At 67.2% G+C, this 57,671-nt stretch carries 46 protein-coding genes and 1 pseudogene (1 of these 47 running past the window's edge); 21 read left to right on the top strand and 26 right to left on the bottom strand.

What is annotated here, in order from left to right:
* Positions 1-221 precede the first annotated feature (221 nt).
* Entirely contained in the window at positions 222-4,640 is a 4,419-nt protein-coding gene (locus ACTOWK_RS18360; RefSeq protein ID WP_441331538.1) for a DEAD/DEAH box helicase, read from the bottom strand.
* Between the two features lie 364 nt (positions 4,641-5,004).
* Between ACTOWK_RS18360 and ACTOWK_RS18365 the strand changes: the two are divergent.
* A pseudogene (locus tag ACTOWK_RS18365) lies at positions 5,005-7,401 on the top strand (heavy metal translocating P-type ATPase).
* Between the two features lie 11 nt (positions 7,402-7,412).
* Positions 7,413-7,871: a Cu(I)-responsive transcriptional regulator gene (gene cueR, locus ACTOWK_RS18370; RefSeq protein WP_441331539.1), complete on the top strand. Its 459-nt coding sequence runs from the start codon at positions 7,413-7,415 to the stop codon at positions 7,869-7,871.
* Between the two features lie 148 nt (positions 7,872-8,019).
* On the opposite strand, the gene ACTOWK_RS18375 is transcribed toward cueR, so the two are convergent.
* From ACTOWK_RS18375 to ACTOWK_RS18405, 7 genes are all read right to left on the bottom strand, one after another.
* Entirely contained in the window at positions 8,020-8,310 is a 291-nt protein-coding gene (locus ACTOWK_RS18375) for a hypothetical protein (protein WP_441331540.1), read from the bottom strand.
* A gap of 11 nt (positions 8,311-8,321) precedes the next feature.
* The gene (locus ACTOWK_RS18380; RefSeq protein ID WP_031373914.1) at positions 8,322-8,561 is read right to left on the bottom strand and encodes a hypothetical protein; all 240 of its coding nucleotides are present in this window, start codon (positions 8,559-8,561) and stop codon (positions 8,322-8,324) included.
* A 230-nt stretch (positions 8,562-8,791) separates the two neighbouring features.
* Complete coding sequence (locus tag ACTOWK_RS18385) at positions 8,792-9,547, bottom strand: SDR family oxidoreductase (RefSeq protein ID WP_441331541.1); 756 nt, start codon at positions 9,545-9,547, stop codon at positions 8,792-8,794.
* 25 nt (positions 9,548-9,572) lie between these two features.
* Positions 9,573-10,280 carry a histidine phosphatase family protein gene (locus ACTOWK_RS18390; protein WP_441331542.1) on the bottom strand — a complete coding sequence of 236 codons (708 nt, stop codon included), beginning with the start codon at positions 10,278-10,280 and terminating at the stop codon, positions 9,573-9,575.
* Between the two features lies 1 nt (position 10,281).
* Entirely contained in the window at positions 10,282-11,361 is a 1,080-nt protein-coding gene (locus tag ACTOWK_RS18395) for a phosphotransferase family protein (RefSeq protein ID WP_441331543.1), read from the bottom strand.
* Positions 11,358-12,197 carry an SDR family oxidoreductase gene (locus ACTOWK_RS18400; RefSeq protein WP_441331544.1) on the bottom strand — a complete coding sequence of 280 codons (840 nt, stop codon included), beginning with the start codon at positions 12,195-12,197 and terminating at the stop codon, positions 11,358-11,360. The genes ACTOWK_RS18395 and ACTOWK_RS18400 overlap by 4 nt, the downstream gene beginning before the upstream one ends.
* A complete protein-coding gene (locus ACTOWK_RS18405) occupies positions 12,194-13,441 on the bottom strand; it encodes an acyl-CoA dehydrogenase family protein (protein ID WP_441331545.1) in 1,248 nt (415 codons plus the stop codon). The genes ACTOWK_RS18400 and ACTOWK_RS18405 overlap by 4 nt, the downstream gene beginning before the upstream one ends.
* A gap of 90 nt (positions 13,442-13,531) precedes the next feature.
* Between ACTOWK_RS18405 and ACTOWK_RS18410 the strand changes: the two genes are divergently transcribed.
* Positions 13,532-14,458, top strand: a complete 927-nt coding sequence (locus tag ACTOWK_RS18410; protein WP_441331546.1) for a LysR family transcriptional regulator — start codon at positions 13,532-13,534, stop codon at positions 14,456-14,458.
* An 833-nt stretch (positions 14,459-15,291) separates the two neighbouring features.
* Here the strand turns inward: ACTOWK_RS18410 and ACTOWK_RS18415 are convergent.
* Positions 15,292-16,080, bottom strand: coding sequence for a TorF family putative porin (locus ACTOWK_RS18415; RefSeq protein ID WP_441331547.1), 789 nt, complete (start codon positions 16,078-16,080; stop codon positions 15,292-15,294).
* Positions 16,081-16,230: 150 nt separating this feature from the next.
* Between ACTOWK_RS18415 and ACTOWK_RS18420 the strand changes: the two genes are divergently transcribed.
* The 4 genes from ACTOWK_RS18420 to ACTOWK_RS18435 all read left to right on the top strand — a co-directional run bounded on the left by ACTOWK_RS18420 (position 16,231) and on the right by ACTOWK_RS18435 (position 20,434).
* Complete coding sequence (locus ACTOWK_RS18420; protein WP_441331548.1) at positions 16,231-17,376, top strand: extracellular solute-binding protein; 1,146 nt, start codon at positions 16,231-16,233, stop codon at positions 17,374-17,376.
* A gap of 4 nt (positions 17,377-17,380) precedes the next feature.
* Positions 17,381-18,538: an ABC transporter ATP-binding protein gene (locus tag ACTOWK_RS18425; protein WP_441331549.1), complete on the top strand. Its 1,158-nt coding sequence runs from the start codon at positions 17,381-17,383 to the stop codon at positions 18,536-18,538.
* Positions 18,539-18,764: 226 nt separating this feature from the next.
* Entirely contained in the window at positions 18,765-19,622 is an 858-nt protein-coding gene (locus ACTOWK_RS18430; RefSeq protein WP_441331581.1) for an ABC transporter permease subunit, read from the top strand.
* A gap of 26 nt (positions 19,623-19,648) precedes the next feature.
* On the top strand, positions 19,649-20,434 hold the full coding sequence (locus ACTOWK_RS18435; protein WP_441331582.1) for an ABC transporter permease subunit: 786 nt from the start codon (positions 19,649-19,651) through the stop codon (positions 20,432-20,434).
* 878 nt (positions 20,435-21,312) lie between these two features.
* Here ACTOWK_RS18435 and ACTOWK_RS18440 read toward each other — a convergent pair.
* Positions 21,313-22,050 (bottom strand): SapC family protein, encoded by a 738-nt coding sequence (locus tag ACTOWK_RS18440; protein WP_441331550.1) that lies wholly within the window; start codon positions 22,048-22,050, stop codon positions 21,313-21,315.
* Between the two features lie 364 nt (positions 22,051-22,414).
* On the opposite strand from ACTOWK_RS18440, the gene ACTOWK_RS18445 reads away from it, so the two are divergent.
* Entirely contained in the window at positions 22,415-22,627 is a 213-nt protein-coding gene (locus tag ACTOWK_RS18445; protein ID WP_441331551.1) for a hypothetical protein, read from the top strand.
* Between the two features lie 55 nt (positions 22,628-22,682).
* Here ACTOWK_RS18445 and crcB read toward each other — a convergent pair whose 3' ends face one another.
* Together crcB and ACTOWK_RS18455 are read right to left on the bottom strand one after the other, a co-directional pair.
* Positions 22,683-23,069, bottom strand: coding sequence for a fluoride efflux transporter CrcB (gene crcB / locus ACTOWK_RS18450; RefSeq protein WP_441331552.1), 387 nt, complete (start codon positions 23,067-23,069; stop codon positions 22,683-22,685).
* A 97-nt stretch (positions 23,070-23,166) separates the two neighbouring features.
* Positions 23,167-24,471, bottom strand: coding sequence for a replication-associated recombination protein A (locus ACTOWK_RS18455; protein ID WP_441331583.1), 1,305 nt, complete (start codon positions 24,469-24,471; stop codon positions 23,167-23,169).
* Between the two features lie 371 nt (positions 24,472-24,842).
* Here ACTOWK_RS18455 and ACTOWK_RS18460 point away from each other — a divergent pair, with 371 nt between their 5' ends.
* Positions 24,843-25,385, top strand: coding sequence for a glycoside hydrolase family 108 protein (locus ACTOWK_RS18460; RefSeq protein WP_441331553.1), 543 nt, complete (start codon positions 24,843-24,845; stop codon positions 25,383-25,385).
* A 267-nt stretch (positions 25,386-25,652) separates the two neighbouring features.
* Here the strand turns inward: ACTOWK_RS18460 and ACTOWK_RS18465 are convergent, their stop codons facing one another.
* From ACTOWK_RS18465 to ACTOWK_RS18485, 5 genes are all read right to left on the bottom strand, one after another.
* Entirely contained in the window at positions 25,653-26,648 is a 996-nt protein-coding gene (locus ACTOWK_RS18465) for a hypothetical protein (protein ID WP_441331554.1), read from the bottom strand.
* 387 nt (positions 26,649-27,035) lie between these two features.
* Positions 27,036-27,668, bottom strand: coding sequence for an outer membrane lipoprotein chaperone LolA (gene lolA, locus ACTOWK_RS18470; RefSeq protein ID WP_441331555.1), 633 nt, complete (start codon positions 27,666-27,668; stop codon positions 27,036-27,038).
* A 228-nt stretch (positions 27,669-27,896) separates the two neighbouring features.
* The gene (locus ACTOWK_RS18475; protein WP_441331556.1) at positions 27,897-28,745 is read right to left on the bottom strand and encodes a class I SAM-dependent methyltransferase; all 849 of its coding nucleotides are present in this window, start codon (positions 28,743-28,745) and stop codon (positions 27,897-27,899) included.
* A 196-nt stretch (positions 28,746-28,941) separates the two neighbouring features.
* A complete protein-coding gene (locus tag ACTOWK_RS18480; protein WP_441331557.1) occupies positions 28,942-31,305 on the bottom strand; it encodes a DNA translocase FtsK in 2,364 nt (787 codons plus the stop codon).
* Between the two features lie 335 nt (positions 31,306-31,640).
* A complete protein-coding gene (locus ACTOWK_RS18485; protein WP_441331558.1) occupies positions 31,641-32,711 on the bottom strand; it encodes an alanine dehydrogenase in 1,071 nt (356 codons plus the stop codon).
* Positions 32,712-33,141: 430 nt separating this feature from the next.
* On the opposite strand from ACTOWK_RS18485, the gene trxB reads away from it, so the two are divergent.
* The 4 genes from trxB to infA all read left to right on the top strand — a co-directional run bounded on the left by trxB (position 33,142) and on the right by infA (position 36,548).
* Complete coding sequence (trxB, locus tag ACTOWK_RS18490) at positions 33,142-34,095, top strand: thioredoxin-disulfide reductase (RefSeq protein WP_441331559.1); 954 nt, start codon at positions 33,142-33,144, stop codon at positions 34,093-34,095.
* A 163-nt stretch (positions 34,096-34,258) separates the two neighbouring features.
* Positions 34,259-35,446: a GNAT family N-acetyltransferase gene (locus tag ACTOWK_RS18495; protein ID WP_441331584.1), complete on the top strand. Its 1,188-nt coding sequence runs from the start codon at positions 34,259-34,261 to the stop codon at positions 35,444-35,446.
* Positions 35,443-36,180, top strand: coding sequence for a leucyl/phenylalanyl-tRNA--protein transferase (aat, locus tag ACTOWK_RS18500; RefSeq protein ID WP_441331560.1), 738 nt, complete (start codon positions 35,443-35,445; stop codon positions 36,178-36,180). Before ACTOWK_RS18495 ends, aat begins: the two co-directional genes overlap by 4 nt.
* Positions 36,181-36,329: 149 nt before the next feature.
* The gene (gene infA / locus ACTOWK_RS18505; RefSeq protein WP_031372296.1) at positions 36,330-36,548 is read left to right on the top strand and encodes a translation initiation factor IF-1; all 219 of its coding nucleotides are present in this window, start codon (positions 36,330-36,332) and stop codon (positions 36,546-36,548) included.
* 215 nt (positions 36,549-36,763) lie between these two features.
* Here infA and ACTOWK_RS18510 read toward each other — a convergent pair whose 3' ends face one another.
* Together ACTOWK_RS18510 and ACTOWK_RS18515 are read right to left on the bottom strand one after the other, a co-directional pair.
* Entirely contained in the window at positions 36,764-36,970 is a 207-nt protein-coding gene (locus tag ACTOWK_RS18510; protein WP_441331561.1) for a hypothetical protein, read from the bottom strand.
* Between the two features lie 119 nt (positions 36,971-37,089).
* A complete protein-coding gene (locus ACTOWK_RS18515; RefSeq protein WP_441331562.1) occupies positions 37,090-37,287 on the bottom strand; it encodes a hypothetical protein in 198 nt (65 codons plus the stop codon).
* A gap of 497 nt (positions 37,288-37,784) precedes the next feature.
* On the opposite strand from ACTOWK_RS18515, the gene ACTOWK_RS18520 reads away from it, so the two are divergent.
* Positions 37,785-38,135, top strand: a complete 351-nt coding sequence (locus ACTOWK_RS18520; RefSeq protein WP_441331563.1) for a DUF6491 family protein — start codon at positions 37,785-37,787, stop codon at positions 38,133-38,135.
* Positions 38,136-38,225: 90 nt separating this feature from the next.
* On the opposite strand, the gene clpA is transcribed toward ACTOWK_RS18520, so the two are convergent.
* On the bottom strand, positions 38,226-40,508 hold the full coding sequence (gene clpA / locus ACTOWK_RS18525; protein WP_441331564.1) for an ATP-dependent Clp protease ATP-binding subunit ClpA: 2,283 nt from the start codon (positions 40,506-40,508) through the stop codon (positions 38,226-38,228).
* Between the two features lie 89 nt (positions 40,509-40,597).
* Complete coding sequence (gene clpS / locus ACTOWK_RS18530; protein ID WP_441331565.1) at positions 40,598-40,918, bottom strand: ATP-dependent Clp protease adapter ClpS; 321 nt, start codon at positions 40,916-40,918, stop codon at positions 40,598-40,600.
* A 156-nt stretch (positions 40,919-41,074) separates the two neighbouring features.
* Between clpS and ACTOWK_RS18535 the strand changes: the two genes are divergently transcribed.
* Genes ACTOWK_RS18535 through hflD form a run of 4 tightly spaced genes read left to right on the top strand, consistent with a single transcriptional unit; the run spans position 41,075 to position 43,875 of the window.
* Positions 41,075-41,635, top strand: a complete 561-nt coding sequence (locus tag ACTOWK_RS18535) for a hypothetical protein (RefSeq protein WP_441331566.1) — start codon at positions 41,075-41,077, stop codon at positions 41,633-41,635.
* Positions 41,562-42,131 (top strand): NUDIX hydrolase, encoded by a 570-nt coding sequence (locus ACTOWK_RS18540; RefSeq protein ID WP_441331567.1) that lies wholly within the window; start codon positions 41,562-41,564, stop codon positions 42,129-42,131. The genes ACTOWK_RS18535 and ACTOWK_RS18540 overlap by 74 nt, the downstream gene beginning before the upstream one ends.
* 5 nt (positions 42,132-42,136) lie before the next feature.
* Positions 42,137-43,267 carry a tRNA 2-thiouridine(34) synthase MnmA gene (gene mnmA / locus ACTOWK_RS18545; protein ID WP_441331568.1) on the top strand — a complete coding sequence of 377 codons (1,131 nt, stop codon included), beginning with the start codon at positions 42,137-42,139 and terminating at the stop codon, positions 43,265-43,267.
* The gene (gene hflD, locus ACTOWK_RS18550; RefSeq protein ID WP_441331569.1) at positions 43,267-43,875 is read left to right on the top strand and encodes a high frequency lysogenization protein HflD; all 609 of its coding nucleotides are present in this window, start codon (positions 43,267-43,269) and stop codon (positions 43,873-43,875) included. The genes mnmA and hflD overlap by 1 nt, the downstream gene beginning before the upstream one ends.
* A gap of 423 nt (positions 43,876-44,298) precedes the next feature.
* Here hflD and acnB read toward each other — a convergent pair whose 3' ends face one another.
* Positions 44,299-46,914: a bifunctional aconitate hydratase 2/2-methylisocitrate dehydratase gene (gene acnB / locus ACTOWK_RS18555; RefSeq protein WP_441331570.1), complete on the bottom strand. Its 2,616-nt coding sequence runs from the start codon at positions 46,912-46,914 to the stop codon at positions 44,299-44,301.
* Positions 46,915-47,326: 412 nt separating this feature from the next.
* Between acnB and acnA the strand changes: the two genes are divergently transcribed.
* Complete coding sequence (gene acnA / locus ACTOWK_RS18560) at positions 47,327-50,092, top strand: aconitate hydratase AcnA (RefSeq protein ID WP_441331571.1); 2,766 nt, start codon at positions 47,327-47,329, stop codon at positions 50,090-50,092.
* A gap of 148 nt (positions 50,093-50,240) precedes the next feature.
* On the opposite strand, the gene ACTOWK_RS18565 is transcribed toward acnA, so the two are convergent.
* Positions 50,241-50,744, bottom strand: coding sequence for a nuclear transport factor 2 family protein (locus ACTOWK_RS18565; protein WP_441331572.1), 504 nt, complete (start codon positions 50,742-50,744; stop codon positions 50,241-50,243).
* A 249-nt stretch (positions 50,745-50,993) separates the two neighbouring features.
* Here ACTOWK_RS18565 and ACTOWK_RS18570 point away from each other — a divergent pair, with 249 nt between their 5' ends.
* Together ACTOWK_RS18570 and ACTOWK_RS18575 are read left to right on the top strand one after the other, a co-directional pair.
* Positions 50,994-52,667 (top strand): long-chain fatty acid--CoA ligase, encoded by a 1,674-nt coding sequence (locus ACTOWK_RS18570; protein WP_441331573.1) that lies wholly within the window; start codon positions 50,994-50,996, stop codon positions 52,665-52,667.
* Between the two features lie 261 nt (positions 52,668-52,928).
* The gene (locus ACTOWK_RS18575; protein WP_441331585.1) at positions 52,929-53,822 is read left to right on the top strand and encodes a crotonase/enoyl-CoA hydratase family protein; all 894 of its coding nucleotides are present in this window, start codon (positions 52,929-52,931) and stop codon (positions 53,820-53,822) included.
* A 48-nt stretch (positions 53,823-53,870) separates the two neighbouring features.
* On the opposite strand, the gene ACTOWK_RS18580 is transcribed toward ACTOWK_RS18575, so the two are convergent.
* The 3 genes from ACTOWK_RS18580 to lysS form a co-directional block, all read right to left on the bottom strand.
* A complete protein-coding gene (locus tag ACTOWK_RS18580) occupies positions 53,871-56,039 on the bottom strand; it encodes a response regulator (protein WP_441331574.1) in 2,169 nt (722 codons plus the stop codon).
* Positions 56,040-56,042: 3 nt separating this feature from the next.
* Positions 56,043-57,164: an HD domain-containing phosphohydrolase gene (locus ACTOWK_RS18585; RefSeq protein WP_425599977.1), complete on the bottom strand. Its 1,122-nt coding sequence runs from the start codon at positions 57,162-57,164 to the stop codon at positions 56,043-56,045.
* A 245-nt stretch (positions 57,165-57,409) separates the two neighbouring features.
* Positions 57,410-57,671 carry the end of a lysine--tRNA ligase gene (gene lysS / locus ACTOWK_RS18590; protein ID WP_441331575.1) on the bottom strand. 1,256 nt of this gene lie beyond the right edge of the window, so only the last 262 of its 1,518 coding nucleotides appear in the window; the start codon falls outside the window, past its right edge — the gene reads right to left on this strand; its stop codon occupies positions 57,410-57,412.

Here is a 57,671-nt window from a genome sequence, read left to right on the forward strand (position 1 = left end):
TTTGTTTTGAATCACAGGCCCGCACGTTCGATGCCGACGCAGGGATCTACATACGGGACATCCCTGTCCCGATGAAAAACGGCCCGCATCCATGCGGGCCGCCCTACGGGTCTTCTATGGCCTTCGCTAGTGCGAGGCGACGCATAGCCAAAGCTAAGACCACAGCCACAGCTACAGCGACGGCTACAGCACAGTCAAGACCAAACTAATAGCCACCCCGATCAATGCCGCGCCAGATTGCGCATCACCTCATCGATGCTCGCCTCGGCCGCGGCGGCGGCGCTGCCCGGCCGGCGCAGCAGCAGGCGATGGACGTCGCGCTGGGCGTCGACCGGCAATGCGACCAGTTCCTCGACCTGGCCGGCGAGCAGGCTGGCGACCGCTACGCCGTCGCGGAAGGCGATGCGGGCACCGGGGATGCGCGGAACCTTGGTGCCGGCGAGCACGCTGCCGGTGAGGTTCAAGGGGTCGGCGGCGGATACGCAGATCGTCGCGCCGTCGTGGCCGCGCTGGCGGATCTGGCGCAGGCTGTTGACCGCATCGGGCAAGGCGAATTGCTCGCCGGACATGCCGCTGACGAAACGGCCGCCACGGATTTCGCCGCGGGCTTCCAGGCGCCGGTACACGCGCAGCAGGTCGCGCCACGGCGGCAGCCAGGCGGCTTCGCGCTGGATCAGGCGCCAGAACACCACGCCGTAACGTTCGAGCAAACGCCAGGCGATGTGTTCGTTGACCTCGGCCATGCGAGCCGCGTCGGCAGGCACGCCCTCGCCTTCGGCCGGGCCCGTCAGCGACCAGCGGCCGGCGTCCTGCAGGTCGGTCAACAAGGCGCGGCGACGGCGGGCGCCGTGGGTCGACGCGCGCTTGGACGGCGGCACCAGCAAGGCACGCAGCCCGGCAAAGCTGTCGCAGGTGATGCGGCCACGGGTGACCAGTTCGCCCAGTGCTTCTTCCAGTTCGGTGCGCAGCAGGTGCGCATCGCGTTCGAGTTCGTCGAAGAACGAGGCGCCGCGCGCTTCGAGCGCGGCGAGGACGCGTTGCGCGCGCGAAGACACCGGCGCCGGATCGGCCTTGCGGCCGGCGGCCAGGCGCCAATCGGCCAAGGCGCGCCGCGGCAGCAGTACGATCGGCGTCTGCCGCACGCTCGGCACGCCCTGTGGCACCGGTGCCGCGGATGTGCCGTTGGCTGCGCCGGCGTTCGCATCGGGGCGCAGACGCGCCCAGGTCACCCGGCCGGCACTGCACAGTTCGTCGAGCCAGCTCGAATCGTAGTCGGCGATGCGCGCCGGCAGCAGCTCGCTCTCCCATACCGAAGCCGGCGCTTCATAGCCTTCGAGTTGTTCCAGCACCGCGCGCAGGGCCTGCGGCCCGCTCATCCGCGTCGATGCGGTCAAATGTTGCCAATCGAACAGGAAGCGGGCGAAGTCGCGCGGTTCGACCGGCTCGATCTCGCGCCGCAGGCGGCCGACGGTGTAGCGGTGAATGCGCGCGAGCAGATGGCGTTCGCACCATTCCTCGTCGCCGCCGAGCAGGCTGTCGCGGCCGAAGCGGCCGCGCATGACATAGCCTTCCTGCTCCAACCGCAACAGCGCCAGCTCGATCTCGCCGGCATCGCGGTGGCCATCGCGAGCGAGGGCCGCGACCGTGGTCGGGCCGAGCGCGGTCAGGCGCGAACGCAGCAGTTCAATCAAGGCTTCCTCGCGGCTCCAGGCCGTGGCCAGGTACTCATCCGGCACCGTCACCGCCGATTCGGCCAGCGCATCAACGAACACAGCCCGCGCCTGCGGCAGGTTCTCGGTCGCGACCCACCACGCCGCTGGCTCGCTCGCCGACAGATGCAGGACGGTAGCGCGGCCGCTGTCGGCCAGCACAGCCAACCAGCGGTTCCAGTCGTTCGCGGCGGCCTCGGCAACGGTAATGAAGCCGAGCCCCATCAAGGCCTCGTGCATCTCGTCGGCATCGCGGACTTCCGGCCAGGCCTCGCCGCGGACCGCCTCGATCGCCTCGGGGTCGAGCCGGCCGAGATCGCCGGCGCTGTCGGCCTCGGCATAACGCCGCGCCATCACCGCCTGGGTGCGGCGCTCTTCCAGCGGCGCATCGTCGAGGAAGGCGTAGGGCCGCGCATTGATCGCTTCGGCCGCGATCGGCGACGGCGCGGTGACGTCGCGCCCGACCACCTGTACCTCGCCCTGCTCCAGCCGCCGCAGCAGGCGCAGCCAACCGGCGCTGTCCATCGCTTCGTACAGGCAGTCGTGCAGGGTCTGCGCGACCAGCGGATGGTCCGGCACCTCGCGTTCGCCGACCAGGTTCTCGGCGCAGGCGACCTGGTCCGGAAATACCGTCGCCAGCAGGTCTTCGCTCTTCATCCGCTGCAACTGCGGCGCGACCTTGCGCCCGCCGACGAAGCGCGGCAAGGCCAGCGCGGTGGTCGCGTTCCAGCGCCAGCGCACCGCGAACAGCGGCGCATCGAGCAAGGCCTGGGTCAACACCTCGAGGGCCGAGGCCGAGTGCAGGTAGCGGGCGACGTCTTCGAGCGGAAAGCTGTGGCTGGTCGACAGCGACAGCACGATCGCGTCCTCGGTCGCCGCGGCCTGCAGCTCGAAATTGAACTTGCGGCAGAAACGCTTACGCAACGCCAGGCCCCAGGCGCGGTTGATGCGGCTGCCGTAGGGCGAGTGGATCACCAGTTGGGTGCCGCCGGATTCGTCGAAGAAGCGCTCGAACACCAGGCACTGCTGGCTCGGCACCACGCCGAGCGCCTGACGGGTGCGGCCGAGGTAGTCGACCAGCTGGATCGCGGTCTCGGCGTCGAGGCCGAAGTCTTCGCTGAGCGCACGCGCAGCCTCGCCCGCTTGCGGCGAGGCTGCGAGCAAAGTCTCGACCGCCTCGCGCAAGCGCGACACGCTGGCCGACAATTCGTCGCTGCGGCCCGGCGCTTCGCCGAGCCAGAACGGGATATTCGGCGGCTGGCCCTGCGCGTCTTCGACCCGCACCCGCCCCGGCTCGACCCGCAGGATGCGGTAGCTGGCGTTGCCGAGCTGGAACACGTCGCCGGCGAGGCTTTCGATGGCGAAGTCCTCGTTGACGTTGCCGATGGTGACGGCCTCGGGTTCGAGCAGGACGCTGTAGTCGCCGGTGTCGGGGATGGTGCCGCCGGACATCACCGCGGTCATGCGGCTGCCGCGGCGCGCACGCAGGCGGCCGTGCACGGCGTCGCGATGGAGATACGCCGAACGCGGCCCGCGCCGGGTGGTGAAGCCGTCGGCCAGCATGCGCACGATCGCGTCGAAGTCCTTGCGAGGCAGGCCGGCATAGGGCCAGGCGCGACGCAGGCAGGCGTATAGCGCGTCCTCGCCCCATTCCTGCGAGGCGACTTCGGCGACGATCTGCTGGGCCAGCACGTCCAGCGGCGCCAGCGGAATCTGCAGGGCGTCCAGCTCGCCGCGGCGCACGCTGTCGAGCAGAGCCGCGCATTCGACCAGGTCGTCGCGCGACTGCGGAAACAGACGTCCCTTCGGCACGCCGCCGACGTGATGGCCGGCGCGTCCGACGCGTTGCAGGAAGGCGGCGATCGCGCGCGGCGAACCGAGCTGGCAGACCAGGTCGATGTCGCCGATGTCGATGCCGAGTTCCAGCGAGGCGGTGGCCACCAGCACCCGCAATTCGCCGCGCTTGAGCCGCTGCTCGGCGTCCAGGCGCAGCTCGCGCGCCAGACTGCCGTGGTGCGCGGCGACCGCGTCCTTGCCGAGGCGGTCGGCGAGATGGCGCGCGGCGCGTTCGGCCATGCGCCGGGTATTGACGAACACCAGGGTGGTGCGGTGTTCGCCGACCAGCGCCGCCAGGCGTTCGTAGACTTCGTCCCATTGCTCGTGCGACATCACCGCCGACAGCGGCGAGCCCGGCAGTTCCAGGGCCAGGTCGCGCTGTTTGGCGTAGCCGATGTCGACGATCGCGCAGTCGGGGCGACCGGCCGCGTCGACGGCATCGGCGCCGACCAGGAACCGCGCCACTTCGTCGATCGGCTTCTGCGTCGCCGACAAGCCGATCCGTACCGGCGGCTGCGCGCACAACTCGCGCAAGCGCTCGAGGGTCAGGCTGAGATGGCTGCCGCGCTTGTCGTCGGCGACAGCGTGGATCTCGTCGACGATCACCGTGCGCACGGTCGAGAGCATCGCGCGGCCCGACTCCGAGCCCATCAGCACGTACAGCGACTCCGGCGTGGTCACCAGGATGTGCGGCGGCTTGCGCCGCATCGACTGGCGTTCGCTGGCCGGGGTGTCGCCGGTGCGCACCGCGGTGCGGATGCCGGGGTCGTCCAGGCCCATGCTGCGCAAGACTTCGCCGATGCCGGCCAAGGGCGCTACAAGATTCAGGTGGATGTCGTTCGACAAGGCCTTCAAGGGCGAGACATAGACCACCGCGGTTTCGTCGCACAGGCCTTGTTCCAGGCCCTCGCGGACCAGCGCGTCGATCGCCGCCAGGAACGCGGTGAGGGTTTTGCCGGAGCCGGTCGGCGCCGCGACCAGGGTGTTGCGCCCGGCGCGGATCGCCGGCCAGGCGAGTTCCTGGGCCTGGGTCGGCGCCGGAAACGCCGAGCGGAACCAACTGGCGATGGCGGGATGAAAGTCGTCGAGGACCATGCGTTCGCCGCGTCGCCGCGGCCTCGGGTTGTCCAGCCTAGATGGGGTCGATTCTGGCATCCCTAAACCGCTGCGAGGCCGGAATCGAGGGGTTTGCGCCGCGCCGGTGAACGGTTCAGCCCGGCGATGGTGCGCCCGGTAGCGCCGCCGCGTCGTCACGCCGGGCGAAGCTTGACCTTCCCATGATGGGAAGCCCCAACCTGCGCGGCATCCGAATCCGGACTTCCGAGAGGACTCCCGCATGAATGCCGCCGCCCGCCAGCCCCAGCAGCACCCGACCCCGCAGCACCCCTCTCCGCAACACCTGTCCGCCGATCAGGCGCCGGCGCCGGCCACCCATTCCCTGCGCGTCGGCATCGTCGGCATGACCTGCGGCTCCTGCGTGGCGCGGGTCGAGAAGGCCTTGCGCGCGGTGCCCGGCGTGGACCGCGCCAGCGTCAACCTGGCCACCGAGACCGCCGAGCTAGGCTCGGCCACGCCCGTCTCAGCGGCTGAGATCGAACGCGCGGTCGTCGCGGCCGGGTATTCGGTCGCCACGCGAGAGTTCGTGCTGGAACTGCGCGGCATGAACTGCGGCTCCTGCGTCGGGCGGATCGAGAAGGCCCTGAGCGCGGTCGCCGGCGTGGTCACGGCCTCGGTCAACCTGGCGACCGAGCGGGCGACGGTGAAGGTGTTCGACGGGGTCGAGCCGGCCGCCTTGATCGAAGCAGTCGCGCGCGCCGGCTACGCCGCCGCCCTGCCCGTCGCCGCACCCTCCGACGATGACGACGGCGGCACGCCCGCGCACGCCGGCCACGCTGAAGCCCCGACATCGCCGGCGCCGGCGATGTCGCGCGAAACCCGTCACCTGCTGATCGCCGCTGCGCTGTCGCTGCCCTTGGTCGCACCGATGCTCGGCCTGTTGTTCGGCGAGCACTGGATGCTGCCGGGCTGGCTGTAGTTCGCGCTCGCCACGCCGGTGCAGTTCTGGCTCGGCTCCCGCTTCTATCGCGCCGGCTGGCATGCGCTGCGCGCCCGCAGCGGCAACATGGACCTGCTGGTCGCGCTGGGCACCAGCGCCGGTTACGGCCTGAGCCTGTATCACCTGCTACGCGGCGATACGAGCGCGCTGTACTTCGAGACCTCGGCGGTCATCGTCACCCTGATCCTGCTCGGCAAGTGGCTGGAGGCGCGGGCCAAGCGCCAGACCACCGCGGCGATCCGCGCCTTGCAGGCGCTGCGTCCTCTCAGTGCGCGGGTGTTGCGCGGCGGCGTCGAGAGCGAACTGCCCATCGCGCAACTGCGCATCGGCGACCGGGTCGTGGTGCGCCCGGGCGAACGCATCGCCGCCGACGGCCGCATCGACGAAGGCCGCACCCATGTCGACGAATCGCTGATCACCGGCGAATCGCTGCCGGTCGCGCGCGGCGAAGGCGACCGCGTCACCGGCGGCGCGGTCAACGGCGAAGGCCGCATCGTGGTCGAAACCCTGGCGGTCGGCGCCGAGAGCGCCTTGGCGCGGATCATCCGCCTGGTCGAGGACGCGCAGGCGAAGAAGGCGCCGATCCAGCATTTGGTCGATAAGGTCAGCGCGGTGTTCGTGCCGGTGGTGATCGTGCTGGCGCTGGCCACCCTGCTCGCCTGGGGTCTGTCCACCGGCGATTGGAACCAGGCCATCCTCAACGCAGTCGCGGTGCTGGTGATCGCTTGCCCTTGCGCGCTGGGCCTGGCCACGCCGACCGCGATCATGGCCGGCACCGGCGCCGCGGCGCGAGCCGGGCTGCTGATCAAGGATGCCGAGGCGTTGGAACTTGCGCATCGCATCGACACCGTCGCCTTCGACAAGACCGGCACCTTGACCGTCGGCGAGCCGGTGTTGGCCGAATGGATCGCCATCGACGCCAATCGCGACGCAGTGCTGGCGCAAGCCGCGGCCCTGCAATCGGGCAGCGAACATCCGCTGGCGAAAGCCGTCGGCCAGGCCGCCGACGGGCTGACCTTGCCTTCGGCATCGGCGGTCGTCGCCGTGCCCGGGCGCGGCTTGCGTGGCCGGGTCGAGGGCCGTTCGCTGCTGCTCGGCAGCACCCGCATGCTCGAAGAACTGGGCGCCGAGCTGGCGCCGTGGCGCGCCCAAGCCGAGCGCCTGAGCGCGAGCGGCCATAGCGTGTCGTGGCTGGCGGCCGAGGATGAGCCATCCGCTGCGTCGGCAGTTCGTGTGCTCGCCCTGCTCGGCTTCCGCGACACCCCGCGCGCCGACGCCAAGGCGGCGATCGAACGCCTGCATGCACTGGGCCTGCGCACCGTGATGATCTCCGGCGATCACGCCGGCGCCGCGCGCGGCATCGCCGATGCGCTCGGCATCGACGAGGTGCGCGCCGACGTGCTGCCGGAGCAAAAAGCCGCGGTCGTCGCCGAACTGGCGCGCCACGGCACGGTGGCGATGGTCGGCGACGGCGTCAACGATGCCCCTGCGCTGGCCGCGGCCGATGTCGGCATCGCCATGGGCAGCGGCACCGACGTGGCGATGCAGGCCGCCGGCATCACCCTGATGCGTCCGCAACCGGGCCTGGTCGCCGACGCCATCGACATCTCGCGTCGCACCACCCGCAAGATCCGTCAGAATCTGTTCTGGGCGTTCGGCTACAACGTGGTCGGCATTGCCCTGGCGGCGATGGGCTGGCTGGACCCGATCATCGCCGCCGCGGCGATGGCCTTCTCCAGCGTCAGCGTGCTCGGCAACACCTTGCTACTGCGCCGCTGGCGCCCGGCCGCCGGCCGATGAGGACCGCATCCATGCCCCGTAAACCATTGTTGCCCGAACTCGCCCAGGCCAAGGCCGACGGCCTGCACAACATCGGCGAAGCCGCCGCGCTCAGCGACGTCAGTGCGAAGATGATCCGCCACTACGAAAGCATCGAGCTGATTCCGCCGGCCGGGCGCAGCATCGCCGGCTACCGCTTGTACAGCGACAACGACGTGCATCGCCTGCGTTTCATCAAGCGCTCGCGCTCGCTGGGGTTCTCGATCAAGCAAATCGAGACCTTGCTGGGGCTGTGGGACAACCGCTCGCGCGAAAGCGTCGAGGTCAAGCGCCTGGCCTTGGCCCACGCCGAAGAACTCGCCGGCAAGATCCGCGAAATGCAGACCATGCAGCGCACCCTGGAAGAACTGGCGCAGCGTTGCCACGGCGACCACCGGCCGGATTGCCCGATTCTGGAAGACTTGGCAGAAAGCCGGGGCATTTCAGGGTAGGAGCGGCGCAAGCCACGACCATGATGTCTGACCGCGGTTGATGCCCGATGTAGATCGGTCGCGATGCGCGCATCGGTTGCAGAAGCATGCGCCGCCGCGCGAACTAGCGCAGTCGCGGCTCGCGCCACTCCTACCCTTTGAGCAACGATCAAGCGTGATTACGCGTCGCCGCGGCCAGGGCCTGGCGGGTTTCCTCGCCGTCGCGCCGGCCCATGGCTTCGGCGGTTTCGGCGAGCCAACGCTTGGCTTCGTCTTCGCCGTCGCGCGCGACCCGCTGCAGATACTCGGGGGTGATCCGGCTCAACTCTTCGCGCAACCGCTGCGCACGCTCGTCGTATTGGCGGATCAGGGCGTTCTCGTCGGACGCCTCGATCGCACCGATCTCGCGCATCGCCTGCAGGCGTTCGAGCCACTCGCGACGGCGTTGCTCCGGGTCCATCGCCGCGCGGCTCAATTGAAGCCGATGTCGTAGGCCGTGTTCAGCACGAACTTGGCCGCTTCGGGCAGGTCCGAATCCTGCGCGGCGTCGTTGGCCAGGCCGAGGAATTGGTCCGCGGCGCCGGCGACGAAATCGCCGATCACCCCGCCGATTTCCCTGCCGATCATCGTGCCCAAGGGGCCGCCGAGCGAACCGATGCCTGCGCCGAGTGCCTGACCGATGCCGCTCGCTAGATCGCCGAAAAGTGACATAAACACTCCTTTGCTGGGGGATGGCGTGTGATCCCAGTGTCGCCGCGAGGAAATCCGGGTCAATCTGGGAATGACCCTAGGCGCCGCGTCCCGGCGATGCTGAATCGGCAGCCGATCGGCAACTGAGCGAGCCGATAGCGTGGCCAAGTGCTGCGCAAACTCGATGCTGCGCGCTGCGAAAAGGCCGACGCGCGACGCATCGCTGCGGTACGCGAGCGTCGACGGCGCGCTCAGTTGAGCTTGGCCACCCACGACAGCGGCAGGCGCTTCATCAACCAGCCCAGCAAGGCCCAAGGCCACCACGGCACGTAGGCCTTGGCCGATTCCCTGTCGATCGCGCGCACCAGCAAGCGGCAGCCGGTGGCCTCGTCGATGATGTACGGAGTCTGCCTGGCCGGCGCCTGGTCGTTCATTTCGGTGCGGATATAGCCCGGGAAAATCGTGCTGACCTTGATCGAAGGCTTGTGCAGCATGTCGGTGCGGATGCCTTCGGCCAGCGAGGCGACGCCGGCCTTGCTCGCCGCGTAAGCAGTAAGACCGCCGCGCATGCCACGCATCGCGCTCATCGACGAGATCAACACCAGATGGCCGAGCCCGGCTTCGCGGAAGATTTCCATCGCCGCCTCGCACTGCGCGAGAGCGGCGATGAAGTTGGTTTCGACGATGCTGCGGTTGAGCGCGAACTGACCCTTGCCGACCGGCGCGCCCTGGCCGATGCCGGCGTTGACGATGATGCGGTCGATGGCCCCGAGTTCGGCGCGCAGCGAACGGAACACCGTAAACACCTGCTCATGATCGGTGACGTCCAGGCTGCGGACGGCGACGCGGATGCCGGGATGCGCGGCTTCCAGTTCGGCCTTGAGCGCTTCCAGGCGATCCAGGCGGCGCGCGCACAGGGCCAGGTCGCTGCCGGCGCGGGCGAATTCGCGCGCCATGCCACGGCCGAGCCCGGAACTCGCTCCGGTAATGAGGATATGTTTGCGCATGCGGCCGGCTCCTGAAGCGATCAGTTCAGCGATACGTGACGAGGTCCTCGCGCGCCTGCAGATGCGCATGACCGTTGAAAGTGGAAAGGCGCAGGCCGCTGCGCGCGACGTGCAACTGGGTGACGCTGGCGTTGACCAGGCTCCAGCTCAGGCGCAGCGCCTGCGCGTCGGGCGCATCGAGCAGCCCTTGCACGACCGCGGCGATCGGGCCGCCCGAAGTGAACACCCACACGTTGGCCGAGCCCGCCGCGGCATCGGCGGCCGCCTGCAGGGCTACGCGGCAACGTTGCCGGAACGCCGCCCAGGTTTCGCTGTAGTCGTGATCGTGCTCGCCGCTGGACCAGCGGGTCATCGCCGCGGCGAACAGCGACTGGAAGGCGCGGCGCGGATCGGCGGCGGCGCCCAGGTCGGCGACCAGGCGTTGGTGGTCGAGGTATTCGGGGCGATGACGGGCGACGATTTCGCGATGGTCGAATTCGTTCCAGCGCGGATCGGTATGCGTGGCTTCGCCGTGACCTTCTCGTGCGGAAGGCATCGCCGCCAGGCATTCCTCCGCGGTCTGCCGGTGCCGGCGCATGCCGCCGACGATGATGCGGTCGCCGTCGCGCCATAGCGGGGCGAGCGCGGCGCCGAGCAGGCAGGATTGTTGGCGGCCCAGCGCGCTGAGTTCGTCGTAGTCGGCCGCGCCGAACGCGGCCTGGCCGTGGCGGATCAGGTGGATGCTCGCCGCCATCTCAGGCGCCCTGCCCGCGGCGGTCGCGCGCTATCGCGCGGCGGCAACGCCAATGCAGATAATTCACCGACAGCCAGAAGCGTTTGAAGGCGGGGTTGCGGGTCTGGCCGTGGTGATAGCGGTAATAGATCTGTTGCGCGATCGCCGACAGGCGGAACAGCCCATAGACTTCGTAGAAGGCCCAACTGCGCGGGCGCAGACCGGTGCGTTCGCTGTAGTACTCCATCACTTCGCGGCGGCTGAACATGCCGGACAGATGGGTCGGTTGGCGACGGGTGCTCTGGGCGATGAAGTCGTCGCCGGCCTCGACCCAGTAAGCCAGGGTATTGCCGAGGTCCATCAACGGGTCGCCGAGCGTGGCCAGTTCCCAGTCGAGCACGCCGATCACCCGGGTCGGGTCCTGCACATCGAGTACCACGTTGTCGAAACGGAAATCGTTGTGGGTCAGGCAGATGCGTTCGTCCTGCGGCAGGTTGGCGCGCAGCCAGTCGACGATGGCGCGGCCGCTCGGCACGTTCCAGGTACGCGCATCAGCATAACGCCGGCTCCAACCGTCGATCTGGCGCTGGATATAACCGGCACCGGCGGCGAGCTGTTCCAGGCCCGCCGCGCGGTAATCGACCTGATGCAACGCGATCAAGGTATCGAGCACGTTGACGCACAGGCTGCGCACCTGTTCGCGCGACAGCTCGACGCCGGGCGGCAGGTTCTTGCGCGGGATCGAGCCGTCGAGTCGCTGCATCACGTAGAACTCGGCGCCGATCACCGCCTCATCGCTGCAGTGGGCGTACATCGCCGGCACGAACGGGAACGCCGGTTTCAAAGCCTGCTGGATGCGGAACTCGCGGCCCATGTCGTGCGCGGACTTGGCCTTCTTGCCGGCCGGCGGGCGACGCAGGATCAGCTCGTCGTTGTCGTAGTGCAGGCGATAGGTCCAGTTCGACGCGCCGCCGGCGTATTGGCTGACCACCGGCGTGCCACGCAGATGCGGCAGGCGCGGCTTGAGCCAGGCGTCGACGGCCGCGGCGTCGAGTTCCTCGCCGGCGCGCACCGCGCGGCTGCCGTCGCCGGAGGCCTTCATGCCTTACCGTCCGCCGCCGCGGGTTTCTTGCGGGCGCGGCCGCCCTGCCCGGTACGGCGCATCGCCGCTTCGTAGAAACGGTACGGCAGCAGGCGTTTGAGCATCCAGAAACGCCGCGCCGAGGCGTGGGTGAGGATGCGGAATTCGCCGCGGGCGATGCCGTCGCGGATCATCGCCGCGATCTCGTCGGCGCCGATGCTGGCCTCGTCGACCAGCTTGCGCATCCAGCGCGCATAGCGCGGGTCGGTGCTGCGCAGGCTTTCGCTGAGGTTGGTGCGGAAGAACGCCGGACAGGCGACCGCGAGGCGGATGCCGTCGGCGTCGAGTTCGGCCTTGAGGGTCTCCGACAGCGCGACCACCGCGGCCTTGGTGGCGTTGTAGGCGGCCGCGTACGGCGGATGGATCAGCCCGGCCATCGAGGCGATGTTGAGGATCGTGCCGCCGCCCTGCCGGCGCAGGATCGGCGCGAAGGTCTTGCAGCCGCGCACCACGCCGAGCAGGTTGATGTCGATCATCCACTGCCAGTCGGCGATCGGCATCGCTTCGACCGGGCCCATGTCGGCGACACCGGCGTTGTTGACGACCAGGTCGACGCCCTGCCACTGCGCCAGCAGCCAATCGGCCGCGGCCTGCAGGTCGTCCTCGCGGGTCACGTCGCAATGCAGGTAGTGCGCGGTCGCGCCGAGCGCGCGCAGGGCCGCTAGGGTGTCCTCGCCGCGAGCGGCGTTGACGTCGCCGATGCACACGCGCGCGCCGTCGCGCGCATAGCCTTCGGCGAGCGCGCGGCCGAGGCCGGAGGCACCGCCGGTGATGAAGACTCGTTGACCTGCGCTCATGCGGCTTCCTTGGTGGTGCGGCCGAGACCGTACTTGGCCAGCTCCATGCGCGCGACCATGGCGCGATGCACTTCGTCGGGGCCGTCGGCGATGCGCAGGGCACGCGCGATCATGAACAAGCCGGTCAGCGGCACATCGTGCGACACGCCGGCGCCGCCATGCATCTGGATCGCCTGGTCGACGATGTCCTGCAGCAGGTTCGGTGCGACCACCTTGATCGCCGAGATTTCGGTCATCGCCGCCTTCACTCCGAAACGTTCGATCTTCCAGGCCGCATACAAGGTCAGCAGACGCGCCTGGTCGATGGCGATGCGCGCCTGGGCGACGCGTTCGAGGTTGCCGCCGAGGCGCAGGATCGGTTGGCCGAAAGCCTGGCGTGCGCTGCCTCGGCGGATCATGAGTTCCAGGGCGCGTTCGGCCGCGCCGATCGCGCGCATGCAGTGGTGGATGCGGCCCGGGCCGAGCCGGCCCTGGGCGATCGCGAAGCCCTGCCCCAGCCCGAGCAGCAATTGATCCTTCGGCACGCGCACGTTCTCGAACACGACCTCGCCGTGGCCGTAAGGCGGGTCGTATTCGCCGAAGGTCGGCAGCATGCGTTCGATGCGCATGCCCGGCGCGTCCAGCGGCACCAGCACCATGCTGTGGCGCGCATGCGCCTCGGCTTCGGGATTCGACAAGCCCATGAAGATCGCCAGGCGCGCATCGGGATGGCCGATGCCGGTCGACCACCATTTGCGCCCGTCGAGCACCAGCTCGTCGCCGTCGACGCGGATGCTCGCCTGCATATTGGTCGCGTCGGACGAAGCGACGTCGGGCTCGGTCATGCAGAACACCGAACGGATCTCGCCGGCCAGCAGCGGCGTCAGCCACTGCGCTTTCTGCGCCGGCGTGCCGAAGTGATACAGCACTTCCATGTTGCCGGTGTCGGGCGCATTGCAATTAAAGACTTCGGCGGCGAATTCGTAATGCCCCATCGCCTCGGCCAGTGGCGCGTATTCGAGCACCGACAGGCCGCCGCCGAGTTCGGCATCGGGCAGGAACAGGTTCCACAGCCCGGCCTCGCGCGCCAGCGCCTTGAGTTCGGCGATGCGCGGATGCACTCGCCACTGCCGCCAGTCGGCGCCGACATTGAGCTGCGCGTTCTCGCGCCGGTACTGGGCCTCGAACGGCTCGATATGCTCGGCGATGAAGCCGCGCAAGCGTTGCAAGTGCTCGACGGTGCGGGCGCTCGGAGCGAAGTCCATCACGAATTCCTGGCGCGGGCGGTGGCCCGGTCCGGATCATCCTAGGCGGCCGACCGGGCTGAATGAAGTGATATTTGCTAACTTCCCGTCATGAGCCAAATTCATAATAGGACCGACCAGCTCGACCTCAACCTGCTCAAGGTGTTCGAGGCGGTCTATCGCGAGCAGAACCTCAGCCGCGCCGCCCAGGCCCTGTTCCTGACCCCGTCGGCGGTCAGTCATGCCGTGGCCCGCCTGCGCCTGCAGTTCGGCGACCCGCTGTTCGTCCGCGACGGCCGCCGCATGAGCCCGACCCCGGCCTGCCAGCGCCTCGCCCCGAGCCTGCTCGACGCCCTCGGCCGGCTGCGCGAACTGCTGCAGCAATGGGACCGCTTCGACCCGGCGCGAACCCGGCAGTCGTTCCGCGTCGGCATGCCCGACGCCACCGAAAGCGCCCTGCTGCCGGCGCTGGCGCAAGCGCTGGATGCGCAGGCACCCGGTGCGACCCTGGCGAGCGTGGCGGTGGCGCGGCGCGAACTCGGTCGCGAACTCGCCGGCGGCCAGGTCGACCTGGCCATCGATGTTGCCCTGCCGATCAGCGAACCGGTGCGGCACCGGCCTTTGTTCCAGGATGGCTTCTGCGTGGTGATGCGCCGCGGCCATGCGCTGGCGAAGCGGCTGAGCCTGAAGCAGTACCTGCAGGCGCGCCATGTCGCGGTGTCGACGCGCGCCAGCGGCCAGGTGATCGAGGACATCGCCTTGCTCAACCTCGGCCTGCAACGGCAGATCGCCTTGCGCTGCCAGAACTATCACTCCGCCTGCCAGGTCGTGGCCGAATCCGACCACCTGCTGACCATGCCGGCCGGCCTGGCCGGACGCATCGCCGCCAGCGCCCAGCTACAGCGCACCGCCGTGCCGTTCGCGCTGCCGGCGGCGCAGTTGCATCTGTACTGGCACGCGAACAGCGAGTTCGACCCGGCGAATCAGTGGTTGCGAGAGGTGGTGGTGGGGGTGTGTGAGCGAGGGTTGTTTGGGTGATTGGCTCTGCCTTTGGGGCCTTTGCATTCAGGGTAGGAGCGGCGCGAGCCGCGACCGCGTGGTTTCGGTCTCGCTCCGAGACCGGCCGAATCCCGTCAGGGTAGGAGCGGCGCAAGCCGCGACCGCGCTGTTTCGGTCTTGCGGCTCATCTGTCAAGCAAGATCTAGATCAAACGCTTAAAGCTTCCGCCACTAAAGCGGCGGGTTACTTTCTTTTGTCTAAAGCAACAAAAGAAAGGTAACCAAAGAAAAATGCTTTTCTTTGAGTCAAGGGCCCGCAGGTTCAAGCTGACGCAGGCACTCGCCACACGGACATCCATGTCCCGGTGGCTCACGGCGCGCATCCATGCGCGCCGCCCTCCGGGTGTCCTTTGCCTTCGCGAGTCTTAGGCTGCGCACAGCAAAAGCAAGCGCCGACGGAGCCAAGGGGTAGGAGCGGCGCAAGCCGCGACCTCTTTCATACGGCGACATAGGCCATCATTGTCGTGGTCGCGGCTTGCGCCGCTCCTACCCCGAAGCAGCCTCGCCATTGACGTTGACGTTGACGTTGCTGTGCGTCGCGGGGCACTCGCGAAGGCAATAGAAGACCCGCAGGGCGGCCCGCATGGATGCGGGACGTTTTTCATCGGGACATGGATGTCCCGTATGAAAAAGCCCTGCGTGAGCAACGCTCGTGCGGGCTTGTGATCAAAAGAAAAGCATTTTTCTTTGGTTACCTTTCTTTTGTTGCTTATGACAAAAGAAAGTAACCCGCCGCTTTAGTGGCGAAAGCTTTTAGCGTTTGATCCTGATCCTGATCTTAAATAACGATCGCTCGCGATCAATCGCGCGCCCCTAAAACCTCCACCCCACCACCAAACCAACCCGCCCATCCGCCAACTCCCCATCGTCGAGCGCCTCCGACAACTCCGCCCCATAACTCGAGGTATCGGTGTACTGCAACTCGGCCTGCACCGGCCCGAACTCGCGCGTCAGCGCGAGCAAGTAATCGTTGTAGCTGTCGCCCGCGGCGTCTTCGAGGTCGTAATGGCCGACCTGCGCCTTGAGCCCGAAGCCGCTGTCGCCTAGCGGCCATTCGCCGCCCGCGTTCCAGTAATAGCCCTTGCCGCCCAGGCCGAAGATGTCCGGCGAATACGCCAGGCCGACGTGGTAGTGCTCGGCGAAGCTCAGGGTGCCTTCGAGTTCGGTGTAATCGTAGTCGTAGCCCGAACGCGCGTCCGGGTAGGCGGCGCGGGTCAGGGCCAGGTCCAGTTCCAGGCCGGGCCGCAGTTCGCCGGCCCAGCCGAGGTAGCCGTCGAGTTCGTAGTCGATGCCGTCGTCCTCTTCGCCGGCGGCGGTGAAGTCGATACTCGACCCCCACAGCCCGGCATAGAAGCCGCTTTCGTGTTCAAGCACGATCTCGGCCTGCAACGCCGGGTCTTCCTGGGTCTGGGAGACACCGCGCCAGATATAGTCGCTGAGCGCGCTCACGCCGCCATGCAAGGTCCAGGCCGGCGGTTCGGCGGCCGTGGCAGCGGCGGTGGCGTCTTGTGCAACGGCGGACAGCGGCGACAGGCCCACCAGCCCCAGGGCCAACAGGATCGCACTCGGTACGCGGCGACGGCGATGCGGGCGGTCGGACATGCAGGTCTCTCCAGGCGGGCTGTCGGCGACGATAGCGCAGTCGGGCCGGAAGCCTGTCGCGTGAAGGCCGGCGCCGAAGGCTGTCTTACATTGACACCGCCCGACTGCCCTCCGAACATCCCCGCCATCGCACCTGCTTTGGAGAACGCCGTGACCCTGCGCCTTGCCCCGCTCGCCTGCGCCCTGATGCTCGTCGCCTGCGGCGGCAAACAGCCCGGTCAGGCCGCGCCCGCCGCGCCGGCCGGCGCCGAGGAGAAGGTGCTCAACGTCTACAACTGGTCGGACTACGTCGCCGACGACACCATCAAGAACTTCGAGACGGCCACCGGCATCAAGGTCAACTACGACGTCTACGACGCCAACGAAACTCTGGAGAGCAAGCTCACTGCGGGCGCGTCGGGCTACGACGTGGTGTTTCCGTCGGCGCGTCCCTTCGCCCAGCGCCAGGTCAAGAGCGGGCTGTACGCGGCGCTCGACAAGAGCAAGCTGAGCCATTGGAAGCACCTTGACCCGCAGTTGCTGCAGAACCTGGACGGCATCGACCCGGGCAATGCGCACCTGGTGCCGTACATGTGGGGCACGACCGGTCTCGGCGTCAACGTCGACAAAGTCCAGGCCGCGCTCGGCGCCGGCGCCGCGCTCGACACATGGTCGCTGTTGTTCGATCCGGCCAACGCCGCCAAGCTCGCCAAATGCGGCATCACCGTGCTTGACGACGACCAGGAAGCCTTCGGCGCCGTGCTGATCTGGCGCGGACGCGACCCGAATGCCGGCACCGCCGACGAGATCGAGGTGGTCAAGAAGGTCTTTGAAGCGATCCGGCCGTACGTGCGCACCTTCAACAACGCCGAGTACAAGGACGCCTTCGCCAACGGCGACGCCTGCCTGGTGATGGGCTATTCGGGCGATATCGCCCAGGCCAGCACCGACGCCTTCGATGCCGCGGCCAAGGCCGGCAAGCCGGCGCCGAACCTGCGCTTCGTGCTGCCGAAGGAAGGCGCGATCCGCTGGGTCGACGTGATCGCGGTGCCGAAGGACGGCAAGCACGCGGGCAACGCCCACGCCTTCATCGATTATCTGCTCGACCCCAAGGTCGCCGCGGCGATCAGCAACCACGTCGCCTATGCCAGCGCCAACAAGGACGCGCTGCCGCTGGTCGACCCGGCCATCGCTCAAGACCCGGGCGTGTATCCGCCGGCCGAGGTGCGCGCCAAGCTGATCGACCCCAAGTCCCTGCCCGAAGACGTGCAACGCCAGCGCGTACGCGCCTGGACCCGCATCAAGAGCGGGCACTGAGCGCGTGAGCGTCCCCGCCCGCGGCGCCGCGCTCGAACCCTGGCGCGACCCGTCCGCACAGCCGTTCGTACGCATCGAAGGCGTGACCAAGACCTACGGCAAGGTCTACGCCTGCGACGATATTTCCCTGGACGTGTATCGCGGCGAGTTCTTCGCCCTGCTCGGCGGTTCGGGCTCGGGCAAGAGCAGCCTGCTGCGCGTGCTCGCCGGTTTCGAAACGCCCGACCGCGGCCGCGTGCTGATCGACGGCGTCGACGTCACCGATCTGCCGCCGTACCAGCGGCCGGTCAATATGATGTTCCAGAGTTACGCCCTGTTCCCGCACATGAGCGTGGCCCAGAACATCGCCTTCGGCCTCAAGCAGAGCCTGCCCGGCGAAGCCCGCCTCGGCGCCGGCGAAATCCGCGACCGGGTCCAGGCGATGCTGGAGCTGGTGCGCATGCCGCAACTCGGCAACCGCAAGCCCGACCAATTGTCCGGCGGCCAGCGCCAGCGCGTCGCCCTAGCCCGCGCGCTCGCCAAGCAACCCAAGCTGTTGTTGCTCGACGAGCCGCTCGGCGCGCTCGACAAGAAGCTGCGCGAACACACCCAGTTCGAGTTGGTCAGCATCCAGGAGCGGGTCGGCACCACCTTCATCATGGTCACCCACGACCAGGAAGAAGCGATGACGATGTCCTCGCGGATCGCGGTCATGGACACCGGCCGCATCGTCCAGGTGTCGACGCCGGCGGTGTTGTACGAATACCCGGCGACCCGCTTCGTCGCCGAGTTCATCGGCGGCATCAATCTGCTCGACGGGCGCGTGCTCGGCCACGACGACGGCGGCCTGCTGCGCGTGCACTGCGACGGGGTCGGCGGCGAACTGCTCGCACGCCATCCCGACCCGCTGCCCGAAGGCACCGCGGTCGGCATCGCGGTGCGCCCGGAAAAGATCGACGTGCATGAAACTCGCCCCGAAGGCCTGGACAACGCCGTGGTCGGCAAAGTCCGCGACATCGCCTACCTCGGCGACGTCTCGATCTATCACGTCCAGACCGAGGCCGGCGCGACCTTGCGCGTGCAGGAAACCCATGCCGCGCGCAGCTCCGAGCCGCATTACGACTGGGACGACAGCTTGTGGTTGTCGTGGGATGCCAGTAGCGCGGTGGTGCTGTCATCGTGAAGGCTGTCGTCGTGAGCGCCGGATTCGGGCATTGCCAGTTCATACATAGCGGAGCGGTCTGCGCCTCGATGCTGGGGGTGGGCTTATGAGCGGGATGGAACAAAAGCGGGACTCGGGGGGCTGGGGTTTTTGGGCTGAAGTCGTTAACAACCTCTTCGGGTGGTTCCGCTCGGTCGGCGACGAGTTCCGCAGCCGCCGCGGCCGCCTGCTGGTGACCGCGGTGCCGATGCTGTGGATGGCGCTGTTCTTCCTGGTGCCGTTCCTGATCGTACTCAAGATCAGCTTCGCCCAGGGCCTGTTCGGCCAGGTGCCGCCGTACACACCGTTGATCGAGACCGGTGCCGACGGTGCCGCCTCGCTGCGCCTGCACGCCTCCAACTACACTGCACTGTTGTCGGACCCGCTGTACATCGCCGCTTACCTGAAGTCGCTGCTGTTCGCCTCGGTGTCGACCCTGTTCTGCCTGCTGTTGGGCTATCCGATCGCCTACGGCATCGCGCGCGCGCCGCGAGTGCTGCGCTTGTTGCTGCTGGTGCTGGTGATCCTGCCGTTCTGGACCAGCTCGCTGCTGCGCACCTATGCCCTGATCGGCCTGCTGCGCGCCAACGGCCTCATCAGTCAGGCACTGGCCTGGACCGGCCTGATCGAGCCGGGCGAGGCGGTGCTGCACACCGACCTGGCGGTCTATATCGGCATCACCTACAACTATCTGCCCTTCATGATCCTGCCGCTCGCCGCGACCCTGGTGCGGCTCGACTTCACCCTGCTCGAAGCCGCCGCCGACCTCGGCGCGAAACCCTGGCAGGCGTTCCTGCGCGTGACCCTGCCCTTGTCGATCCCCGGCATCATCGCCGGCACCTTGCTGGTGTTCATCCCGGCGGTCGGCGAATTCGTGATTCCCGACGTGCTCGGCGGCCCGGATGCGCTGACCATCGGCCGGGTGCTGTGGACCGAGTTCTTCACCAACCGCGACTGGCCGCTGTCGGCAGCGATCGCCATCGCCATGCTGTTGCTGATCGTACTGCCCACCTTGCTGTTCGAGTACATCGAGAATCGCCGCGTGGCGCGCGAGGCCCGCTCGTGAAGCGGCGGCCGTTCACCCTCTACACGATGATGGCGCTCGGCTACGCCTTCCTGTACCTGCCGATCGTCTCGGTGATCGTGTTCTCCTTCAGCGGCTCCCGGCGTGCCACCACCTGGGGCGGGTTTTCGCTGCAGTGGTACGGCGCGCTGATGCGCAACGAGCAGATCCTGGAAGCGGTGCAGCGCAGCCTGACCATCGCCGCGATCTCGGCGACCGCCGCGGTCGCGCTCGGCACCGCGAGCGGCCTGGCGCTGTCGCGTTTCGGCCGCTTCCCGGGGCGCGGCATCCTCAGCCTGATGAACTCGGCGCCGATGGTGATGCCCGACGTCATGCTCGGCCTGTCCTCACTGTTGCTGCTCGTCGGCGTGCAGCAGTTGTTCGGCTGGCCCGAGCGCGGCATGACCACGATCACCCTCGCCCACATAACCCTGACCGCCTGCTACGTCACCGTGGTAGTGCGCTCGCGCATGACCTCGATGGACGCGAGCCTGGAAGAAGCGGCGATGGACCTGGGCGCGAAGCCATGGCGGGTGTTCTTCGTCATCACCCTGCCCTTGATCGCCCCGGCCCTGCTGGCCGGCTGGCTGCTCGCTTTCACCCTGTCGCTGGACGACCTGGTCATCGCCAGCTTCACTTCCGGCCCGGGCTCGACCACCTTGCCGATGCTGGTCTATTCCAAGGTCAAGATCGGGGTGACCCCGGAGATCAACGCGCTGACCACGATCATCGTGCTGTTGGTGGCGATCGGGGTCAGCGTGGCGGGTGTGTTGATGCACCGGCGCGAGCGCAAGCTGGCGAAGTTGCGCGACTGAGGTACTTGAGCTCGAGAGGTCGACGCCAGGTCGAGAGCTGTTGCTCTCGCCGTTGCCGTTGCCGTTGCCGTTGCCGTTGCCGAGATTTTGATCTGCTTTGCCGTTTTGCCGGTCAAGCGCAGACCCGGAGGGCGCCGCACAGGACGTGCGGCGTTTTCCGATAAGACAGGGACGTCTTATCGGAAAATCCCGGCGCGCGCATCGCACTCGTGGCTTGTGCCCTTGCAAGGAGAGCCCTTTTCTTTGGTTAGCTTTCTTTTGGGCTTAGCAAAAGAAAGTAACCCGGCCGCTTCAGCGGACGGAAGCTCTGCACTTGTTTGTGGCTTGTGGCTTCTTGCGAAGCAAGATCAAACGCTAAGAGCTTCCGCCACTAAAGCGGCGGGTTACTTTCTTTTGTCTAAAGCAACAAAAGAAAGGTAACTGCACTGACCAGGACCAAGTGCATCACTCTTCATCTGATGACCCGCTTTTTCCTAGGCGGACGGCAAATCAGAAATTCTCGACTGATCAAAGGCTTACTCTGAATCAAGGCCGGTTTACCAGGGAGGAGGTTTAAGCCTTTGATCCGCTTGGGTGATGCACTTGTACCTTGAGAGTGCAAACCAAAGAAAAATGCTTTGTTTTGAATCACCAGCCCGCACGTTCGATGCCGACGCAGGGCTCTACATACGGGGCATCCTTGTCCCGATGAAAAACGGCCCGCATCCATGCGGGCCGCCCTCCGGGTCTTCCACTGCCTTCGCTAGTGTGAGACGACGCACAGCAAGGGCAAGGGCCAGAACCAGGGGCTAGTGCTAATCAAACGAATGCGCGCGAGCGATGCCGAACTTTGCTGTTAGCGAGGCACCGCAACAACGGCACGGAAAACGAAACGCAACTCAGTTGCTCGCCGCCGCCTTGCTCTGCCCTTCCTGCGCCAACGCCGAAAGGCGGTCGAGGTTCTGCATCGAGGTCAGGTGGGTATAGATCAGCCCCAACGCGCCGGAACGCAGCAGGTCCGGGATGAGTTCGTCGCCCAGCTTGAGCAGACGCTCTTCCGACACGACGTAGACGCCGCCGAGTTCGCGCTGCGGTTCGCCTTCGCCGCCGAAACGGATCACCCGCTGCTCCAGCAGGTCGAGTTCCTTGAGCTTGGCGGTGAACGCGGCGGTGCGCCTGAACTCGTCGTGGTAGCTCGACATGAAGCCCATCGCCCGCGCCAGGCTCTCGGTGTCCTCGCCGTTTTCCTGGAACAACGGCTCGCCCTCTTCTTCCGACAGGCCGTCGTAGGCCATGTCGATGCACACCGTCATCGTATTGTTGGCGCGGTCTTCGGTGAGGATGAAGGGATACTGGCGCAGGAACGCCGGCACGTAGCCGCGCTTCCAGCGCGCGTCCTCGCCGACGTAGAGATTCTCCTCGTTGCGCAGGCCGACCATGATCGCCGGCAGGTAATCGCCGCTTTCGAGCTTGGCGAACACGATCGCGTATTCGCAGGCGGCCTGCAGGAACTCGACCGTGGTCAACGGCACCGAGTTGAGCCCGGCGGCGAAGCGGGCGTTGTGCGAGGACGAACGCAGACGCAGGCGGCGATGGGTGTGGCGGTTCAGCGGCACGACTTTGTCGTAGATCAGCATGGAAGTCCCGAATCTGTGGTGTGCCCGCCGACCCGGCGGGTGCGGCGACGATGCCGCATCGCCATGACAGTTACAACGGGGCCGGCCAAGGCCGGCAACGTCGCCCGGTCCTGGGCCCGACACCGGCTCCGGGCTTGGCCCAGCCCCCTTACCCCGGCTACGGTGAAAGCAACTTTCACGTGCACCGCCACCTGTCAAAGCTGTCATCACGTCGCATCCCATATCGTGATTCCCGGCACATACAAGCCATACGTGCCGGGTGCAGGAGAGGGGAAGTGCTTTGTTCAAGGTGTCATTGCGAGAACACGCTCTGCTGAGCGTGCTAGTGGGATTGCAACGAGGGGTGCAGCCGGAAACCAGCCACATGAAGCATGTCCTGATCGAGGACGGGCTGGCCCTGAGCCACGACGGCCGCCTGATCCTGTCGAATGCCGGCATGACCTTGCTGCAGGCGCTGCAGCACATGGTCTGGGCCGAGGTCGAATCCCTGCAACAGGTCCTGGCCAACAAGGTCTCCGCGCCGAGCGACGACGTGCTGCGCATGTCGCGTCATCCGGTCCCGCCGTCGATCGACTGAATCCCGGCAAGCCGCTTGGCCGGCGCTGCTCAGCCGGGGTGCTCAGCCGGGGTGCTCAGCCAGCACGGTTCCAGGCCTGCCCGCTGGCGATGCCGGCCGCAGTCATCGCGAACGAGCCGAGCATGTGCGCGGCAGTCACGCCGAAGGCCCAGCCGAACTGCTGGCGCCCCAGCAACTGCACGACTTCGGCCGAAAAGGTCGAGAAGGTGGTCAGCCCGCCGAGCAGGCCGGTGATGACGAACAAACGCCATTCCGGTGCGATCGAGGGATGCTGCGAGAACCAGGCCACGGCCAGGCCGATGCCGTAGCCGCCGATCAGGTTCGCCGCCAGCGTACCCAGCGGCAGGCTGGCATGGCTCGGGTTGAGCCACAGGCCCAGGCCCCAGCGCGCCCAGGCGCCGATCGCGGCACCGAGGCCGATTGCGAAGAACGAAGCCAACATCGTTGCGAACTCCCGCCTTGCCTGTGCCTGTGGCCCGTCGCGGCCGGCCCGCACCGCGTCTGCGGTCGAGTATGCCCTCGCCTCAGCCACCCTCGCTTCAACCGTCCCCGTCTTCGCCCTGCCCGCCGCCCTCGCCCTTGCCGCGCGCCTGCGAACGCAGTTCGCGCAGGCGCGCGAGCTTCTCGCCGAGCTTGATCTCCAGGCCGCGCGCGACCGGCTGGTAATACACCCGCTCGCCCATCGCATCGGGAAAACCGGTCTGGTCCAGGGCGATGCCGCCGGCCGCGTCGTGGTCGTACTGATAGCCCTTAGCGTAGCCCAGGCGCTCCATCAGCTTGGTCGGCGCATTGCGCAGGTGCATCGGCACGTCCTGGGTGCCGTATTCGCCGACGTCGCTCTTGGCCGCGTTGAAGGCCGCATAGGCCGCGTTCGATTTGGCCGTGCTCGCCAGGTAGATCACCACCTGGGCCAGGGCCAGGTCGCCTTCCGGGCTGCCGAGCCGGTCGTAGGTGTCCCAGGCGTCGACCGCCATCTGCTGGGCGCGCGGATCGGCCAGGCCGATGTCCTCGACCGCCATGCGCACGATCCGGCGCGCCAGGTAATGCGGGTCGCAGCCGCCGTCGAGCATGCGCGCGAACCAGTACAGCGCCGCATCCGGGTTGGAGCTGCGCACGGATTTGTGCAGCGCTGAGATCTGGTCGTAGAACTGGTCGCCGCCCTTGTCGAAGCGGCGGGTGCGGTCGGCCAGCACCTGCGCCAGGGTCGCCTCGGTGATCAGGCCGTCTTCGTCCTGCGACAGCTCGGCTGCGATTTCCAGCAGGGTCAGGGCGCGGCGCACGTCGCCGTCGGCGGCGGTGGCGATCTGCAGCAGCAGTTCGTCGCCGACCTGGATCGATTGCCCGCCCAGGCCGCGCTCCTCGTCTTCGAGCGCGCGGCGCAGGGTCTGGCGGATGTCCTCCGGCGAGACCGATTCCATCACGTGCACGCGGCAGCGCGACAACAGCGCCGAGTTGAGCTCGAACGACGGGTTTTCGGTGGTGGCGCCGACGAACAGGATGGTGCCGCGCTCGATATGCGGCAGGAACGCATCCTGCTGGTTCTTGTTGAAGCGGTGCACTTCGTCGACGAACAGCACGGTGCGGCGGCCGTCGGCGAAACGGTGGGCGGCCTCGGCCAGCACCTGGCGCACCTCCGGCAGGCCCGACAGCACCGCCGAGATCGCCTTGAACTCGGCATCGGCGTAGCGCGCCAACAGCAGCGCCAGAGTGGTCTTGCCGCAGCCCGGCGGCCCCCACAGGATCATCGAGTGCACGCGCCCGGACTCGACCGCGCGGCGCAGCGCCGACCCCGGCGCGAGCAGGCGACGCTGGCCGACCATCTCGTCGAGGGCGCGCGGACGCATGCGTTCGGCGAGCGGGCGCAGGCCGTCGCGGTCTACGCTCAACAGGTCGCGATCGTTAGCGGAGGAAGAGGCGTTGCGGCGGGCCACGGGGCGAACGGGTTCCGGTGTCGGGCGGTCCGACACGATAGCAAGATCGCGCCGGCGGCGAGCCGCGCCTGGGCGCAAGTCTTTGATCCAGCGGGATTTCGCAAACCGCGCCAGGCCCGGGAAATCGAAGGTAGCGGCAAGCGCGGCGGCGAGTGGGTAGGATCCCCGACCGGGCTTGGGCGACCGGACCTCGGCGCGCGCCCGCTCACAAGCCGGCCCTGCCGACGTTCTTGTTCACGCATCGGTACGCCGGAACTCCACCCACTGACACAGCGAGCATCGCGATGGCGGATTTCAACGAGTATTTCCCGCAACTGCTGAAGTTCGAGGGCGGCTACGTCGACGACCCGGCCGACCCGGGCGGCGCGACCAACAAGGGCATCACCCTGGCGACTTTCCAGGCCCACGCGCAATCCCTGCTCGGCATCGCGCCCACCCTCGACAACCTCAAGGCGTTGAGCAACAGCCAGGCAGCCATCCTGTACAAGACCCTGTATTGGGATCCGCTGCAGTGCGACGCGATCGGCCTGCAGTGCCTGGCCGAGGACCTGTTCGATTTCCAGGTCAACGCCGGCTACCACGCGGTGCGACTGCTGCAGACCCTGCTCGGTCCGCCGCTGGTCGCCGACGGCCGTTTCGGCCCCGACACCCTGACCGCCTTGCAGGCGGCCGATCAGGCGACGCTGTACCCGGGTTACCGCCAGGGCCGCATCGACTACTACCAAAACCTGGCCAACGAGCATCCGGTCCTGCAGCGTTTCCTGGCCGGCTGGCTGAGACGCGCGGAATGGTTCCCTGAGCAGGTGCCGGAGCAGACCTCGGCGTAGGGCCGAGGCAGCGCGCGCGGTACGGCGCGCTGGCTAACGGCGCGGTAAACGACCGATCGCGCCAGGCCCGGCGATACGAAGCCGCTCTTACTGCGCTGCCGCTGTGCGCAACGCGGTGCCGCTTGCGCCGTCGTCGGTTCCCGCGATCGGCAGGAGCTAACAAAAAACGCGAGCCCGGCCGGGGCTCGCGTTGCCGGCCGCCGGCACGGCGGCGGCCATGAAGACGACACGCCGAGCTGGCGTGGCGAACTCAAGCGACGGGCTTGCTTACCAACTCGCCCACGACGAGGCCGGAAGGTGCTGCTCGGCGTGCGCGATCACCGCCGCCACCGACGTCAGGTGCCCCACCGCCACCAGTCGGCGCGCGGTATGCCACTGGCTGTCGACGATCTGCGTGCTGAAGTCGTCGTCGCCGAGCATCGTCATCAACGCCAGTTCGTTTGGCGAGCCCTGGCGACGGCTGGCGGAGACGAGGGTCGGCTCGTGCGAATAAAACGCCATGCAGGTGCCCTGGTTCGGCCGCTCGACCATGTCGGGGCGATCGCACAGCGCGATGGCGTGGCCGCTCTGGAATTGGTTATCGTTCCAAGGCCATTGCTTGATGTCGTGGCCGGGGGACGCGGTCGCTACCTGGAAACGCTGGAACTGCGAACCGTTGAGACTGTAATAGGCATAACGCAGGAAATTGACGTCGACGAAAGCGACCGGCAGTTCCGACAGTGCCTTGACCAGGTTCTTCGCACCCGGATGATCCTTGCGGATCGACATGTCCAGCATCATCGCTTCGCGCGGCATGGCGAAGCCGTCGCCGAGGGTAACGCCGAAGGCCATGTCGTAGGGCGCCGCGGCCTCTTCGCCGCCGTCGCAGCTACCGGACAGACCCGGCTCGTCGTAGAGCAGAGGATCGATGCCGAGCAGGATGCCGTGGCTGGCCGGCGTGCCGAGCTGGGCGCCGTCCCAGTTCGGGATCGAGCCGGTCAGCAGCGAGGTACGGCCGGTGCAGTCGCCGCCCTGGGTCGGGTTGTATTCGTTGCCCGCGGTGCCGCGCGTGGTCATCTGGAAATCGGCGCCGGCGTTGTCGTGCGTCACGGCCTGGCGGCCGGCGATCCACAGGCCGGTGATCATCGGCGTGCGCGTCATGAACGGCAGAACTTTTTCGTTGAGCCGGATGCGGATGACGCCGTTGTCTTTCTCGAAGTCCTGGTCCTGGGCGGCCGCCATCGTCGGCAGCAGCAAGGCGATCAATAACGATAGACGCTTCATGCGGTCGTACTCCAGTCGGGTCGCTGGCGGGGAACGCGCGCATGCGGCCAGCGTTGCGCCTGCGCCGGCCTCGCCTCGGGTCCGGGCGAAGCGCGGCGAGCATGCCACCGCGATCGCGTCGGGGCATGCGCTGCCTTGGTTCGTGCTGTGACGCCGCGCAGCCTGCAAGGCGGCGCGGCCGCGGATCGGCCCGGCGAATAGCGCGACGCCTCGCGACGATGCTCTGCGATGCGGCTCACAAACACGAACCCGCGACGTAAACGCAGTTGATCTTGGTCGCAGTTCGCGACATCGGCGCTCGCAAGCCTGCGCACAAACGAAAAACGCGAGCCGGATGGGGCTCGCGTTTCGCGTCTTGCGCAGTGCGGCTTCGCCGCGCGGCGTGGTTCAGCCTTCGCCGATCACGTCCACGCCCTTGGCCGGCGCGTACTTGAACGTGGTCGCCGGGAAGCTCGGGTTGCGCTTCCAGCCACTGAAGTTGATCTCGGTCTTCTGGCCCAGCGCGTCGACGATTTCCATCTTCGCCAGGCCGCCGGCGTTGAAGCCGAGCCTGGCGCTGCGGAAGCTGGCGTCGTTCTCGGTCTTGGGCTGCAGCGACAGCCAGTTGAGGCCGCCGTTGCTGCCGTTGTCCTTGACCACGAACATCGCATCCAGGCGGGTCGGGTCGATCAGCGCGGCGAGCGGGCTGTTCTGTTCCTCGGCGCCCTGCGGACGCACCGTGACCTGCTTGAGATCGGGTTCAAAGACCCAGACCTTCTTGCCGTCGGCGACGATCAACTGCGGGTAGGGCTTGACGTATTCCCAACGGAACAGGCGCGGCGCCGACAGCGCCACCTGGCCCTGCGAGGTTTCCTTGAGCTTGCCGTTGGCGTCGTAGACCTGCTGGGCGAACTGGCCGTTCAGGCCTTTGAGGCCGCGGGTGAAGGCGCCCAGGTCGTCGCGCGCGCCGGCGAAGGCGCCGGCCGAGAACAACACGGCGGCGATCGCGCCGGCCGCGGCGAATTTGACGGTACGAATCATCGGAATACTCCAGAACGCTTGGGCAGAGTCTGACAACAAAAAACTGAACGGGCACGCGCCAAAGCCGGCCCGGCGCTCCATCGGTTCAGCTTAACGGCTTGCCTCGCTTCGGCGACGGCGTCAGCACCCTGCGGTCGCCGTCCAGCTCGGCCGGGGCGATGCCGGCCGCTTCCATCGCCTCGCTCGGGCGGGTCGATCGCCTCGCTCAGGCGGGTCGCTTGTAAGCGTTCATTGCGCCGCTACCGCCCGCCGCCCCAGCAGAACCACGTCGTGATGCCGCTGCAACCCGCCTTCGACATGATCGAGGATGTCGAAATACCGACTCCAGGTTCGCGCGATGTATTCGCGGGCGTGGAAGGTGGTCTGATAGAAATCCGGCAGGCCGTCGAGCTTGAAACGCCCCTTGTGATCGACGCGAAAGGCGATGCCGTACCGGTCCAGCTCGGCCCGTTCTTCCGGCGTGCAGCTGTCGAGTGTGTACTTGCCGTGCACCGTGGTCAGCAGCACGCCTCCGGGCTTGAGGATACGCGCGAGTTCCTCCAACCAGACGTTCTGGTTGCTCTCGTCCAGGTGGGTGAACAGCGAAACGTTGTAGATCACATCGAACGACGCGTCCGCATAGGACGTCGGCGGCGCGGGCGCATTGACCTGGAAGCGTGCGACTTGCGAGAGATGGCGCTGCGCCCATTCGATGGCTTCCGGGTCGATGTCCGAACCGTGGAATTCGCAGTTGCGCGAACGCGCTTTCATTTCACCGACGACCCGCCCCGGCCCGCAGGCGAAATCCAGCACGGTCAGTCCATCCAGGCGCACGCCCTGGCTCTCCAGACAACGCAGCAAATCGGCGGCGACGACCGGACCGGTGGCGACGAAGCTGGCCTCGTCCAGGGCGCGGTGCACGCGATAGCGCAGCATCGGTGGCGGCACCGTCGCGCCACCATGCCGCAGTTTCGCGTCGTAGAGCGCTTGCTCGCGCGCCAGTTCGCGGCGGAACTTGAGGTAGTTGACCAGGCCACCCAGCCAGTACACCGGTGGGATGCGTTTTCCGATCCGCTTCAATCTCGTCTTGAGCGCCATCAATATTTCCGTAGCCGTAAGCTTCCAGGGCCGATGCGACGCCGTGCGGCAGGAGCGCAGACGTGCACCGGAAGGCGCGATGTTACAAGGCGCGATCCGATTAGGCGCAAAATTACCAGACACGATTTTTACCGGGCACCATTACCAGGCCCGAACACCAGACCCGAATACCGGGCCCGATTTACCGGCCGCGACCTTACTTCGGCGGCGGCGGCGCCAGCACGCTGCGGTCGCCGTTGTGCTCGGGCGGGGTGACGATGCCGGCCGCTTCCATCGCCTCGATCAGGCGCGCGGCGCGGTTGTAGCCGATCTTGAGGCGGCGCTGCACGCCCGAGATCGAGGCGCGGCGGGTCTCGGTGACGATGCGCACGGCCTCATCGTAGAGCGGGTCGGATTCGTCGCCGCCGGCGTTGGCGGTTTCCGGCAGGCCGGTCGCGCCGACCACGGTGCCGTCGCCCATCGTCTGCACTTCGTCGAGCACGCCCTCGATGTAGTCCGGGCGGCCGCCGACCTGCTTGAGGTGCTCGACCACGCGGTGCACTTCTTCGTCGGAGACGAAGGCGCCGTGCACGCGCTCGGGCATGGCGGTGCCCGGCGGCAGGTACAGCATGTCGCCGTGACCGAGCAGGGTCTCGGCGCCGGATTGGTCCAGGATGGTGCGCGAGTCGATCTTGCTCGACACCTGGAAGGCGATGCGGGTCGGGATGTTGGCCTTGATCAGGCCGGTGATGACGTCGACCGAGGGACGCTGGGTGGCCAGGATCAGGTGGATGCCGGCGGCGCGCGCTTTCTGCGCCAGGCGGGCGATGAGTTCTTCGACCTTCTTGCCGACGATCATCATCATGTCGGCGAATTCGTCGATGAAGATGACGATGAAGGGCAAGGTTTCCAGCTGCCGCGGCGCTTCGTCCAGCTCGGGGTTCGGCTTGAACAGCGGGTCCATCATCGGCTGGCCCGCTTCCTCGGCGTCGCGGACCTTCTTGTTGAAGCCGGCCAGGTTGCGCACGCCGACCATCGACATCAGCTTGTAGCGGCGCTCCATCTCGGCCACGCACCAGCGCAGGCCGTTGGCGGCTTCCTTCATGTCGGTGACGACCGGCGCCAGCAGATGCGGAATGCCCTCGTAGACCGAGAGTTCGAGCATCTTCGGGTCGATCATCAGCATCCGCAGTTCTTTTGCGGAGGCCTTGTACAGCAGGCTCAACACCATCGCGTTGACCGCGACCGACTTGCCCGAACCGGTGGTGCCGGCGACCAAAAGGTGCGGCATGCGCGCCAGATCGGCCACCGTCGGCCGCCCGGCGATGTCCTTGCCCAGCGCCAGGGTCAGCGGACTGCCGGACTTGTCGTATTCCTTCGAGCGCAGCAGCTCCGACAGGTAGATCATTTCGCGGCTGGTGTTCGGCGTTTCCAGGCCGATCACCGACTTGCCGGGGATCACGTCGACCACGCGCACCGACTTGACCGACAGGCCGCGGGCGATGTCCTTGTCGAGCGTGCTGATCTGGCTGACCTTGACGCCGGGCGCCGGCTGCACCTCGAAGCGGGTGATGACCGGCCCGGGATAGGCGCCCATGACCTGGGCGTCGATGCGGAAATCCTTGAGCTTGAATTCGATCTGCCGCGACAGGGTTTCCAGGGTCTCTTCGCTGTAGCCCTTGGGCTGCGGCTTGGGATCGTCGAGCAAGGCCAGCGGCGGCAGACCGCTGCCGTCGCCGGTGTTGAACAACGGGATCTGGGTTTCGCGCTTGGCGCGTTCGCTCTTTTCCACCACCGGCGCCGGCGGCGGTTCGATCCGCACCTTCTCGCGCTTGGAGCGCAGCTCGGTGTCGACCTTGCGCACTTCCTCGCGCTCTTCGCGCATGACCTGGGCCTGGCGCCATTCGGTCGCCTGCTGGCTGCCGCGGCGGAACAGTTTGCTCAGGCTAGGGCCCAAGGCCATCGTCCACTGACCCAGCTTGTCCATGACCGCGAACCAGGAGATGCCGGTGGCCAGGGTCACCGAGATCAACAGCAGCGCGAGCAGAAACAGATTGCCGCCGACCGGGCCGAAGCCGGAGTACAGCGAACGCCCGACCAATTGGCCGAGGATGCCGCCGCTGCCGGCGGAGAAATCTTCGGCCGGGCCGAAACGCAGTTGCAACAGGCCGGTCGCCGAGACCAGGAAACCGACGATGCCGATCAGACGCAGCGCCGGGCCGAGGTCGGCTTCGCCGTCGCCGTCGGTGTCCATGCCGAACAAGGCGATCCAGGCGATCGCGCCGAGCATGATCGGCAGCAGGAAGGCGACGTAGCCGCACAGGTACAGCAATACATCGGCGGTCCAGGCGCCGACGCGGCCGCCGACGTTGTGCAGCGGCGCGGTGATCGAACCCGAATGCGACCAGCCCGGATCGGACGGCGAAAACGTCATCAGGCTCGCCAGCAGATACAGCAGCAGCGGTGCGATCACGATCAGGACGATGTCGCGCATCAGCCGCTGACGTCGCGGCGACGGCGGGCGCTTTTCGGTCTCGGCCGCTTTGGCCTTCTTGCGACTGGCTGTGGGAGCTTGCGCCACCGTGATGTGCTGCCTTAGGTTGATACTGTTAGTTGTTGAATATACAGCCGAATCGAGCGAAGTGGAAAGAAAGCGGCTGACCGCCCACCCAGGGCCGGCCCGCGCCCTGCTCCCGATTGCACCGCGGCATCGTCGTCCGACCGGGAATCGCGCCCGGCCCAACGCAACCGCCCCATCAAACCCGCCCCAATAAAAACGGGGCGGCGGCGGGACGTTGGCTCCGAGATCGGCCACCGCCCCACCTTACCGCCCCGCTCCGCCGGCGCAAACCGTCCCGGGCGAGCGGTGGCGATGCCTCGCCCCCGCGCCCGGCGGTCCGGCCGTCTCTCAGCCGCTTACAGCTTCATGCCCTGCAGGGCCGGGTGGATCAGCTGGCCGGCTTCGACGTTGATGCCGCGCACCAGCGCCGGGTTGTTGCGCCACTCGGCGCCGGCGGCCAGCTTGTTGACCCAGGGCAGGATCGCCGCGCAGATCGCTTGCGAGGAGGTCTGCGGCACCGCGCCCGGCATATTGGTCACGCAGAAGTGGGTCACGCCCTCTTCGACGTAGGTCGGTTCCTTCCAGGTGGTCGGACGCGAGGTCTCGAAGCAGCCGCCCTGGTCGATCGAGATGTCGACCACCACGCTGCCGTCTTCCATGCCCTTGAGCATTTCGCGGGTCAGCACGTGCGGCGCGCGCGCGCCGGTCACCAGCACCGCGCCGATCACCAGGTCGGCCGAGGCCACTTCGCGGGCGACCACGTCGACGTAGGGGAACAACGCGGTGACGTTGTTGCCCAGGCGCATCATCTGGTCCATGCGGTCCTGGCGCATTTCGAACACGGTGACGTTGGAACCGCCGGCCGCGGCCAGCGCCGCCGACGCGCCGCCGGCCTGGCCCGCACCGAACACCACCACCTTGCCGCGCTCGGTCGACGGCAGGCCGCCGAGCAGCTTGCCCTTGCCGCTCATGGGCTGGTGCAGCAGGTGGGTGCCGACCTGGACGCCGATCTTGCCGGCGATGATCGACATCGGCGCCAGCAGCGGCAGGTCGCCGTTGGGCAGCTCGACGGTCTCGAAGGCGATGCCGGTCAGGCCGATGTCGAGCAGTTGCTTGGTCAGCACCGGTTCGGCGGCCAGGTGCAGGTAGCAGAACAGCAGGTGATCCTTGCGCAGGTGCTGCAGGTCGCCGGCGATCGGCTCCTTGACCTTGACGATCAGCTCGCCCTTTTCGTACAGCGCCGCCGCGTCCGGGGCGATCTTCACGCCCAGACGGGTGTAGTCGGAGTCCTTGAACCCGCTCTTGATGCCCGCGTCCTGTTCCAGCCAGACCTCGTGGCCGCGCTTGACCAGATCGCCCGCCGCGGCGGGAACGAGCGCGACGCGCCCTTCGAGGGTCTTGGTTTCCTTCGGTACGCCGATACGCATTGCTGTCTCCAGTGCGGCCCAGAAAAAACGCCGCATGCGCGGCGCCCCAAGCCTGATTGTCTAAGTTGTCGTGTGGTGTCGTAACGTTGCGGTGGAACGTGGAGCGGTGGCGAATGTGCTTGAACGAGTCTTCGTGAGCGTCTGTTCTTGAAGCGGTTCCGGTAAGGCGGCCGCGCTGCGCGACGCGCTGCGCCTGCCAAGCACGCCTGCCAAGCACGCCTGCTAAATAAGCCCACAGGCGAGCGCCGCGTTAGCCGGCAACGGGCGGTTCGCGGGGACGCAACGTTGCGTCCGTACGACACGCCTTGTTTTGCCGGGACGCCGCCTCCAAGCTATGCCCTGCTCCTGAAACTTCAACACGCCGGCGTATGGCCGGAATGTCGAGTTTCATTCTGCGCAGAGCGCGCTCCCAACTGCCGCGATTATATACATGACCCCTTCCAAGCACTCCCGTGTCGTCATTCTCGGTTCCGGCCCCGCCGGCTGGACTGCCGCCGTCTACGCCGCTCGCGCGAACCTGAAGCCGCTGGTGATCACGGGCCTGCAAATGGGCGGTCAGCTCATGACCACGACCGAAGTCGACAACTGGCCCGGCGACGCGCACGGCCTGATGGGCCCGGATCTGATGACGCGCATGCAGGCGCACGCTGAACGCTTCGACACCGAAGTCGTGTTCGACCACATCCACACCGCCGATCTGTCCAAGCGTCCGTTCCGGCTCAAGGGCGACAACGGCGACTACACCGCCGACGCCCTGATCATCGCCACCGGCGCGACCGCGAAGTACCTCGGCCTGCCCTCGGAAGACGCTTTCAAGGGCCGCGGCGTGTCGGCCTGCGCGACCTGCGACGGCTTCTTCTACAAGGACCAGGACGTGGCGGTGATCGGCGGCGGCAATACCGCGGTCGAGGAAGCCCTGTATCTGTCCAACATCGCGCGCAAGGTCTACCTGGTGCATCGCCGCGACACCCTGCGCGCCGAAAAGATCATGCAGGACAAGCTGCAGGCCAAGATCCAGGCCGGCAAGATCGAACCGGTCTGGCACCACACCGTCGAGGAAGTGCTCGGCAACGATGTCGGCGTGACCGGCCTGCGGGTGAAGTCGGTGCAGGACGGCACGACCCGCGACCTCACCATCCACGGTCTGTTCATCGCCATCGGCCACACCCCGAACACCACCCTGTTCGACGGCCAGCTCGAGATGAAGAACGGCTACCTGACCATTCAGACCGGCCTCGACGGCAACGCCACCCAGACCTCGGTGCCGGGCGTGTTCGCCGCCGGCGACGTCGCCGACCAGGTGTATCGCCAGGCCATCACCTCGGCCGGTTTCGGCTGCATGGCCGCGCTCGACGCCGAGAAGTTCCTCGACAAGGACGCCTGATGCCGCGGCCTCGCGGATCGATGCGAATCGGCCGCGAACCCGGCGCCTGCAACCTGGCGCCGAAGCACGACATCCACGCACGACCGCCGCGCCCGCTGCTCTGTTCGGAGTGTGGGCGCGCCGTTACCGACTCAGGCCGCCCGTGACCGCCAGCCCCGATGCTCTGTCGATCCGGCTGCTCGCCTCGCTGTCCGAGGTCGCGCCGGCGCAATGGGACGCGCTGCACGACGGCCGCAACCCCTTCGTCGCCCACGCCTTCCTCTCCGGTCTCGAGCAACACGGCTGCCTGCGCGAGGAATGGGGCTGGGCCCCGCACCACTTGAGCGTGTGGGACGGCGACGCGCTGGTCGCGGCGATGCCGGCCTACCTCAAGCAGAACTCGCACGGCGAGTTCGTGTTTGATCACGCCTGGGCCCATGCCTACGCCCAGCACGGCCGCGACTACTTCCCGAAATGGCTGGCCGCGGTGCCCTATTCGCCGGTGACCGGGCCGCGCCTGCTCGCGCGCGAGGACGCGCAGCGGCCGTTGCTGCTGTCGGCGATGGCGCAGTTGTGCGAGCGCCAGGGCCTGTCCTCGGCGCACGTGAATTTCCACGAAGCCGGCGAAGACAGCGCGTTCGAGCACGAGGCCGGCGGCGACTGGCTGCAACGCATCGACGTGCAGTACCACTGGCGCAACGAGGCCGATGCGCAGGGCCGGCGCTGGCAGGACTTCGACCAGTTCCTGGCCGCGTTCGACCACAAGCACCGCAAGAACATCCGCCAGGAGCGCGCCAAGGTCGCCCGCGCCGGGGTCGTGTTCCGCACCGTCGAAGGCCGCGACGCCAGCGATGCCGACCTGGCGACGATGCACCGCTTTTACCTCACCACCTTCGCCGAATACGGCAACCACCCGGCGCTGACCCTGGACTTCCTGCGCCACCTCGCGCGGAGCATGCCGCAGTCGCTGGTGATCTTCCTGGCCGAACGCGAGGGCGAGGCGATCGCCGGGGCGCTGTGCCTGCGCGGCGGCGACACCTTGTACGGCCGCTATTGGGGCGCCGAGGTCGGCCTGCCCGGGCTGCATTTCGAGACTTGCTATTACCAGGGCATCGACTACTGCCTGCGCGAAGGCCTGACCCGCTTCGAACCCGGCGCCCAGGGCGAACACAAGCTCGCGCGCGGCTTCCTGCCGAGCTTCGTGCGCAGCCGCCACTGGATCGCCGACCCGGGTTTCCGCGGCGCCCTGCGGCCGTGGTGCCGCGACGAGGCCGCCTCGGTGCGCCAGTACGCACGTACCCTGTCGTTACACACCCCGTTCAAGGCGGTCGAGGCGCAGACTCAGGCGACCGCCACGGAGCCGGGCCCATGAGCCAGCTGCCGATCCTGCTCTCGCCGGACCCCGACGCGCCCTTCCCGCCGCCCGAACGCGCTCTGCGCCACCCCGACGGTCTGCTCGCGATGGGCGGCGACCTGAGCCCGGGCCGGCTGCTCAACGCTTACCGCCACGGCGTGTTCCCGTGGCCGTCGGAAGGTTATCCGTTGCTGTGGTGGTGCCCGGACCCGCGCACGGTGTTCCGCACCGATCGCGTGCGGCTGTCGTCGAAGTTCCGCCGCGGCCTGCGCCATTGCAGTTGGACGGTGCGCGCCGACACCGCCTTCGCCGAGGTCATCGCCGCCTGCGCGCAGGCGCCGCGCCCGCACCAGGACGGCACCTGGATCACCGAAGAGATGCTCGCCGCGTACCGGCGCCTGCACGAGCTCGGCCACGCCCACTCGGTCGAGGTCTACGACGGCGAGCGTCTGGTCGGCGGCGTCTACGGGGTCGCGATCGGGCGGATGTTCTTCGGCGAAAGCATGTTCAGTGCCTGCTCCGGCGGTTCCAAGGTCGCGTTGGCGGCGCTGGCGCGGCGCCTGCACGAGTGGGGCTGGCCGCTGCTCGACGGCCAGGTCGAGAACCCGCACCTGCTCAGCCTCGGCGCCGAGTCGATGCCGCGCGAGGCTTTCCTGGGCGAGGTCGCGGCGCTGACCGCCATCGCCGAACCGGCCGAGCCCTGGACCGGGAGCTTCGGCGACTGGCCGGCCTCGCGCCTGGCGGAGTACTAGCGCGAGCGGTTTGGGTACTGGCTCCCAGCGGGGCCCAGTCCCAGTGGACGGCGCGATTAACGGATTTTTGCTACCAGGCCGCCGGCGTGGCAGAATGTGCGGCTTCGCGGGCGCGCGACGCCCGCTTTTCGCGACTCCCTAGGAAACACATGGCAAAAGATGACGTGATCGAATTCGAGGGCACGGTGGCGGAAACTCTTCCGAACACCATGTTCCGCGTGCGTCTCGAAAACGGGCACGAGATCATTGCCCATATCTCGGGTCGCATGCGCAAGAACTACATTCGCATCCTGACCGGCGACAAGGTCAAGGTCGAAATGACGCCCTACGATCTCACCAAGGGTCGCATCACCTACCGCATGAAGTAAGCGCGGTAAGTTATTGAAAAAAGGCGGCGCAGGCCGCCTTTTTCATGCCCCCCTGATTCATCTGAGAGCCTCGCCTGGAAGCCTCGGCAAGGCTGCGACTGTCCAAGCGGGCCGTTGCGATGGACCAGCCGTTGCGGCCACCCCGACCCCGCACCGCTATCCGGGCGAGCGCCTGGCACTCGGCCGCCAAACGTCGCCCGGCCTGCGGCTACGACTCAGAACGGCGGCGCCGGGCAGCCGTAGCGCGCCAGGCATTGCGCGACCTTGTACTCGCAATAGCCCGAATCGCTGCCGACCTCGATGCACTTGTTGTAGGTGCGCCAGCAAGCGTCGCAGGGATCGGCCGCGGTCGCAGTCAACGATGCGGCGCTGGCGAACGCGAAGGCGGCCATCGCGGCCAGCGAAAAACCACGCAGTTTCACGGGTAAGCTCCTTTCCTTGGTGGGATGGGACGAGGGTCTTGGCGCCGGCTCGCAGCCACGCGGGCATGGCTATCGCTGCCGCTGCGGCCGGCGTGAAGCAAAGACGATGAGCCGACGAGTTATTCCAGCGGGCAGCCGGCCTGGATCAGGCAACGACTGAACTCGGATTCGCACTCGGCGTCGGGATCGAGCTGACAGGCCTGATAAGCGTTGCGGCATTGCTGGCACGGACCCGGCCAGATGCCCGCCACGGCCCAAGCCGAAAAACCGAAGGCGAACGCGGCGACGGCCGCGAGCGAGAACTTGCGAAGCTTCATGGGTACTCCTTCCTTGAGTCGACGAAAGCTCGTCGGCGCTCGCCGTCCATGGGCGCTTGCTGCGAATCCCCAACGAAGCCGATGACAGACTTGGATAGCAGACTTCGATGGCGGACGACGACGCGACGAGGTGCGTGTAGTGCAACCTGCCGATGGTGCCTGACGACGCTAGCATCGGTTGCGCTCGTTGATCGAGCTGCACTGCGGTACAACGCGCGATGGACCTCACAGATCTCGACACGATTCTTCTTCGCCACGCTCGAAGGCGATCTGCTGTCCGCAAGGCGAGCACGGCGTCGCACCGCGACCTTCGCGAGCACCGCACGAAGCCCGATAAGAAACCACAAACAGATGTAGATGCACGAAGCGGCGAAACGGTTTATGCCAAACGTCATGCCGTGACGAAGGTCACAACGACTTCTTCCAGATTCGAATGCGGCGGCTGGCGACTAACGTGGCCTCAGCTCAATCCGAGCTCGCTCAATTAGGACGCCCCCATGTCGCCTCTATCAAGGACCGCTCTGGCCACCCTGCTCTGCCTTTCCGCGACCGTTGCGTTCGCGGATCCGATCGACGCCTGCGTCGATCTCGGCGCCGAGGCCCAGTTGTCGCGTGTCGGAGAGAAGGCCGTCCTGGTCAAGGATGCCGACAACTACTACCGTTTGAACGTACGCAAGGGTTGCTACGATCTGAGCTTCACGCCGCAGCTCGTGGTGATCGCCGAAAAGACCAAGGGCCGTCTATGTCCCAGCGGTACGCGAGTCAAGACCCAACGCGACTACTGCGACATCGAGTCGGTCGAAAAGATCGACGAGACCGCGTTCCGGGGTTATCGCCGCGCGCGTTGACCGAGGCGCCTCACCAGCCAGCAAAGAAACAGGCAACAACGAAAAGGCGGCCCGGAGGCCGCCTTTTTCTTGCCCTCATCGTTTGCGCGATCAGACCGTGACCGGCAGCAGGCGCTCCGGCTCGGCATGCGCGTCGACGATCAGCTCGTCGTCGCGCACGTCGATGGTGACCCGGCCGCCGCCGACCAACTTGCCGAACAACAGCTCGTCGGCGAGCGGACGCTTGATCTTGTCCTGGATCACACGCGCCATCGGACGTGCGCCCATCTGCGGGTCGAAACCGTGCTGGGCCAGCCAGTCGCGTGCGGTCGGCGTCGCGGTCAAGGTCACGTTCTTCTCGTGCAGCTGCGCTTCGAGTTCGATCAGGAACTTGTCGACCACGCGCAGGATGTGATCGAAGCCCAGCGCCTGGAACTGCACCACCGCATCGAGGCGGTTGCGGAATTCCGGGCTGAAGCCCTTGCGGATCACTTCCATCGCATCGGTCGAATGGTCCTGCTTGGTGAAGCCGATCGAACGCCGCGAGGCCTGGGCCGCGCCGGCATTGGTCGTCATCACCAGTACCACGTTCTTGAAGTTGGCCTCGCGACCGTTGGTGTCGGTCAACGTGCCGCGGTCCATCACCTGCAACAGGATGTTGAAGATGTCCGGATGCGCCTTCTCGACCTCGTCGAGCAGCAGCACGCAATGCGGGGTCTTGACGATCTTCTCGGTCAGCAGGCCGCCCTGGTCGAAACCGACATAGCCCGGAGGCGCGCCGATCAGGCGGCTGACCGAATGCGGCTCCATGTACTCGGACATGTCGAAGCGCACCAGCTCGATGCCGAGCTGCAGCGCGAGCTGCTTGGTGACCTCGGTCTTGCCGACGCCGGTCGGGCCGGCGAACAGGAAGTTGCCGATCGGCTTGTCCGGGTTGCCGAGCCCCGAGCGCGCCAGCTTGATCGCCGAGGCCAGGGTCTCGATCGCCGCGTCCTGGCCGAAGATGACCATCTTGAGGTTGCGTTCGAGGTTGCGCAGCACGTCCTTGTCGCTGGCCGACACCTGCTTGGTCGGGATGCGCGCCATCTTGGCCACGATCATCTCGATCTCTTCGATGTCGATCAACTGCTTGCGCACGTTCTCCGGCAACAGCCGCTGGCGCGCGCCGGCCTCGTCGATGACGTCGATGGCCTTGTCAGGCAGCAGCCGGTCGCCGATGTGCTTGACCGACAGGTCGACCGCGGCCTGCAAGGCTTCGTCGGCGTAGGTCACGCCGTGGTGCGACTCGTACTTGGGCTTGAGGCCCTGCAGGATCTCGTAGGTCTCGCCGACGGTGGGCTCGACGATGTCGATCTTCTGGAAGCGCCGCGCCAGCGCGCGGTCCTTCTCGAAGATGCCGCGGTACTCCTGGAACGTGGTCGAACCGATGCAGCGCAGCTCGCCCGAGGACAACGCCGGCTTGATCAGGTTGCTGGCGTCCATGGTGCCGCCACTGGCCGAACCGGCGCCGATGATGGTGTGGATCTCATCGACGAACAAGATCGCCTCGGGCTGCTTCTTGAGCTGGGCCAATACCGCCTTGAGCCGCTTCTCGAAGTCGCCGCGGTACTTGGTGCCGGCGACCAGGGCGCCGAGGTCGAGGGCGAAGATGGTGGCGTGGCGCAGCACTTCCGGCACGTCGCCGTCGACGATGCGCTTGGCCAGGCCTTCGGCGATCGCGGTCTTGCCGACGCCGGCCTCGCCGACGTACAGCGGGTTGTTCTTGCGCCGGCGGCACAGCACCTGGATGGTGCGTTCGACCTCGTCGCCGCGACCGACCAGCGGGTCGATCTTGCCCTCTCGGGCCAGCTGGTTGAGGTTGCTCGCGAATTCGGCCAGGGCGTCGGACTTGCCTTCGCTCTCCGGGCCTTCGGCCGGCTTGGATTCGCTTTCCTCGTGGTGGCCGTGGCCGTCTTCGGCGTTGTGCTTGACGATGCCGTGCGACAGGTAATTGACTACGTCGAGGCGGGCCACGTCCTGCTGGTTGAGGAAGTAGACCGCGTGCGAATCCTTCTCGCCGAAGATGGCGACCAGCACGTTGGCGCCGGTGACTTCCTTCTTGCCTGAGGACTGCACGTGATAGACAGCGCGCTGTAGCACACGCTGGAAACCCAAAGTGGGCTGGGTATCGCGGTCGACGTCGTCGGGCAGCACCTGGACCGAGGTCGCGATGGCCTGTTCGAGGTCGCTGCGCAGGCGCGCGAAGTCGGCGTTGGTCGCCTTGAGGACGGCCTCGGCGGACGGGTTGTCGAGTAGTGCGAGCAGCAGGTGTTCGACCGTCATGTACTCGTGGCGCGCCTCGCGGGCGCGCTTGTAGCACTGGCCGATGCTGTATTCGAGATCCTTGCTGAACATGGGGCGGAGCCTCCAGAACGTATGCACGCTACGTGGGGGCGCTCGCCGGCTTTTCCATGCCCCGCCCCAACGGGTGCGACAACTACCTTTTAGGCCTTTTCCATCGTACACAGCAAGGGGTGTTGGTGAAGTCTTGAAAATTCGTTCACCTGCGCGACCTTGGACTCGGCGACCTCGCGTGTGAAGACGCCGCATACGCCGCGGCCGCGGGTATGCACATGGAGCATGATCTGGGTGGCTTTTTCGACGTTCATCGGGAAAAAGCGCATCAGGACCTCGACCACGAAGTCCATCGGGGTGTAATCGTCGTTTAGCAGGAGTACGGAATACAGCGGCGGCCGCGCGACTTCGGGCTTGCCGACTTCCACCAATACGCCATGACTGTGTTCTTGTTCGGTCTGTTTTGCCATTGCGCGATTATAAACCCCTGCCCCGTACTGCCGTGGATGCCGCCGCCGTGCGACATGGACGCATGCCCGGCCGCATTGCAAAATGCCGCAGCGCCGCCATCTTGGTCGGAGCCGCCGGTCAAGGTTGCGCCGGCGCCGCGAAATTCAAGGACCCTCATGCGTCTGCCCCGTTACCTGCCTGCCCTGCTGTCCTCGCTGCTGCCCGTCCTGGCGACGGCCGCGCCGGCCGCGAAGGCGGACGCCGCCTCGCTCAAGAGCGCTCCGGCCGCGACCGCCCCGGCCGCGCCCAAGGCCGAAGCCGCCGCCAAGACCGCCGACCCGCGCATCGGCAAGCAGCTCGACGCCCTGGGCTACAAGTACGAGGTCGACAAGGACGGCGACTACACCCTGACCTTCGGCCTCGACGAGGACCGCAGCCAGATGGCCTATGTGATCTCGCACACCGAGCGCTACGGCAAGCTGCAGGTCCGCGAGGTCTGGTCGCCGGGCTATCGCACCTCCGACAAGCAGTTCCCGGCCGACGTCGCCAACCGCCTGCTCGAGGACAGCCAGCTCAGCAAGATGGGCGGTTGGGTCAAACAGGACTCGGTGGCCGTGTTCGTGGTCAAACTGGACGCCGACGCGAGCCAGGAAGACCTCGACGATGCGATCGACTATGTGGTCCGCGCGGCCGACGAGATGGAATCGCAACTCACCCCCGGCCAGGACGAATTCTGACGTGACCTACCGCGAAGGCCGTTTCTGGCAACCCGACGTCACCGTCGCGACCATCGTGGTCGACGGCGGCCGCCTGCTGATGGTCGAGGAATCGGTCGGCGGGCGCCTGGTGATCAACCAGCCGGCCGGGCACCTGGAGCCGGACGAAAGCCTGATCGACGCCGCGCTGCGCGAGACCCGCGAGGAGACCGGCTGGGACGTGCGCCTGACCGCCTTCGTCGGCGCCTACCAGTGGAAGGCGCCGCTGCAGGAGGACGGCGCCGGCGGCCGCCACTACCTGCGCTTCGCCTTCGCCGCCGAACCGGTCCGCCACGACCCCGGCCGGCGCCTCGACGAGGGCATCGTCCAGGCCCTGTGGATGAGCCCGGCCGAACTGCAGGCGCGCTCGCCCGAGCACCGCAGCCCGCTGGTCTGGCGGGTGGTCGCCGACTACCTCGGCGGACGCCGCCATTCGCTGGATCTGCTGCAGCAAATGGTCTCGCCCGACCCGGTCTGACCGTCATGGCCGTATCGGTACGCACCATCGTGGGCATGTCGGGCGGGGTCGATTCCTCGGTCGCCGCCTTGCGCCTGCGCGACGCCGGCGAGCCGATCGCCGGCCTCTTCATGCAGAACTGGGCCGACGACGGCAGCGGCGATTGCCGCGCCGAGGACGACCGCCGCGACGCGGTCGCGGTGTCCGGCCGGCTCGGCTTGCCGATCCATTTCCGCGATTTCTCCGGCGAGTACTGGGCCGGGGTGTTCGAGCACTTCCTCGCCGAATACGCCGCCGGGCGCACCCCGAACCCGGACGTGCTGTGCAATCGCGAGATCAAGTTCAAGCATTTCCTCGACGCCGCGCGCGAGCTGGGCGCGGAGTTCATCGCCACCGGCCATTACGCTCGGGTCGACCAGGTCGGCGCCGAGTTCCGTCTGCTGCGCGCGCTCGACCGCAGCAAGGACCAGAGCTATTTCCTGCACCAGCTCGGCCAAGCCCAGCTGTCGGCGACCCGGTTCCCGCTCGGCGACCTGCTCAAGCGCGACGTGCGCGAGATGGCGCGCGCGGCACAACTGCCGACCGCGGCCAAGAAAGACTCGACCGGCATCTGTTTCATCGGCGAACGCGATTTCCGCGAATTCCTCTCGCGCTATCTGCCGGCGCGCGAAGGCGAGATCCGCACCCCGGCCGGCCAGGTCGTCGGCCGCCACCCAGGGGTGTTCTATTTCACCCTCGGCCAGCGCGAAGGCCTGAACATCGGCGGCGTGCGCGGTTTCGAGCCGGCGCCGTGGTACGTGGTCGGCAAGGACGTCGCCGATAACGTGCTGTACGTCGATCAGGGCAGCGACAGCCCCTGGCTGCATTCGCAGACCCTGTGGTCGGAAACCGCCCATTGGATCGCCGGCCGGCCGCCGGCCGGCCGCTTCGTCTGCAGCGCCCAGACCCGCTACCGCCAGCCCGACCAGGACTGCGAAGTCTGGGTGCGCGACGACGGCAGCGTGGAAGTCCGTTTCGCCCAATCCCAGCGCGCGGTCACGCCCGGCCAATCGCTGGTGCTGTACGACGGCGAGGTCTGCCTCGGCGGCGCGGTGATCGCCGCCACCGACGCACCCGACTGCGCCGCTCCCCTGCCCCCCAAGGAATCCACTACGTAATGGCCGATATCTCCGAACGCGTACTCGCACTCGCCGGCCTGGCCCAGGCCTTGGGCCAGGTGCGGCGCATCGCCGACACCGGCCAGGCCAACGCCGCGGTGCTCGACACCGCCCTGGATTCGGTGTTCCGCATCGACGCCTCGACCCCGGCCGCGGTCTACGGCGGCCTGGCCAATCTGCGCCCGGGCCTGGTGCTGCTGCAGGACTATTTCGTCAACCGCGCCAACGACGAGCACCTGCCGCGCCTCGCCCTGGCAGTGCTGCAGCTCGAGCGCCGTTTCGTCCGCGACGCCGCCATGACCGAGAAGGTCCTGCGCGGTATCCACGGCCAGGCCACCGCTGCCGGCCGCCTCGGCAGCAGCCACCCCGACGTGATCGCCGCCCTCGGTGGCCTGTACGCCGAGACCCTGAGCCACCTGCGCCCGCGGGTGCTGGTCCAGGGCAACCCGCATTACCTCGGCCAGCCCGGCGTGGTCGCCGAAGTCCGCGCCGCCCTGCTCGCCGCGGTGCGCTCGGCGGTGCTGTGGCGCCAGCTAGGCGGCAGCTATTGGGATTTCCTGCTGCGCCGCCGCGCCATGGTCGATGCGATCGAGGCGCGCTTGGGCTGAGGGTCGCGGCACAGCTTCCTTGGTAGGAGCGGCGCAAGCCGCGACCTCGTTCCGGTTGCCGCGTTGTGCGGGTGGGTGCGTCGCTTCGGCGGTCGCGGCTTGCGCCGCTCCTACCCTTTGCTGGCGTGGCGCCCTTGTGGCGGACACCTTCCCTGTAGGAGCGGCGCAAGCCGCGACCAACCGCAGAGACGTACGCAAGCGGCGGCCCCGAAGCGATGCAGCTCCAGGCAAGTCGAAGGCCCGGCTTCGGCCGCTGCGCTTTCGATCACCTCTGCCTTCGGTCGCGGCTTGCGCCGCTCCTACCCTTTGGCGGCGCGGGTTCTCGTGCGGCGAAACCTTCGCCGGTTAGAACGGCGCTAACCACGCCCAACAAAAGACCCCGGCCTCGGCCGGGGTTTTTCGTCATGCATTACCGCTCGGCGATCAGGCCGCGGCCACCGTGTCGGCGACCGTCTTGTAGTCTTCGATCTGATCGAAGTTCATGTAGCGGTAGATCTTGTCGCTGTCGGCCTTGAGCACGCCGACGTCCGCCATGTATTCCTCGCGGGTCGGGATGCGGCCCAGGCGCGAGCAGATCGCCGCCAGTTCCGCCGAGCCGAGGTAGACGTTGGTGTTGCGGCCCAGGCGGTTCGGGAAGTTGCGGGTGCTGGTCGAGAACACGGTCGCGCCTTCGCGCGCCTGCGCCTGGTTGCCCATGCACAGCGAGCAGCCCGGCATTTCCATGCGCGCGCCGGCGGTGCCGAAGGTGCCGTAGTGGCCTTCCTTGGTCAGCTCGGACGCATCCATCTTGGTCGGCGGCGCGACCCACAGGCGGGTCGGGATGTCGCGCTTGCCTTCGAGCAGCTTCGCTGCCGCGCGGAAGTGACCGATGTTGGTCATGCACGAACCGATGAAGACTTCGTCGATGACTGCGCCGGCGACGTCCGACAGCGTCTTCACGTCGTCGGGGTCGTTCGGGCACGCCACGATCGGCTCGACGATCTGGTCCAGATCGATCTCGATCACCGCGGCGTAGTCGGCATCGGCATCGCCTTCCAGCAGCTGCGGGCTGGCCAGCCAGCCTTCCATCGCCTTGATCCGGCGGGCGAGCGAACGCGGGTCGGCGTAACCCTCGGCGATCATCCACTTCAGCAAGGTGATGTTGCTGGTGAGGTATTCGATGATCGGTTCCGGATCGAGCTTGACCGTGCAGCCGGCGGCCGAGCGTTCGGCCGAGGCGTCGGACAGCTCGAACGCCTGCTCGACCTTCAGCTGCGGCAGGCCTTCGATTTCGAGGATGCGGCCGGAGAAGATGTTCTTCTTGCCCTGCTTGGCGACGGTCAGCAGACCGGACTTGGTCGCGGCCAGCGGAATCGCGTTGACCAGGTCGCGCAGGGTCACGCCGGGCTGCATTTCGCCCTTGAAGCGCACCAGCACCGATTCCGGCATGTCCAGCGGCATGACGCCGGTGGCCGCGGCGAACGCGACCAGGCCGGAGCCGGCCGGGAACGAGATGCCGACCGGGAAGCGGGTGTGCGAGTCGCCGCCGGTGCCGACGGTGTCGGGCATCAGCATGCGGTTGAGCCAGCTGTGGATCACGCCGTCGCCCGGGCGCAGCGAGATGCCGCCGCGGTTGGAGATGAACTCCGGCAGGGTGTGGTGGGTCTTGACGTCGACCGGCTTCGGATAGGCCGCGGTGTGGCAGAACGACTGCATCACCAGGTCGGCCGAGAAGCCGAGGCAGGCCAGGTCCTTGAGCTCGTCGCGGGTCATCGGGCCGGTGGTGTCCTGCGAACCCACCGAGGTCATCTTCGGCTCGCAATAGGTGCCCGGACGCACGCCTCGCTGCACACCATCAACTTCGGGCAGACCGCAGGCGCGGCCGACCATCTTCTGCGCCAGCGAATAACCCTTGCCGGTGTCGGCCGGGTTCTGCGGCAGGCGGAACAGGGTCGACGCCGGCAGGCCCAGCGCTTCGCGCGCCTTGGCGGTCAGGCCGCGGCCGACGATCAGCGGGATGCGGCCGCCGGCGCGCACTTCGTCGAGCAGCACGTCGGACTTCAGCGCGAACTCGGCGATGACCTGGCCGTCCTTGATGGCCTTGCCGTCGTAGGGACGCAGTTCGACCACGTCGCCCATGTTCATCTGCGACACGTCGAGTTCGATCGGCAGCGCGCCGGCGTCTTCCATGGTGTTGTAGAAGATCGGCGCGATCTTCGAACCCAGGCACACGCCGCCGAAGCGCTTGTTCGGGATGAACGGAATGTTTTCGCCGGTGAACCACAGCACCGAGTTGGTGGCCGACTTGCGGCTGGAACCGGTACCGACCACGTCGCCGACGTAGGCGACCAGGTGGCCTTTGTCCTTGAGCGATTCGATGAAGGCGATCGGACCGCGCTTGCCGTCTTCCTCGGGCACGATGCCGTCGCGGGCGTTCTTCAGCATCGCCAGCGCGTGCATCGGGATGTCCGGGCGGGTGGTCGCATCGGGCGCCGGCGACAGGTCGTCGGTGTTGGTCTCCCCGGTCACCTTGAACACGGTGATGGTCAGGCTTTCCGGCACTTCCGGACGGCTGGTGAACCATTCCGCGTCGGCCCAGCTCTGCAGCACCGACTTGGCGTTGGCGTTGCCGGCCTCGGCCTTGTCCTGGACGTCGTGGAAGGCGTCGAACATCAGCAGGGTCTTCTTCAACGCTTCGGCGGCGATGGTGCCGACCTGGGCGTCGTCGAGCAGCTCGACCAGCGGATGGATGTTGTAGCCGCCGAGCATGGTGCCGAGCAGTTCGGTCGCGCGCTCGCGGCTGATCAAGGCGTTCTTCTCGGTGCCGAAAGCGAGCGCGGCGAGATAGGAGGCCTTGACCTTGGCGGCGTCGTCGACGCCGGCCGGCACGCGCTGGGTGATCAGGTCGAGCAGGAATGCCTGCTCCTCGGCAGCATGGTCGCCCGCCGGCGGCGCTTTCAGCAGCTCGATGACCTCGGCGGTCTGCTGGGCGGTCAGGGGCAGCGGCGGAATGCCCAGCGCGGCGCGCTCGGCAACGTGTAGGCGATAGCTGGAGAGCATGGAGATTCCCGTCGGAGTGAAGCGGTAAAGACGTGGCACTGGCTGCGTGGGTCCGCCGCCGCGACCGGCGCGTGCGGATTTAACGTGGCGAGTTGCTGGTGGCGAATTGCTGGGAGGCAAGGCCGTGGGCGCCCGCGAAAGGGCACGGCCTCGACCGCGTATTTTGCCTTCAAAGGGCTTTCGCGGCAAACGCGGCCACGGCGCCGGGCCTCGCCGCGCAAGGCTTTGCGCGATCCGTCCATACGCTTGCGGCGGAACGCTGTAGCCCGCTTGCGACCATGGTCTGCACGCTTCCTGAACCCGATAAAGCGATAATCGGCGCCAACGCCAGCCACCGCGCCCGTTCCCCCGACGCGCCAGCCTCCGTACCGCCCCGGCGGCACGCCAGCCGTATCCAAGGAGCTCCACCGACATGCCCGACTCCTATTCGACCCGCCGCAAACTTTCCGTCAACGGCCGCGACTACACCTACTTCAGCCTGCCGGCCCTGGGCGAGCGCTACGACATCAGCCGCCTGCCCTACTCAATGAAGATCCTGCTCGAGAACCTGCTGCGCCACGAAGACGGCGGCGCCACGGTCGGCAAGGACCACATCGAGGCGGTCGCGCGATGGGACGCCACCCGCGAGCCCGACACCGAGATCGCCTTCATGCCGGCGCGCGTGGTCCTGCAGGACTTCACCGGCGTGCCTTGCGTGGTCGACCTGGCGGCGATGCGCGACGCGGTCGGCCGGCTCGGCGGCAACGCGCGCCAGATCAACCCGCTGATTCCCTCCGAACTGGTCATCGACCACTCGGTCCAGGTCGATGTGTTCGGCAGCCCCGAGGCGCTGGACCTGAACGGCAAAATCGAGTTCCAGCGCAACATGGAACGCTACAGCTTCCTGCGCTGGGGCCAGAAGTCGTTCGAGAACTTCAAGGTGGTGCCGCCGAACACCGGCATCGTCCACCAGGTCAACCTGGAGAACCTGGCGCGCGTGGTCATGGGCCGCGAAGTCGACGGAGATTTACAGGCCTTCCCCGACACCGTGTTCGGCACCGACAGCCACACCACCATGATCAACGGCATCGGCGTGCTCGGCTGGGGCGTCGGCGGCATCGAGGCCGAGGCGGCGATGCTCGGCCAGCCCTCGTCGATGCTGATCCCGCAGGTGGTCGGCTTCAAGCTCAACGGCCAACTGCCGGAAGGCGCGACCGCGACCGACCTGGTCCTGACCGTCACCCAGATGCTGCGCAAGCACGGCGTGGTCGGCAAGTTCGTCGAGTTCTTCGGCGACGGCCTCCAGCACCTTCCGCTGGCCGACCGCGCGACCATCGCCAACATGGCGCCCGAGTACGGCGCGACCTGCGGCATCTTCCCGATCGACGCCGAGGCGGTGACCTATCTGCGCCTGTCGGGCCGCTCGGAGGAACAGATCGCTCTGGTCGAGGCCTATGCCAAAGCCCAGGGCCTGTGGCACGAGCCCGGCCAGGCCCACGCCACGTATTCGGCCACGCTCGAGCTCGACCTCGGCGACGTGCGTCCGTCGATGGCCGGCCCGAAGCGTCCGCAGGACCGCGTTCTGCTCGAAAACGTGCACACCAACTTCAGCGAGAACCTCGGGCCGCTGGTCGCCAACCGGAAGCCCAGACTTGGTTGCGCCGTAGACGAGCTCAAGGGCGAAGGCGGCGGCCAAACGCAGGCCGATCACCTGGCGGCCAAGCCGGTGTCGAAGATCCGCATCCACGATCAGGACGCCGACCTGTGCGACGGCTCGGTGGTGATCGCTGCGATCACCTCCTGCACCAACACCTCCAACCCGGCGGTGATGCTCGGCGCCGGCCTGCTCGCGCGCAACGCCGCACGCCTGGGCCTGAAGTCCAAGCCCTGGGTCAAGACCTCGCTCGGCCCGGGCTCGCTGGTGGTCACCGACTATCTGCGCAAGGCCGGCGTGCTCGCCGACCTGGAAAAGCTCGGCTTCTACGTGGTCGGCTACGGCTGCACCACCTGCATCGGCAACTCCGGCCCGCTGCCGGACGAAGTGTCCAAGGGCATCGCCGAGAACGAACTCGTCGTCGCCTCGGTGCTGTCGGGCAACCGCAACTTCGAAGGCCGCGTGCATCCGGAAGTGAAGGCCAACTACCTCGCCTCGCCGCCGCTGGTCGTCGCCTATGCGATCGCCGGCACGGTCAATATCGACCTGACCAAGGAACCGATCGGCAAGGGCGCCGACGGCCAGGACGTGTACCTGCGTGACATCTGGCCGAGCAACAAGGAAATCGGCGACATGATCGCCGCGACCGTCGGCCCGGAACTGTTCGCGCAGAACTACGCCGACGTGTTCAAGGGCGACACCCGCTGGAACCAGATCGCCTCGCCCGACGGCGAGTCCTTCCGCTGGGAAGAAAGTTCGACCTACATCAAGAACCCGCCCTACTTCGACGGCATGACCATGCAGGTCGGCAGCATCGACGATGTCCACGGCGCGCGGGTGATGGGCCTGTTTGGCGACTCGATCACCACCGACCACATCTCGCCGGCCGGCAACATCAAGAAAGATTCGCCCGCCGGCCGTTTCCTGGTCTCGCGCGGCGTGCAACCGGCCGACTTCAACAGCTACGGTTCGCGCCGCGGCAACGACGATGTGATGGTGCGCGGCACCTTCGCCAACATCCGCATCAAGAACCTGATGTTCGGCGGCGAAGAAGGCGGCAACACCCTGTACTACGGCGGCAACGGCGCCGCGCCGGAAAAACTCGCGATCTTTGATGCGGCGATGAAGTACAAGGCCGACGGCGTGCCGCTGGTGGTGTTCGCCGGCAAGGAATACGGCACCGGCTCCTCGCGCGACTGGGCCGCCAAGGGCACCAACCTGCTCGGGATCAAGGCGGTGATCGCCGAAAGCTTCGAACGCATCCACCGCTCCAACCTGGTCGGCATGGGCGTGCTGCCGCTGCAGTTCAAGGACGGCGAGAACGCGCAGAGCCACGGCCTGGACGGCTCGGAAGTCGTCGACGTGATCGGCCTGGACGACGGCGCCGCCAAGACCGCCACCCTGGTGGCGAAAAAGGCCGACGGCAGCGAGAAGCGGTTCGAGGTCAAGGTGCTGCTGCTGACGCCGAAGGAAGTCGAGTACTTTCGCCACGGCGGCATCCTGCACTACGTGCTGCGCCAACTGGCTGCGCGCAAGGCGGCTTGAGCGGTAACTGACCGAGCGGAAGACCCGCCGGTGGCCTCGCCGCCACCGGCATCCCGGGAGAGCGGCTTCGGCCGCTCTCGTCGTATTCGTTTGCTCGCTCTCGGTTTCGCGTGCGGCCAGAGTGGCGTTGCGAACGGCGGCGGCCGAACTACAGCTTCGCGGTCCAACGTGCCGAGGTCATGCGCCAGTCGCCGGCTTCCTCGCGCCAGCCGGTCTCCACTTCGTACAGCCGCGCGGCCTCGGGCAAGGGCTGACCGGAGCCGCCGGTCAATGCCGCGGTGAAACGCACGGTCGCATGGTCGGGCCGCATGGCGATGTCGAGCGGGCCGATGGCGACGCCGAGCCGGCGATAGCGCAGGAAGCTGCCGACCGCGAGCCGGCGCGCACCTTCGCGGTCCAGCCCCTCGGGGCCGACGAAATCGGCCGCCAGCCAGTCCTGCAGGGCCGGGGCGTCGCGCTCCTCGATCGCCGTCTGCAACTGCGCGACCGAATCGCGCAGGCGCTGTTCCGGCGGGTCGCGGCCGCAGGCCGTGGCCAGCACCGCCAGGATCATGGCCAGCAGCAAGACCAGTGCATGGCCGCGCCATGGCGCCGCAAGGCGCCTTGTCGGCCGCGCGGCGATCCCATCCTCGCGGCTGTTCGCAATCTTCATCGGACCTCCTCCCCCTGGCCGCAATCCTCGCACCGGTAGCGGCGGCGGTCGCTTGGCACGACCGTTCGCGCGCCGCCTCGGAGCCTCATCCTGACAGGTCCGCAAGGCCTCGGACAATGTCCGCACCGCCCTTCGCAGCATCGCCTTGCCAGTCTGTAGAGCCTATGCTCCAATCGAGAAAATACCGTACGGCAGCGCACACAGCGGGCCGGCGGCCAGAATCGACGAGCGATTAGAGAGGGGATCGCGATGAGTTTCGAACGTCCGTGGCTTGCTCAGTATCCTGATGGCGTGCCGGCACAGATCGACGTGGACGAGTTTCCGTCCATCGTATCGGTGCTGGAAAACGCCATCGAAAATTATCGCGACCGTCCCGCCTTCTCCAATTTCGGCAAGGTACTGACCTACGGCGACATCGACCGGCTCAGCGCGCAGTTCGCCGCGTATCTGCTCGGCGAACTCAAGCTCAAGAAGGGCGATCGCGTCGCGATCATGATGCCCAACTGTCTGCAGTATCCGATCGCGACCTTCGGCGTGTTGCGCGCCGGCCTGACCGTGGTCAACACCAATCCGATGTACACCGCGCGCGAGCTCAAGCATCAGCTCGACGACTCCGGCGCCGCGGTGATCTTCGTGCTCGACAACTTCGGCAAGACCGTGCAGGACGTGGTCGGCCAGACTCAGGTCAAGCAGGTCATCACCACCGGCCTGGGCGACATGATCGGCGGGCTCAAGGGCCCGGTGATGAACTTCGTCCTGAAGTACGTCAAGAAGATGGTGCCGGACTACGACATCCCCGGCGCCGTGCGCTTCCGCGACACCCTGACTCTCGGGCAGATGCACAAACTGCCGGACATCGAGATCTCGCCGAACGACATCGCCTTCCTGCAATACACCGGCGGCACCACCGGCGTGGCCAAGGGCGCGATGCTGACCCATCGCAACCTGGTCGCGAACATGCAGCAGGCCGCGGCCTGGGTCGGCACCAACGCCAAGCCCGGCTACGAAATCATCATCACCGCGCTGCCGCTGTACCACATCTTCGCGTTGACCGCGAACGGACTGGTCTTCATGAAGTTCGGCGGCCTCAACCACATGATCACCAATCCGCGCGACATGCCGGCCTTCGTCAAGGAACTGAAGAAGACCCCGTTCACCGCGATCACCGGCGTCAACACCTTGTTCAACGGCCTGCTCAACACACCGGGTTTCGACGAGGTCGATTTCTCCCATCTGCACCTGACCCTCGGCGGCGGCATGGCCGTGCAGCGCGCGGTCGCCGAGCGCTGGAAGCAAGTCACCGGCATCACCCTGGTCGAAGCCTACGGCCTCACCGAGACCTCGCCGGCCGCCTGCATCAATCCGATGGACCTGGCCGAGTACAACGGCTCGATCGGCCTGCCGATCCCGTCGACCGACGCCTGCGTCAAGGACGAGAACAACAACATGCTCGGCGTCGGCGAAGTCGGCGAACTGTGCATCAAGGGCCCGCAGGTCATGAAGGGCTATTGGCAGCGTCCGGAGGAAACCGCCAACGTCATCGACGACGACGGCTGGCTGCATACCGGCGACATGGCGCGCATGGACGAGCAGGGTTTCTTCTACATCGTCGACCGCAAGAAGGACATGATCCTGGTGTCGGGCTTCAACGTGTATCCGAACGAGATCGAGGACGTGATCGCGATGATGCCCGGCGTGCTCGAAGTGGCCGCAGTCGGCGTGCCCGACGAGAAGTCCGGCGAGGCGGTCAAGGTGGTGATCGTCAAGAAGGACCCGGCGCTGACCGCCGAGGACGTCAAGGCGCACGCCCGGATCAACCTGACCGGCTACAAGCATCCCAAGTTCGTCGAGTTCCGCACCGAATTGCCCAAGACCAATGTCGGCAAGATCCTGCGCCGGGAGCTGCGCGACGCGCCCAAGTAAGCTTCACGGCACGTGCCGGCGCTCCAGGCACCGTCCCCGAAAGGCCCCTCCGCGAGGGGCCTTTTTCGTTGCCGGTTTCGTTGCCGAATCGGGCACGGGCCGGGGCCTGGAAACGGCCAGGGGCGGGCTGCGGAATGTGCCGGAAATGAATGCGCCAGGACGGAGACCGAACCTTGTCTGAACGATGCCTGGGCGAGGTGTAGCATCGAAACGCGGGTAATCCCGACCCGCCACCCGTCCTTCAGGAGTCCCGCCATGTCCATGTCCGCCCGTCTGCCAATCGCGAACGTCCCCGCCCTGTTCCGTCATGTCGCCGACCCGGCCAGCGGTACCGATTGGGGGTATATGCACGCCCAGCCCGCCAACCACGACGCGCCCTACTCGCCTTGCTTCTCCGAGCATCTGCTCGACGATATGAAGCGCGTGCAGGAACGCATCCGCCGCGAACTCGCTTCCGATTCCGATCCGCGCGCCGGCATCCGCCATTTCGTGCTCGCTTCCGATGCCGACGTGTTCAACCTCGGCGGCGACCTGGCGCTGTTCTCGCGCATGATCCGCAGCGGCAACCGTCAGCGCCTGCTCGAGTACGCTTGCCTGTGCATCGAGGTCGCTTTCAATCTGTATCGGTTGCACGAAGACCGGGTCCACAGCATCGCGGTGATCCAGGGCGACGCGCTCGGCGGCGGCTTCGAGGCCGCGCTGTGCTGCCACACCATCATCGCCGAGGCCGGCACCGGCATGGGCTTCCCGGAAGTGCTGTTCGACCTGTTCCCGGGCATGGGCGCCTACACCTTCCTGACCCGTCGCGTCACCCCGGTCCAGGCCGAACGCATGATGCTCAACGCCCGCGTTTATCCGGTCGAAGAACTGCTGCGCATGGGCGTGGTCGACCAGGTGGTGCCGCGCGGTTACGGCCTGCAGGCGGCGTCCGAACTGATCAAGCGCAACCAGCGCATGGGCAATGCGCTGCGGGCGATGAACACGGTCCGCCAGGCCTGCCGTCCGGTCAGTCTCGACGAGCTGCTGTCGGTGACCACCGAATGGGTCGATGCGGCGATGCGCCTCAACGATCGCGGGCTCAAGACCATGGAACGCCTGGTGCGTGCGCAGCAGCGCCGGGCCGGCGCGATCGTGCCGGCGCTGGCGCTGGCCTGATGTCTTGCAGGGGGGGGCCTGCCACGCACCTCGCGTGGCAGGATGCTGTCAAGAAACGTCGGGGACGTCCTTGCCGCGGTTGCCGCGACTGAGGCGCGCGACTTCCTGACGGCTGACGTCGGCGACCGCCGACAATTGCGTCGCGAGATCCACGACCAGTTTCGGACACTCGCGAACCAGCACATCGTCGCTTGCGCGCATGACCTGCGAGCAGCGCTCAGCGATCGAGTGCGCACCGAGATTTTCCGCCACGCCCTTGTAGGCATGGGCGATCTCGCGGAACTCGTCCCAACGCGCCACCGCCGCCGCGGCTTCCAGGTCGGTCTGGCAGGACTGCGCGTCCTTCAGGCACTGCTCGACGAAATCGCGCAGGAACTGATCGCCCAAACCCATTTCGGCCAGTTCGGCCAACACCGCCGGGTTGGTCAGCGGACGGCTGACGTCGCTGATCGCGCGCACCGCCGGCAAGCGCTGCGAATCGACCACGTCGGCGATGGTTTCGAGCAGGCGCCCGACCACGATCGGCTTGGTCAGGAACGCCATCGCCCCGGCTTCGCTGGCCGCTTCTGAGGCCTGCAGGGTCGCGTCGGCGCTGAGGATGATGGTCGGCGTGCGGCGGCCGTTGCCGGCCTGCATGAAACGCAGTTGCCGGATCACGTCCAGGCCGCTGAGGCCGGGCATGTGCATGTCGAGCACGGCGAGATCGAACTGGCCGAGTTCGAGCTGGTCCAGGGCCTGTTCGCCGTCGTTGGCGGCCTGCACGCGGTGGCCGGCACGCTCGAGGATGCGGGTCAGCACGGTGCGGTTGGCCGACTGGTCGTCGGCGATCAGCACCCGCAGGCTGCGCACCCGGGTCTTGTGCCGCAGGAACGGGTCCTCGAACGAGATGACCTTGCCGCTGCCCTCCTGCTGGGCGTCGGGCGCGGCCAGGGCGGCCTCTTCCAGGCGCAGCGGCAGTTCGACCCAGAAATGGCTGCCGCCGCCGGGATTGGCCTCCAGGCCGATTTCGCCGCCGAGCAGTTGGGTCAGGGTCTTGGCGATCGTGGTGCCCAGGCCGGTGCCGCCGAAGCGCCGGGTCGGGCCGTTGTCGACCTGCTCGAACGCCTGGAAGATCCGGTCGACGTCCTCGGTCGGCACGCCGATGCCGGTGTCGCGCACCGAGAAACGCAGGCGCACCTGGCGCTCGACCCCGGGCGCGCCCGGGCCGGTAGCCCCGCCCACCAGGCGCGCGACCAGCGACACCCCGCCCTTCTCGGTGAACTTGATCGCGTTGTGCAGCAGGTTCAACAGCACCTGGGTCAGCAGCGCGCTGTCGCCGTTGAGGCGTACCGGCACGTCCTGCTCGACGTCGACCTTGAGCGTCAGCCCCTTCGCCGCGGCCAGCGGTTGCAGCATCTTCTGCAGCCGCTTCATCACTTCCTGCAGGTTGAAGTCGATGTCGCGGCGCTGCAGCTTGCCGGCCTCGATCGCCGAGATGTCCAGCACGTCGTTGACCAGCAACAGCAGCGATTGCGCCGAAGCGTGGATGACGTCGGCGTATTCGCGCTGATCCGGGGCCAGGCGGGTGCCGTGCATCAGTTCGGCCATGCCGATGATGCCGTTGAGCGGGGTGCGCAGCTCGTGGCTCATATTGGCCAGGAACCGGCTCTTGGCCTCGTTGGCGCGGCGGGCGTCCTCGGTCGCTTTCTGCAGGCTGCGCAGCAGCGAGGACAAGTAGGCCGGGATCGCCACCAGGCCCAGCCACAGCCCGGTCGACAGATACGGCTGGCTGCTCCAGTAGTCGTTCTTGAGGACCACCGCCAGGAACGAGGCGCCGGCCAGGGACGCGGCGGTGTACAGGTAGGTGGTGCCGTAGCGCAGGCCGTTGCCGATGGTCACCCACAGCACGATCACGTACAGCGGCGCCAGCGAGGGCGCGTCCAGCGACATCAGCATCGCCAGGGTCGAATAGTCGGCGAGCATGCCGATCCAGCGGCGCAGGTGGGAAACCCCGGGCTGGCGCACGATCGCCGCCATCAGGCCCAGGCCGACCACCGATTCGGCCGACATCACCCACAGCATGGTCTGTGTGGCCACGCTGGCCTGGTCGAAGGCCTGCAGGCCCAGCAGGTAGGCGACGATCAGGCAGGCGATGACCAGCCGCACCAGAGCCTGCCCATGCTCGCTGTCCGGGCGGTTCGAGAGGCGCTCCTTGACCACGCGCAGGATGGAAGCCATCGGCTACTCCAAGCCGGGACGGGGGAAGCTGGCCGAATAACGATCGCAGATTTCGTCGAGCCGGGCTCGGCTGCGGATCAGGGCGTCCACGCAACGTGGATCGAACAAACGACCGCGCTGAGCGTACATATACCCCAATGCCTCCTCCACGTCCCACGCCTTTTTGTACGGACGTGGCGAAATCAGGGCGTCGAACACATCCGCGACCGCCACGATCCGGGCTTCCAGGGGAATATCGTCCCCGACCAGCCCGTCCGGGTAGCCGCTGCCATCGTAGCGCTCGTGGTGGCGCAAGGCGATCAGGGCCCCGGCCTGGATGAACCGGTTCTGGCTGCCGCTGAGCAGTTCGTAGCCGATCTTGGGGTGGCGGCGCATGACCGCCGTCTCCTCCTCGGTCAGCGGGCCGGGCTTCATCAGGACCGCGTCGGGGATGGCGATCTTGCCGATGTCGTGCAGCGGCGCGGCCATCTCGATGACCCGGATCTCGTCCTCGAACATGCCCAGTTGCTCGGCGATCAGGCCGGCGATGTGCGACATCCGCTCCAGGTAGGCGCTGGTGCCGGCATCGCGGTATTCGATGGCACGGGCCAGCCGCGACAGGGTCTCGCGTTCGCGCTCCTCGACCTCGTGCATGCTCGACAGCAGCCGCTGCTCCAGCGACAAGGCCCGCTGTTTGACGTTCTCGGACTGCTGGCGCAGCTGCAGCAGGTTGCGGCAACGCGCGCGCAGCTCGCGCGGGCGTACCGGCTTGACCAGGAAATCGATCACCCCGGCTTCGAGCGCGGCCTGGCGCACCGGTTCGTCGCCCACCACCGTCACCAGGATGATCGGGATGTCCCGGTGCATCGGCAGGCGCCGGAAACGGCGCGCGAACTCCAGCCCGTCGATGCCCGGCATGCGGTAGTCGAGCAGCAACAGATCGGGCTGGTGCGTTTCGCACCACGCCAGCGCCGCCTCGGGCTCACCGAAATCGTGCACCGACAACTCGGACGCGATGTCCTCGATGATGTGGCGCAGCATGGTGCGCGCGGACGTTTGGTCATCGACGATAACGACGTTCACACCGGCTTCCGTAATGGGGTCACCCCCTGTGGTGACCGATCTGGGAGCATACCCCGCCAGGATGCCTGTGACAGCCGCCGAAGGTCCCTAGACGATCCGGGTTCGCCCGCTATCGCCCGGACTCAGTATGCGAATGAGCGCTGTACGTCACGGTTCAACGCGCGCCGACTGAAGAAACGGCCAACCTGCGTTGGCCGTCCATTGTGCTTGGCTGCGTTTGGACTGGGTCGATGGATTTGCCCGGCGTTGCGGCCCATGCGGCCCCAACGCAAACCGGAGGCCGCCGGGCGCCGCCGCCCTGAAACGGCTCAGAGGCCGGCTTCGGGGCGCATATAGGGGAACAGCAGCACATCGCGGATCGACGAGGAGCCGGTCAGCATCATCACCAGGCGGTCGATGCCGATGCCCAGACCGCCGGTCGGCGGCAGGCCGACTTCGAGCGCGCGGATGTAGTCGGCGTCGTAGTGCATGGCCTCGTCGTCGCCGCTGTCTTTCTGGTCGACCTGGGCCTGGAAACGCGCGGCTTGGTCTTCCGGATCGTTGAGCTCGGAGAAGCCGTTCGCCAATTCC

This window comes from Lysobacter sp. CA196 (genome assembly GCF_052078695.1).
Lineage (GTDB): Bacteria > Pseudomonadota > Gammaproteobacteria > Xanthomonadales > Xanthomonadaceae > Lysobacter.

Excerpts from the sequence above, each read along its gene's own strand:
- ACTOWK_RS18360 (WP_441331538.1), bottom strand. The coding sequence starts at position 4,640 with ATGGTCCTCGACGACTTTCATCCCGCCATCGCCAGTTGGTTCCGCTCG.
- cueR (WP_441331539.1), top strand. The coding sequence starts at position 7,413 with ATGCCCCGTAAACCATTGTTGCCCGAACTCGCCCAGGCCAAGGCCGAC.
- ACTOWK_RS18375 (WP_441331540.1), bottom strand. The coding sequence starts at position 8,310 with ATGGACCCGGAGCAACGCCGTCGCGAGTGGCTCGAACGCCTGCAGGCG.
- ACTOWK_RS18380 (WP_031373914.1), bottom strand. The coding sequence starts at position 8,561 with ATGTCACTTTTCGGCGATCTAGCGAGCGGCATCGGTCAGGCACTCGGC.
- ACTOWK_RS18385 (WP_441331541.1), bottom strand. The coding sequence starts at position 9,547 with ATGCGCAAACATATCCTCATTACCGGAGCGAGTTCCGGGCTCGGCCGT.
- ACTOWK_RS18390 (WP_441331542.1), bottom strand. The coding sequence starts at position 10,280 with ATGGCGGCGAGCATCCACCTGATCCGCCACGGCCAGGCCGCGTTCGGC.
- ACTOWK_RS18395 (WP_441331543.1), bottom strand. The coding sequence starts at position 11,361 with ATGAAGGCCTCCGGCGACGGCAGCCGCGCGGTGCGCGCCGGCGAGGAA.
- ACTOWK_RS18400 (WP_441331544.1), bottom strand. The coding sequence starts at position 12,197 with ATGAGCGCAGGTCAACGAGTCTTCATCACCGGCGGTGCCTCCGGCCTC.
- ACTOWK_RS18405 (WP_441331545.1), bottom strand. The coding sequence starts at position 13,441 with ATGGACTTCGCTCCGAGCGCCCGCACCGTCGAGCACTTGCAACGCTTG.
- ACTOWK_RS18410 (WP_441331546.1), top strand. The coding sequence starts at position 13,532 with ATGAGCCAAATTCATAATAGGACCGACCAGCTCGACCTCAACCTGCTC.
- ACTOWK_RS18415 (WP_441331547.1), bottom strand. The coding sequence starts at position 16,080 with ATGTCCGACCGCCCGCATCGCCGTCGCCGCGTACCGAGTGCGATCCTG.
- ACTOWK_RS18430 (WP_441331581.1), top strand. The coding sequence starts at position 18,765 with ATGCTGTGGATGGCGCTGTTCTTCCTGGTGCCGTTCCTGATCGTACTC.
- ACTOWK_RS18435 (WP_441331582.1), top strand. The coding sequence starts at position 19,649 with ATGATGGCGCTCGGCTACGCCTTCCTGTACCTGCCGATCGTCTCGGTG.
- ACTOWK_RS18440 (WP_441331550.1), bottom strand. The coding sequence starts at position 22,050 with ATGCTGATCTACGACAAAGTCGTGCCGCTGAACCGCCACACCCATCGC.
- ACTOWK_RS18445 (WP_441331551.1), top strand. The coding sequence starts at position 22,415 with ATGAAGCATGTCCTGATCGAGGACGGGCTGGCCCTGAGCCACGACGGC.
- crcB (WP_441331552.1), bottom strand. The coding sequence starts at position 23,069 with ATGTTGGCTTCGTTCTTCGCAATCGGCCTCGGTGCCGCGATCGGCGCC.
- ACTOWK_RS18455 (WP_441331583.1), bottom strand. The coding sequence starts at position 24,471 with ATGCGTCCGCGCGCCCTCGACGAGATGGTCGGCCAGCGTCGCCTGCTC.
- ACTOWK_RS18460 (WP_441331553.1), top strand. The coding sequence starts at position 24,843 with ATGGCGGATTTCAACGAGTATTTCCCGCAACTGCTGAAGTTCGAGGGC.
- ACTOWK_RS18465 (WP_441331554.1), bottom strand. The coding sequence starts at position 26,648 with ATGAAGCGTCTATCGTTATTGATCGCCTTGCTGCTGCCGACGATGGCG.
- lolA (WP_441331555.1), bottom strand. The coding sequence starts at position 27,668 with ATGATTCGTACCGTCAAATTCGCCGCGGCCGGCGCGATCGCCGCCGTG.
- ACTOWK_RS18475 (WP_441331556.1), bottom strand. The coding sequence starts at position 28,745 with ATGGCGCTCAAGACGAGATTGAAGCGGATCGGAAAACGCATCCCACCG.
- ACTOWK_RS18485 (WP_441331558.1), bottom strand. The coding sequence starts at position 32,711 with ATGCGTATCGGCGTACCGAAGGAAACCAAGACCCTCGAAGGGCGCGTC.
- trxB (WP_441331559.1), top strand. The coding sequence starts at position 33,142 with ATGACCCCTTCCAAGCACTCCCGTGTCGTCATTCTCGGTTCCGGCCCC.
- aat (WP_441331560.1), top strand. The coding sequence starts at position 35,443 with ATGAGCCAGCTGCCGATCCTGCTCTCGCCGGACCCCGACGCGCCCTTC.
- infA (WP_031372296.1), top strand. The coding sequence starts at position 36,330 with ATGGCAAAAGATGACGTGATCGAATTCGAGGGCACGGTGGCGGAAACT.
- ACTOWK_RS18515 (WP_441331562.1), bottom strand. The coding sequence starts at position 37,287 with ATGAAGCTTCGCAAGTTCTCGCTCGCGGCCGTCGCCGCGTTCGCCTTC.
- ACTOWK_RS18520 (WP_441331563.1), top strand. The coding sequence starts at position 37,785 with ATGTCGCCTCTATCAAGGACCGCTCTGGCCACCCTGCTCTGCCTTTCC.
- clpA (WP_441331564.1), bottom strand. The coding sequence starts at position 40,508 with ATGTTCAGCAAGGATCTCGAATACAGCATCGGCCAGTGCTACAAGCGC.
- clpS (WP_441331565.1), bottom strand. The coding sequence starts at position 40,918 with ATGGCAAAACAGACCGAACAAGAACACAGTCATGGCGTATTGGTGGAA.
- ACTOWK_RS18535 (WP_441331566.1), top strand. The coding sequence starts at position 41,075 with ATGCGTCTGCCCCGTTACCTGCCTGCCCTGCTGTCCTCGCTGCTGCCC.
- ACTOWK_RS18540 (WP_441331567.1), top strand. The coding sequence starts at position 41,562 with ATGCGATCGACTATGTGGTCCGCGCGGCCGACGAGATGGAATCGCAAC.
- mnmA (WP_441331568.1), top strand. The coding sequence starts at position 42,137 with ATGGCCGTATCGGTACGCACCATCGTGGGCATGTCGGGCGGGGTCGAT.
- hflD (WP_441331569.1), top strand. The coding sequence starts at position 43,267 with ATGGCCGATATCTCCGAACGCGTACTCGCACTCGCCGGCCTGGCCCAG.
- acnB (WP_441331570.1), bottom strand. The coding sequence starts at position 46,914 with ATGCTCTCCAGCTATCGCCTACACGTTGCCGAGCGCGCCGCGCTGGGC.
- acnA (WP_441331571.1), top strand. The coding sequence starts at position 47,327 with ATGCCCGACTCCTATTCGACCCGCCGCAAACTTTCCGTCAACGGCCGC.
- ACTOWK_RS18565 (WP_441331572.1), bottom strand. The coding sequence starts at position 50,744 with ATGAAGATTGCGAACAGCCGCGAGGATGGGATCGCCGCGCGGCCGACA.
- ACTOWK_RS18570 (WP_441331573.1), top strand. The coding sequence starts at position 50,994 with ATGAGTTTCGAACGTCCGTGGCTTGCTCAGTATCCTGATGGCGTGCCG.
- ACTOWK_RS18575 (WP_441331585.1), top strand. The coding sequence starts at position 52,929 with ATGTCCGCCCGTCTGCCAATCGCGAACGTCCCCGCCCTGTTCCGTCAT.
- ACTOWK_RS18580 (WP_441331574.1), bottom strand. The coding sequence starts at position 56,039 with ATGGCTTCCATCCTGCGCGTGGTCAAGGAGCGCCTCTCGAACCGCCCG.